58 protein-coding genes, 1 tRNA gene and 1 pseudogene (2 of these 60 cut by a window edge) are annotated in these 55,363 nt (G+C 65.5%); 28 read left to right on the forward strand and 32 right to left on the reverse strand.

The features are described from left to right. On the reverse strand, positions 1-805 hold the 5' portion of the coding sequence (locus ACXMDM_RS13680) for an aminotransferase class V-fold PLP-dependent enzyme (protein ID WP_083544361.1). Its footprint begins 458 nt before the window's first position; the window shows 805 of its 1,263 coding nt (coding positions 1-805); the start codon lies at positions 803-805; the stop codon falls past the left edge of the window. 57 nt (positions 806-862) lie between these two features. Between ACXMDM_RS13680 and ACXMDM_RS13685 the strand changes: the two genes are divergently transcribed. Next, positions 863-1,279, forward strand: coding sequence for a hypothetical protein (locus tag ACXMDM_RS13685; protein ID WP_071800006.1), 417 nt, complete (start codon positions 863-865; stop codon positions 1,277-1,279). Positions 1,280-2,104: 825 nt separating this feature from the next. On the opposite strand, the gene ACXMDM_RS13690 is transcribed toward ACXMDM_RS13685, so the two are convergent. From ACXMDM_RS13690 to sppA, 10 genes are all read right to left on the reverse strand, one after another. Beyond that, a complete protein-coding gene (locus ACXMDM_RS13690; protein ID WP_162922835.1) occupies positions 2,105-2,263 on the reverse strand; it encodes a hypothetical protein in 159 nt (52 codons plus the stop codon). An 88-nt stretch (positions 2,264-2,351) separates the two neighbouring features. After that, entirely contained in the window at positions 2,352-3,854 is a 1,503-nt protein-coding gene (locus ACXMDM_RS13695; protein WP_071800007.1) for a Ycf46 family AAA ATPase, read from the reverse strand. Positions 3,855-3,878: 24 nt separating this feature from the next. Then, on the reverse strand, positions 3,879-4,511 hold the full coding sequence (locus tag ACXMDM_RS13700) for a YceD family protein (protein WP_071800008.1): 633 nt from the start codon (positions 4,509-4,511) through the stop codon (positions 3,879-3,881). Beyond that, positions 4,511-5,650, reverse strand: a complete 1,140-nt coding sequence (yidC, locus tag ACXMDM_RS13705) for a membrane protein insertase YidC (RefSeq protein ID WP_259723190.1) — start codon at positions 5,648-5,650, stop codon at positions 4,511-4,513. The genes ACXMDM_RS13700 and yidC overlap by 1 nt, the downstream gene beginning before the upstream one ends. 78 nt (positions 5,651-5,728) lie before the next feature. Beyond that, on the reverse strand, positions 5,729-6,172 hold the full coding sequence (locus ACXMDM_RS13710; RefSeq protein ID WP_071801904.1) for a PH domain-containing protein: 444 nt from the start codon (positions 6,170-6,172) through the stop codon (positions 5,729-5,731). A gap of 59 nt (positions 6,173-6,231) precedes the next feature. Then, positions 6,232-6,621 (reverse strand): ribonuclease P protein component, encoded by a 390-nt coding sequence (locus ACXMDM_RS13715; protein ID WP_071800010.1) that lies wholly within the window; start codon positions 6,619-6,621, stop codon positions 6,232-6,234. A 19-nt stretch (positions 6,622-6,640) separates the two neighbouring features. After that, positions 6,641-6,778 (reverse strand): 50S ribosomal protein L34, encoded by a 138-nt coding sequence (rpmH, locus tag ACXMDM_RS13720; protein WP_006170261.1) that lies wholly within the window; start codon positions 6,776-6,778, stop codon positions 6,641-6,643. A 61-nt stretch (positions 6,779-6,839) separates the two neighbouring features. Beyond that, the gene (locus ACXMDM_RS13725) at positions 6,840-7,496 is read right to left on the reverse strand and encodes a DUF2808 domain-containing protein (protein ID WP_083544362.1); all 657 of its coding nucleotides are present in this window, start codon (positions 7,494-7,496) and stop codon (positions 6,840-6,842) included. A gap of 93 nt (positions 7,497-7,589) precedes the next feature. Further along, a complete protein-coding gene (gene aroH / locus ACXMDM_RS13730) occupies positions 7,590-7,970 on the reverse strand; it encodes a chorismate mutase (protein ID WP_071801906.1) in 381 nt (126 codons plus the stop codon). Then, entirely contained in the window at positions 7,967-8,779 is an 813-nt protein-coding gene (gene sppA, locus ACXMDM_RS13735; RefSeq protein WP_259723189.1) for a signal peptide peptidase SppA, read from the reverse strand. The genes aroH and sppA overlap by 4 nt, the downstream gene beginning before the upstream one ends. Positions 8,780-8,832: 53 nt before the next feature. Here sppA and ACXMDM_RS13740 point away from each other — a divergent pair, with 53 nt between their 5' ends. From ACXMDM_RS13740 to ACXMDM_RS13750, 3 genes are all read left to right on the forward strand, one after another. After that, positions 8,833-9,792, forward strand: a complete 960-nt coding sequence (locus ACXMDM_RS13740) for a DMT family transporter (RefSeq protein WP_259723188.1) — start codon at positions 8,833-8,835, stop codon at positions 9,790-9,792. Next, positions 9,789-10,874 (forward strand): glycosyltransferase, encoded by a 1,086-nt coding sequence (locus ACXMDM_RS13745; protein ID WP_071800013.1) that lies wholly within the window; start codon positions 9,789-9,791, stop codon positions 10,872-10,874. The genes ACXMDM_RS13740 and ACXMDM_RS13745 overlap by 4 nt, the downstream gene beginning before the upstream one ends. Before the next feature lie 109 nt (positions 10,875-10,983). Then, positions 10,984-12,858 carry an ArnT family glycosyltransferase gene (locus ACXMDM_RS13750; RefSeq protein ID WP_071800014.1) on the forward strand — a complete coding sequence of 625 codons (1,875 nt, stop codon included), beginning with the start codon at positions 10,984-10,986 and terminating at the stop codon, positions 12,856-12,858. Here the strand turns inward: ACXMDM_RS13750 and ACXMDM_RS13755 are convergent. Next, positions 12,824-13,378: a DciA family protein gene (locus ACXMDM_RS13755; protein WP_071800015.1), complete on the reverse strand. Its 555-nt coding sequence runs from the start codon at positions 13,376-13,378 to the stop codon at positions 12,824-12,826. The genes ACXMDM_RS13750 and ACXMDM_RS13755 overlap by 35 nt on opposite strands. A gap of 94 nt (positions 13,379-13,472) precedes the next feature. Here ACXMDM_RS13755 and ACXMDM_RS13760 point away from each other — a divergent pair, with 94 nt between their 5' ends. The 5 genes from ACXMDM_RS13760 to ACXMDM_RS13780 all read left to right on the forward strand — a co-directional run bounded on the left by ACXMDM_RS13760 (position 13,473) and on the right by ACXMDM_RS13780 (position 18,068). Next, positions 13,473-14,249: a PspA/IM30 family protein gene (locus tag ACXMDM_RS13760; protein WP_071800016.1), complete on the forward strand. Its 777-nt coding sequence runs from the start codon at positions 13,473-13,475 to the stop codon at positions 14,247-14,249. A 72-nt stretch (positions 14,250-14,321) separates the two neighbouring features. Beyond that, entirely contained in the window at positions 14,322-14,642 is a 321-nt protein-coding gene (trxA, locus tag ACXMDM_RS13765) for a thioredoxin (protein ID WP_259723187.1), read from the forward strand. Between the two features lie 38 nt (positions 14,643-14,680). Then, positions 14,681-15,925 (forward strand): aminotransferase class I/II-fold pyridoxal phosphate-dependent enzyme, encoded by a 1,245-nt coding sequence (locus ACXMDM_RS13770; RefSeq protein ID WP_499569816.1) that lies wholly within the window; start codon positions 14,681-14,683, stop codon positions 15,923-15,925. 73 nt (positions 15,926-15,998) lie between these two features. Then, positions 15,999-16,691 carry a biotin--[acetyl-CoA-carboxylase] ligase gene (locus ACXMDM_RS13775; RefSeq protein ID WP_259723186.1) on the forward strand — a complete coding sequence of 231 codons (693 nt, stop codon included), beginning with the start codon at positions 15,999-16,001 and terminating at the stop codon, positions 16,689-16,691. Between the two features lie 174 nt (positions 16,692-16,865). Further along, a complete protein-coding gene (locus tag ACXMDM_RS13780; protein ID WP_259723185.1) occupies positions 16,866-18,068 on the forward strand; it encodes a M23 family metallopeptidase in 1,203 nt (400 codons plus the stop codon). Positions 18,069-18,100: 32 nt separating this feature from the next. Here the strand turns inward: ACXMDM_RS13780 and ACXMDM_RS13785 are convergent, their stop codons facing one another. Beyond that, on the reverse strand, positions 18,101-18,814 hold the full coding sequence (locus tag ACXMDM_RS13785) for an ABC transporter ATP-binding protein (RefSeq protein WP_071800019.1): 714 nt from the start codon (positions 18,812-18,814) through the stop codon (positions 18,101-18,103). After that, the gene (locus ACXMDM_RS13790) at positions 18,811-20,382 is read right to left on the reverse strand and encodes an NAD(P)H-quinone oxidoreductase subunit N (RefSeq protein ID WP_071801909.1); all 1,572 of its coding nucleotides are present in this window, start codon (positions 20,380-20,382) and stop codon (positions 18,811-18,813) included. The genes ACXMDM_RS13785 and ACXMDM_RS13790 overlap by 4 nt, the downstream gene beginning before the upstream one ends. Before the next feature lie 139 nt (positions 20,383-20,521). Here ACXMDM_RS13790 and topA point away from each other — a divergent pair, with 139 nt between their 5' ends. From topA to ACXMDM_RS13815, 5 genes are read left to right on the forward strand one after another with little or no spacing between them, the layout of a single operon-like run. Further along, positions 20,522-23,260, forward strand: a complete 2,739-nt coding sequence (topA, locus tag ACXMDM_RS13795; RefSeq protein WP_259723184.1) for a type I DNA topoisomerase — start codon at positions 20,522-20,524, stop codon at positions 23,258-23,260. After that, complete coding sequence (locus ACXMDM_RS13800) at positions 23,260-23,742, forward strand: hypothetical protein (protein ID WP_233831013.1); 483 nt, start codon at positions 23,260-23,262, stop codon at positions 23,740-23,742. The genes topA and ACXMDM_RS13800 overlap by 1 nt, the downstream gene beginning before the upstream one ends. A 9-nt stretch (positions 23,743-23,751) precedes the next feature. Then, complete coding sequence (locus ACXMDM_RS13805; RefSeq protein WP_071800021.1) at positions 23,752-24,405, forward strand: DUF2232 domain-containing protein; 654 nt, start codon at positions 23,752-23,754, stop codon at positions 24,403-24,405. Continuing rightward, positions 24,392-25,534 carry a nicotinate-nucleotide--dimethylbenzimidazole phosphoribosyltransferase gene (locus ACXMDM_RS13810; protein WP_311134027.1) on the forward strand — a complete coding sequence of 381 codons (1,143 nt, stop codon included), beginning with the start codon at positions 24,392-24,394 and terminating at the stop codon, positions 25,532-25,534. Before ACXMDM_RS13805 ends, ACXMDM_RS13810 begins: the two co-directional genes overlap by 14 nt. Positions 25,535-25,544: 10 nt before the next feature. Then, the gene (locus tag ACXMDM_RS13815) at positions 25,545-26,615 is read left to right on the forward strand and encodes a type 2 periplasmic-binding domain-containing protein (RefSeq protein WP_071800022.1); all 1,071 of its coding nucleotides are present in this window, start codon (positions 25,545-25,547) and stop codon (positions 26,613-26,615) included. Between the two features lie 21 nt (positions 26,616-26,636). Here ACXMDM_RS13815 and ACXMDM_RS13820 read toward each other — a convergent pair whose 3' ends face one another. Beyond that, positions 26,637-27,698 (reverse strand): aldo/keto reductase, encoded by a 1,062-nt coding sequence (locus ACXMDM_RS13820; RefSeq protein ID WP_083544603.1) that lies wholly within the window; start codon positions 27,696-27,698, stop codon positions 26,637-26,639. Positions 27,699-27,842: 144 nt separating this feature from the next. Then, positions 27,843-28,358, reverse strand: a pseudogene (locus ACXMDM_RS13825) (bifunctional nuclease family protein); the annotation flags it as partial. Positions 28,359-28,411: 53 nt separating this feature from the next. Between ACXMDM_RS13825 and ACXMDM_RS13830 the strand changes: the two are divergent. After that, positions 28,412-29,074 carry a riboflavin synthase gene (locus ACXMDM_RS13830; RefSeq protein ID WP_259723182.1) on the forward strand — a complete coding sequence of 221 codons (663 nt, stop codon included), beginning with the start codon at positions 28,412-28,414 and terminating at the stop codon, positions 29,072-29,074. A gap of 27 nt (positions 29,075-29,101) precedes the next feature. After that, the gene (locus tag ACXMDM_RS13835) at positions 29,102-29,737 is read left to right on the forward strand and encodes an HdeD family acid-resistance protein (RefSeq protein ID WP_071800026.1); all 636 of its coding nucleotides are present in this window, start codon (positions 29,102-29,104) and stop codon (positions 29,735-29,737) included. A gap of 32 nt (positions 29,738-29,769) precedes the next feature. Here ACXMDM_RS13835 and ACXMDM_RS13840 read toward each other — a convergent pair whose 3' ends face one another. From ACXMDM_RS13840 to ACXMDM_RS13855, 4 genes are all read right to left on the reverse strand, one after another. Next, positions 29,770-30,147, reverse strand: coding sequence for an AbrB family transcriptional regulator (locus tag ACXMDM_RS13840; protein WP_071800027.1), 378 nt, complete (start codon positions 30,145-30,147; stop codon positions 29,770-29,772). 197 nt (positions 30,148-30,344) lie between these two features. Continuing rightward, positions 30,345-30,959, reverse strand: a complete 615-nt coding sequence (locus tag ACXMDM_RS13845) for a cytochrome c oxidase subunit 3 (protein WP_499569822.1) — start codon at positions 30,957-30,959, stop codon at positions 30,345-30,347. Between the two features lie 122 nt (positions 30,960-31,081). Then, positions 31,082-32,761 carry a cytochrome c oxidase subunit I gene (gene ctaD / locus ACXMDM_RS13850; protein ID WP_071800028.1) on the reverse strand — a complete coding sequence of 560 codons (1,680 nt, stop codon included), beginning with the start codon at positions 32,759-32,761 and terminating at the stop codon, positions 31,082-31,084. 50 nt (positions 32,762-32,811) lie between these two features. Continuing rightward, positions 32,812-33,684, reverse strand: a complete 873-nt coding sequence (locus ACXMDM_RS13855; protein ID WP_071800029.1) for a cytochrome c oxidase subunit II — start codon at positions 33,682-33,684, stop codon at positions 32,812-32,814. Between the two features lie 188 nt (positions 33,685-33,872). Here ACXMDM_RS13855 and ACXMDM_RS13860 point away from each other — a divergent pair, with 188 nt between their 5' ends. From ACXMDM_RS13860 to ACXMDM_RS13885, 6 genes are all read left to right on the forward strand, one after another. Further along, positions 33,873-34,799: a COX15/CtaA family protein gene (locus tag ACXMDM_RS13860; protein WP_259723181.1), complete on the forward strand. Its 927-nt coding sequence runs from the start codon at positions 33,873-33,875 to the stop codon at positions 34,797-34,799. Then, positions 34,792-35,805 carry a heme o synthase gene (locus ACXMDM_RS13865; RefSeq protein WP_083544365.1) on the forward strand — a complete coding sequence of 338 codons (1,014 nt, stop codon included), beginning with the start codon at positions 34,792-34,794 and terminating at the stop codon, positions 35,803-35,805. The genes ACXMDM_RS13860 and ACXMDM_RS13865 overlap by 8 nt, the downstream gene beginning before the upstream one ends. Before the next feature lie 73 nt (positions 35,806-35,878). Next, positions 35,879-36,913 (forward strand): ABC transporter ATP-binding protein, encoded by a 1,035-nt coding sequence (locus tag ACXMDM_RS13870; protein WP_370454074.1) that lies wholly within the window; start codon positions 35,879-35,881, stop codon positions 36,911-36,913. Between the two features lie 57 nt (positions 36,914-36,970). Beyond that, complete coding sequence (locus ACXMDM_RS13875) at positions 36,971-37,825, forward strand: ABC transporter permease (RefSeq protein ID WP_071800031.1); 855 nt, start codon at positions 36,971-36,973, stop codon at positions 37,823-37,825. 8 nt (positions 37,826-37,833) lie between these two features. Then, positions 37,834-39,000 carry a hypothetical protein gene (locus ACXMDM_RS13880; protein ID WP_071800032.1) on the forward strand — a complete coding sequence of 389 codons (1,167 nt, stop codon included), beginning with the start codon at positions 37,834-37,836 and terminating at the stop codon, positions 38,998-39,000. A 77-nt stretch (positions 39,001-39,077) separates the two neighbouring features. Further along, positions 39,078-39,788, forward strand: coding sequence for an N-acetylmannosamine-6-phosphate 2-epimerase (locus ACXMDM_RS13885; RefSeq protein ID WP_071801915.1), 711 nt, complete (start codon positions 39,078-39,080; stop codon positions 39,786-39,788). A 9-nt stretch (positions 39,789-39,797) separates the two neighbouring features. Here ACXMDM_RS13885 and groL read toward each other — a convergent pair whose 3' ends face one another. Next, a complete protein-coding gene (groL, locus tag ACXMDM_RS13890; protein ID WP_071800033.1) occupies positions 39,798-41,453 on the reverse strand; it encodes a chaperonin GroEL in 1,656 nt (551 codons plus the stop codon). 143 nt (positions 41,454-41,596) lie between these two features. Between groL and ACXMDM_RS13895 the strand changes: the two genes are divergently transcribed. Further along, complete coding sequence (locus tag ACXMDM_RS13895) at positions 41,597-41,824, forward strand: hypothetical protein (protein ID WP_071801916.1); 228 nt, start codon at positions 41,597-41,599, stop codon at positions 41,822-41,824. Here the strand turns inward: ACXMDM_RS13895 and fabG are convergent, their stop codons facing one another. Genes fabG through ACXMDM_RS13910 form a run of 3 tightly spaced genes read right to left on the reverse strand, consistent with a single transcriptional unit; the run spans position 41,825 to position 44,678 of the window. Then, the gene (gene fabG, locus ACXMDM_RS13900) at positions 41,825-42,583 is read right to left on the reverse strand and encodes a 3-oxoacyl-[acyl-carrier-protein] reductase (protein ID WP_071800034.1); all 759 of its coding nucleotides are present in this window, start codon (positions 42,581-42,583) and stop codon (positions 41,825-41,827) included. Positions 42,584-42,635: 52 nt separating this feature from the next. Next, positions 42,636-43,772 carry a potassium channel protein gene (locus ACXMDM_RS13905; protein WP_071800035.1) on the reverse strand — a complete coding sequence of 379 codons (1,137 nt, stop codon included), beginning with the start codon at positions 43,770-43,772 and terminating at the stop codon, positions 42,636-42,638. Positions 43,773-43,817: 45 nt separating this feature from the next. Continuing rightward, positions 43,818-44,678: a glycosyltransferase family 9 protein gene (locus tag ACXMDM_RS13910; RefSeq protein WP_499569828.1), complete on the reverse strand. Its 861-nt coding sequence runs from the start codon at positions 44,676-44,678 to the stop codon at positions 43,818-43,820. A gap of 79 nt (positions 44,679-44,757) precedes the next feature. Between ACXMDM_RS13910 and ispD the strand changes: the two genes are divergently transcribed. Then, positions 44,758-45,441 carry a 2-C-methyl-D-erythritol 4-phosphate cytidylyltransferase gene (gene ispD, locus ACXMDM_RS13915; protein ID WP_071801917.1) on the forward strand — a complete coding sequence of 228 codons (684 nt, stop codon included), beginning with the start codon at positions 44,758-44,760 and terminating at the stop codon, positions 45,439-45,441. On the opposite strand, the gene ACXMDM_RS13920 is transcribed toward ispD, so the two are convergent. Together ACXMDM_RS13920 and ACXMDM_RS13925 are read right to left on the reverse strand one after the other, a co-directional pair. Further along, on the reverse strand, positions 45,438-46,349 hold the full coding sequence (locus tag ACXMDM_RS13920) for a S66 peptidase family protein (RefSeq protein WP_071800037.1): 912 nt from the start codon (positions 46,347-46,349) through the stop codon (positions 45,438-45,440). The genes ispD and ACXMDM_RS13920 overlap by 4 nt on opposite strands. Continuing rightward, a complete protein-coding gene (locus ACXMDM_RS13925; protein ID WP_071800038.1) occupies positions 46,346-47,227 on the reverse strand; it encodes a 4-hydroxybenzoate polyprenyltransferase in 882 nt (293 codons plus the stop codon). The genes ACXMDM_RS13920 and ACXMDM_RS13925 overlap by 4 nt, the downstream gene beginning before the upstream one ends. A 146-nt stretch (positions 47,228-47,373) precedes the next feature. Here ACXMDM_RS13925 and ACXMDM_RS13930 point away from each other — a divergent pair, with 146 nt between their 5' ends. Then, positions 47,374-49,002, forward strand: a complete 1,629-nt coding sequence (locus ACXMDM_RS13930; protein ID WP_071801918.1) for a Ppx/GppA phosphatase family protein — start codon at positions 47,374-47,376, stop codon at positions 49,000-49,002. Positions 49,003-49,111: 109 nt separating this feature from the next. Continuing rightward, positions 49,112-49,327, forward strand: coding sequence for a YqaE/Pmp3 family membrane protein (locus tag ACXMDM_RS13935; RefSeq protein ID WP_259723180.1), 216 nt, complete (start codon positions 49,112-49,114; stop codon positions 49,325-49,327). Positions 49,328-49,680: 353 nt separating this feature from the next. On the opposite strand, the gene ACXMDM_RS13940 is transcribed toward ACXMDM_RS13935, so the two are convergent. Next, positions 49,681-49,752: transfer RNA gene (locus ACXMDM_RS13940), tRNA-Val, on the reverse strand. Between the two features lie 56 nt (positions 49,753-49,808). Between ACXMDM_RS13940 and ACXMDM_RS13945 the strand changes: the two genes are divergently transcribed. After that, complete coding sequence (locus ACXMDM_RS13945) at positions 49,809-50,726, forward strand: EamA family transporter (protein WP_071800039.1); 918 nt, start codon at positions 49,809-49,811, stop codon at positions 50,724-50,726. 50 nt (positions 50,727-50,776) lie between these two features. On the opposite strand, the gene cobM is transcribed toward ACXMDM_RS13945, so the two are convergent. The 4 genes from cobM to petC are packed head-to-tail and all read right to left on the reverse strand — an operon-like array spanning position 50,777 to position 54,058. Next, the gene (gene cobM / locus ACXMDM_RS13950) at positions 50,777-51,592 is read right to left on the reverse strand and encodes a precorrin-4 C(11)-methyltransferase (protein WP_370454073.1); all 816 of its coding nucleotides are present in this window, start codon (positions 51,590-51,592) and stop codon (positions 50,777-50,779) included. Beyond that, positions 51,589-52,476, reverse strand: coding sequence for a prolipoprotein diacylglyceryl transferase (lgt, locus tag ACXMDM_RS13955; protein WP_370454072.1), 888 nt, complete (start codon positions 52,474-52,476; stop codon positions 51,589-51,591). Before lgt ends, cobM begins: the two co-directional genes overlap by 4 nt. A 32-nt stretch (positions 52,477-52,508) precedes the next feature. Further along, a complete protein-coding gene (petA, locus tag ACXMDM_RS13960) occupies positions 52,509-53,477 on the reverse strand; it encodes a cytochrome f (RefSeq protein ID WP_071801922.1) in 969 nt (322 codons plus the stop codon). A 44-nt stretch (positions 53,478-53,521) separates the two neighbouring features. Then, positions 53,522-54,058 carry a cytochrome b6-f complex iron-sulfur subunit gene (petC, locus tag ACXMDM_RS13965; protein ID WP_071800040.1) on the reverse strand — a complete coding sequence of 179 codons (537 nt, stop codon included), beginning with the start codon at positions 54,056-54,058 and terminating at the stop codon, positions 53,522-53,524. Between the two features lie 130 nt (positions 54,059-54,188). Between petC and ACXMDM_RS13970 the strand changes: the two genes are divergently transcribed. Continuing rightward, on the forward strand, positions 54,189-54,557 hold the full coding sequence (locus ACXMDM_RS13970; protein WP_233831018.1) for a DUF3067 family protein: 369 nt from the start codon (positions 54,189-54,191) through the stop codon (positions 54,555-54,557). Positions 54,558-54,581: 24 nt separating this feature from the next. Here the strand turns inward: ACXMDM_RS13970 and tatC are convergent, their stop codons facing one another. Continuing rightward, on the reverse strand, positions 54,582-55,363 hold the 3' portion of the coding sequence (tatC, locus tag ACXMDM_RS13975; RefSeq protein ID WP_071800041.1) for a twin-arginine translocase subunit TatC. 43 nt of this gene lie beyond the right edge of the window; 782 of the gene's 825 nt are visible here — the last part of the coding sequence; its start codon lies beyond the right edge, outside the window — the gene reads right to left on this strand; the stop codon is at positions 54,582-54,584.

A 55,363-nucleotide genomic window follows, 5' to 3' on the forward strand; every position in this document is an offset into this window, starting at 1 on the left:
GCCATCCCCCCAGCGTCGGTCTTGATGCGCTGAGGATTCGCTCCGACAGGGCCACACCCCCCAGGCCCTCTGGACCGCAACACCACTTGTGGCCGGTGAAGGCGTAGATATCGGCCGCCGAGGCTGCCGCCGCCACCGGCAGGGACCCCACCGACTGGGCGGCATCGACCAGCAACCAGGGATGGCGAGGGTGGTGCTCCAGCCGCTGGGCCACCGCTTCGATCGGCATCACCAGACCGGTGTTCCAAAGCAGGTGGGAGAGCACCACCAGGCGGGTGCGCGGAGTGAGGGCCTGATCAAGAGCGTCAAGCACGGCCCCATCGCTGGCCACGCCTGAACCCGGGCGGATCGAGCCCACCGCCAGGGTGCTGAGCGTGAGCCCTTCACGGTGGGCCAGCTCCCGGCAGGCCGCCACCACACCGGGATGCTCGCAATCACCGATCAACAGTTCATCGCCGCCCTGCCAGGGCAAACCCCAGAGCGGCAGCACGCAGCCACTGGACACATTTTCGGTAAGCGCCAGCCGATGGGGCGGCACGCCGCAGATGACCGCCAGATCAGCGCGCAGACCCTGGGTCTGAGCCGCCAGCCACGGCCAGATGGATCCCGTGAAGGGCCCCAGCTCCTGGATACGCTGCCAGCTCTCGGTAATCGCCGCCAGCGACGGCGAAGGCAGTGGCCCCTGGCCGCCATAGTTGAAGTAGGTCTTGTTCGCCAGGGCTGGCATCAGCGCCCGAAGCTGGGCAGGGCTCAGCGGTTCGCCGCGCAGCGTCTGGGGATCGGCAGGGATGATGGCGCTCGACATAACGTTTCTAGGGGAAGAAATGAACCTTGATAGGCTTGAGCCAGGGGAGCGAAGGGATTGGGTCAGCTCGGACTGAACAGCAGGCTATGGATTGATCAGGAACCAGAGCAAGTTGAAGCGAGAATCACACAGATCAACGATCCAATCCAGGTTGAAGCCCTCAGGCAATTGGCTCGCGAGGGTTACTGCCTGCTCAAGTCCAGTATTCCCCATTCAGCTATCGATGCCTATCTTGCTATCATCCATTCAGACAACCAACCCTTCCCACTTAAAGCCAGTTTAGGGCGTGACATCTTTTCCTTCGCCAGCCTTGATCCAAACCAGCCCCTCGTCAAGATTCTCGATAGTCATTTTGCTTTTGCAGAAGCTCGGGCCCTAGGCCTGGCCGCACCAATCAGGAGCCTGCTCGCGCTGATCTTCAAGGAAGCACCAGTCACCTTTCAAACCCTGTATTTCCAAGTGGTTTCCCTCTAACATGGCTAAAGTTTTTTCCAAAATAAACAATAACACGAGCTTCTTCGAATTGCTCATACCAATCTAAAATGAATTCGATAGCTTATTGAGTGCTCAAATTGCTCGCTACCGATGATGTACTACTCACCCCCGCCAAAATTTTTGATCTCGCGATTCAACCCTGCATGGACATAGGCTCCTGGCTTGCCTGCCAAGCCCTAAACGGTATCGTGATTACCATAAATAAAGTGCCCGTCTTCAGGTATGCCGCACTCTGGATACAGCCAACAGATTTTTTTTAGCGCTTCTTTGTCGAATTCAAAATAGCGCCGAAGGGTTGTAATACTGTTTTATGCGTTCCAAGACAGAAAAACAGTTTCCGCTATTTCTTGCGAAAGCGCAATCTGTTCTGGTCACTATGTCCTGTCCATCAATAGACTGTAGGTTGTCATCTTCCCCACTAGTCTCTTTGCCTGCTGCCCAGAGGGTGGGACAGAATAGTTGTGTAGTGTACCAGCTTTCAGTTGGCCAAAAAGAGGCATTTAACAGGGCCTGAATCAGGGAAGATCCACGCCACTTGCAACTGTCTGGACCATTGGCTGAATCAATTGGCTGGATTCAATAGTCAACAGCCAAGACCCCTGACAGCTTCTCCCAAGGCCATCTACATTGCCACTGAGAGCAAAGCCGTTGCCAAAAACAACTCAGGCCAGGGAGACCCGAGCGAATCGGGTCTTAGTGAGCACGGATCAACGGTTCGAGCACGTTCAAACGATCTAGATGCAGACAAGACAACACCTTCAGTCAGGTCCGTGAACTAGGCGCTCAAGTGGGATCCGGCCTGGCTCAGAGCACCTGGCCGACCATGACCGCGGCGAGGGCGGAAAAGACCGTGATTCCAAGGGCGGTGATGGGATTCTGGCCCTGGGCTACTGCAAAGCTGGTGATCACGCCGGCGCCGAGGAAGGCCACAGCCAGTTGGGTGGTAGCGGAAGGACGGTCCAAGGTGGGCTGGCAACTGCAGGCACCGTAGGGATCAACACCCTGGCCCCAGCTGGATTTCCGCTGTTTCGTTACCCGGTGTCGGGGTTCGTTACCGGGAGTCTGTTTTCGTTACACCCCGCAACCTGGAGGCAGGCCTGGCGCGGCCGCTGCTGGCCCACTGCTTGAGGGCATCCATCTGCTCCCGTGCCGTTCGCGACAGCGGTACAAGATCGCTGGCAGCCCGGATCAGGTCCGCTTCTGAAAAGTCACGGTGGGCACCGAAGCCGAGGTGCATGGCCTCCACCACGATCTGCTCGAGTTCGGCGCCGGAGAAGCCATCGGTGCGATCCACCAGCACCTCCAGGGGGATCGCATGGGCGGGACGGCGGCGGCGCAGCTGCAGATCCAGGATGGTGCGCCGCTCGGCCGCATCGGGCAGATCGAGCAGAAAGATCTCGTCGAAGCGCCCCTTGCGCATCAGCTCCGGCGGCAGGTTGGCCACACCGTTGGCCGTGGCCACCACGAACACCGCCGTGGTCTTCTCGGCCATCCAGGTGAGCAGGCTGGCCAGCACCCGCTGGCTGGCTCCCCCATCGCTGCGGCTGTCGCCCCCGAAGCCCTTGTCAATCTCATCGATCCAGAGCACGCAGGGTGCCATCGCTTCGGCCCGGCGGATCATGTCGCGGGTGCGCGCTTCGCTCGCTCCCACCAGACCGGCAAACAGCCGACCCACATCCAGCCGCAGCAGGGGCATCGCCCAGCTGTGGGCAATCGCCTTGGCTGTCAGTGACTTGCCCGTGCCCTGGGGCCCCACCAGCAGCACCCCCCTGGGCAGGGGCAGGCCATAGCGCTCGGCTTCGTCGCTGAAGGCCAGGCGGCGCTGGTCAAGCCATTGCTTGAGGGCCTCCAGCCCGCCGATATCCGCCGGGCTCGCCTCAGTGGGGCAGTACTCCAGCAGCTCGCTGCGGGCGATCGACTGGCGTTTTTCCTCGAGAACCTCAGCGAGATCGGCCTCACCGATCTGGCCACGGCGGGCTAAGGCCCGGGCGGCCACCTGGCGGATCCGTTGTTCAGTCAGACCGCTGCAGGAATGGACGAGCTGCTCGAGGGCATCGGCAGGGGGGCGATGCCCACTGGCCTGGGCGATGCTTTCGAGCAGGTCGCGGATCTCCCGCGCCGTGGGCAAGGGCAGATCGAGCACGGTGATGCACTCCTCCAGCTCCCTGGGCACCTGCCAGTCGGGTGCAGTGATCACCAGGGTCTGGGGCTGGCGGCGCAGGCTGATCGAGAGATTGCGCAGGCGCCGGCAGATGCCCGGATCATCGCAGTAGCGATGGAAATCGAGAAGCAGAAGAATGGCAGGCTGATCCTGGGGCAGGCTTTTGAGGCTGTCGAGGGCCGCCAGCGGATTGCGGATGGCCTCGGCCGAGCGATTCGGCAGCCCGGCGATCCCATCAACGAAATCCCAGCGAAACAGGGTGCGCTGTCCGAGCCGAGCCGCGGCCAGGCCCAGCAGGGTCTCAATCCGCTCCTCCTCCAGGCTGCGGATCCAGAGGATCGGAGCACGGGCACGGATCAGCAGGTCGAGTTGGTCCGACCAGGATTCAGTCATGGGCCAGCCTCCATCGCCATCGCCTCAACGCAGTTGGCCGAGCCGCGCCCAGCGCGGATCCAGCGGTGGCTCCGAGCTGGACGAACTGGGGCCTGTGGCCGATAGTTCCGCTGTGCTCCAGACGGCCGGGCCCGGGCAGGCAGCCCCACAGTCGTTGCGGCACGGCAACTGGAGGTGGAGCTGCTCGAAGATCCAGTGACCTGGATCAAACAGGCCCAGGGGGTCGAGGCACTCACTGGGGCTATCGGTCTCAATCGGCCAAAGGCCAGAAGAATCGAGATCACCAGCGCCTGAACCGCTGAAGTTGAGCAGCTGTTGCGCAAGGGATTCGGGCGTTGACGCGTCTGGCTCCAAAACCTCGTCGCCATCAGTGCCCAGAGCGATCAGCTCCTGACAGCGAAAGTGGAGGGGATGGTCGTAGTCCGCCAGACAGCGATCACAGCGCAAGCTGATGGTGGCGCTGGCCTCGCCATTCAACTGGAGTCCATCTCCCATCCAGAGCGCCCGGAGTTCCCCGCGCACCGGGGAAAGGGTTTCGATCTCGGCGAGATGCTGGTCCAGGGCCCAGTGCGCACCGGCCTGGAGCAGGCGCAACTCCTGCAGGGGGATGGGCTTGAGCGGCAGAGACTCCGGAATAGGGGGCCTTCGCCGCTCCATCACTTCTTACCCTTGGGCTCGAAGGGAAGACGCTCCATGCCGCCGCCGGCGGTGGCGGCCACCGCGACGGTCTGCTGGGCCAGCTGCTGATCGAGAATGACCTGGAGATTATCCGGCAAGGTTTCGCGGGTGAGCAGAAAGGTCTGCAGCCCCTGGAAGATGTTGGCCACCACCATGTAAAGAAGCACCCCGGCCGGCAAGGGGAAGAAGAGAAACATGCCGGTGATCATCACCGGGGTGATCTTGTTGGCCGTCGATTGCTGCGGATTGGGCGGCATGCCCATGCCCGAGAGAATCTGCGAGATGAACAGGGTGGCACCAAAGCCCCCCACCAGGATGGCGATGTCCCAGTTGATCGCGCCGTCGGTGTAGAAGCCCACCTGGCCGAGGGCCTTGATAAACAGGAAACCGCTACGGGCCGCCAGACCAGGCACCTTGGCCTCGATTGTGGCTTCACCGGTGCTGAGCGCTTCGATCTGGCCTGTCTCGCTCACCTTGATCACCCCATCCCCCTTGGTGATGCTCCAGGAGGGGGTGTAGGCCGCACCGTTCTCCACCCCTTGGAGCAGGCTGGTGAAGGACTCACCGCTCTTGGTGTGGAAGTTGATCTGGGCCAAATCGCCAACGCCCAGCTTGGTGCCCTGCTCCAGGCTGGCGATCACCGGCACATGGTTGGTTTCGGTGATGAAGATCGAATGGCTGGCGCTGTTGAACGGCTTGGTTTCGACCGCTGCGATCTGGTCAGCCGGCAGAACCTTCAGGTTCAAGGTGTAGGGCACATCGGCGAAGGGGGACCCACGCAAGGTGGCAAAGAGCGCGAACAGGATCGGCATCTGCACCAGCAGCGGCAGACAACCGGCCAGGGGGCTGCCGAATTCCTTCATCAGCTTGCCCAGCTCTTCCTGTTGCTTCTTTGGATCGCTTGCGTGGCGCGCCTTGATTTCGGCCTGCCGCTTCTGCATGACCGGCTGGGCGATCCGCATCCTCCTGGCACTGCGGATTGAGCCGGCGCTGAGTGGAAACAGGGCAAGCCTGATCACCACCGTCAAGGCGACGATCGCCAGCCCGTAACTCGGCACCAGACCGTAGAAAAAGTCGAGGATCGGGAGCAGGAGGTTGTCGGAGATGTAGCCGATCACGGCGGGGTAGCGGCGGGGGTGGAAGGGGTATGGGAATCAGTGTGCCCCAGCAGGGAGGCAATCGCGCGGGACAGCGGTTCAGGCGCTGGAAGCCTGGGAGACGCCGAATCCTTTGCTGTCGGGGCCTGCAAGACCGGCGACCGCACCCGAGGGGCTCCTGGCAGCAAGCCGCTCGAGGATGTAAGCCTCGGTTTCGCGGAACCGTGGAACCGAGCGCATCTCCAGCTTGAAACCGTCATTAAGCACAAGGACCATGTCTCCCCAGGCACCGAAGCCCCGGGAAACAGAGCGCACCTCTCGAATCTGGCCATAGCTGATCTGGCTGCGGTCGCGGCCGAGCCAGCCACCGGTCACGGAGATCCGCCGGCTGGTGATCCGGTAACGCAGCCAGAGCGCCCGGACAATCGCCCCGACCGCAAAGGGAAGGCCGATCAGGGTGAGCCCGAAGACCAGGTTGAAGATCAGATCGCCGCGGGCCGGCCCGCCCTCATAGAAGACAGGCTCCGCGATGGGGCTGGGGATGGCCTGACCCGAACCAGTCGGGAGAGTGCTTGCGTTTGGCCCTTCAGGCCCTTGACCCGTCATTGGCTCAGACCCGCCTTCTGAAACAGCAACTCACATTCTCCCAGCAAGAGCTCCTCAGCGGCCTCGGCGCTGCCGGGCTTGAGGCTGAACAGCAACCACTGGCCGCTCAAGGGCTCAGGCAAGACCCTGCAATGGTTCTGCATCCAGCCATGGATCAAGCGCCGCAGCCGGTTGCGGCAGACGGAGCGTTTGCTGACCTTCGTGCTCACCACAACTGCGCCGCGACAGGGGCTGACTTTTGCAAACGCAGAGCCTTTGCTCAGCAGAGCCTCATCGGCTTCAAGGGTGCGTAGCACCATCCAGGAGCCATGGAATCGACGACCTTTGCGATAGAGGTGATCGAAAGCCCGATACCCCCTCAGGCGCAGGTCCGGCGGCAGGGCCATCGAACCGACCGTTGCGCGATCAGACCGCCAGGCGAGCCCGTCCGCGGCGGCGGCGGGTGCGGATCACGCGCCGACCGGTGTGGGAGCGCATGCGGACACGGAAGCCGGACACCCGCTTGCGCTTGCGGCTTGTTCCTTCCAGGGTGCGCTTGGTCATGGGGCGGCTCTGCTACTCGCTCTGGGTCGATGAACCAACGTATCAGTCAGGGGGCGGGTGGTTAGTTGGTGGCCGTTTCAATCTGAATCAGCCAGCTGCCCAAGTAGCCCGCGAAAGGCACATCTCCAGGCGCCTGGGCCAGGGCATTGAACTGATACATGCCGATGTTGAACGGATTGAAGATGTTCATATACACCCCGATGGTGCGATCGTCAGGGATGGGTCGATCGGGAAAGATGTCGATCGACTGACCGCCTTTGGAGATTTCCACCGTGGCTGGAATCTTCTCCAGGCAGCGGGTTCGCGACATCATGCCGCCTTCCTGCATGTAGCAGAGCTGAATGTCATTGGCCTCGATCTTGGCCTCGAAATTGTCTGGCACCGTCACGCTCAGCTTGAGAATGGCCGTGTTGCGGTCCTTGGCGCGCAACATCAGGTAGTACTCGGAGCGCTTCAGGCGTCCGGTATCCGTCATGAAGTAATAGAGCCGTTTGTAATCGCGATCGTTCTCCCAGCGGAACTCCACCAGGCCAGGAGTGCCCTGGGCTGAAGCTGGCTGCGGCGCCACGGCACCGCCCACAACGGCACCAACCAGGCCGGCACCGAGCCCCCCCAGGGCCAGGCCGGCCGCAGCAACGGCGAGTGCGGGCTGGCCGATCGGGCCGGGCCGCCGGAAGCGTCGCCGGCGAAGCTGGCGAAGAAGGTTGGGGAAGGGCATGGAATCGGAGCCGGGGTGGGTGGAAGGAGCAGCAACCCCATTCTCTGGCCAGACCCGCAACAGGGGAGTGGCGGGAGGGCAGCCGCCCAGCTGTCAGATGTGACCGGATCTGTCCGGACGGAGGAAGGCTGCCTGGCGCAGATAGGGATGCACGGGCGGACGGCCGGGTTCCATCCAGGCATGGGCCAGCAGCCGGATGCAGCGGGGCAGGTCTCCATCGACGGCCATCTGCTGGCAATCAAGCAGGGCCACCCCGTCCCAGCCGGTGTGGCGGCGGGCAATGGCGGCGGGGAAACAGGCCGTCAGATCCGCCGTCACCGAAAAGGTGACCGACAACACCTGGGCTCCCTGCAAGCTGTTGTGCTCGATCAAGGCATCGAGAAGCTCCTCCACCGAGGCCGCGATGGCAGCCACGGTGTTGGCTTCGGCGGTGGTGGCACCTCGCAGGGCCCGCAGATGCTGCCCCTCGCTCATGGCCGCCAGAGCCAGAGCGGCTGGCCGCACCAGGCCAGCTCCAGGCTGACGGCCTGGTGCAGCTGGCCCAGCAGGTTGCGGCCAGGAATCAGGAAGGCCAGTCGTTTCGGCGGCTTGCCATAGGTGGTGGGTCTGATCGTGTCTTCGTCCAATCCCGTCAGTCGGGCCAGCAGGCGGCGGGCGCTGTCCTCGTCGCCCAGTTCATCAACCAGGCCGAGCTCTTTGGCCTGGGCGCCGCTGAAGACCCGGCCATCGGCGAAGCCTCGTACCTCCTCCTCGCTGAGGCCGCGGCCCGTGGCGACGGCGGCCACGAACTGGCCGTAGCTGGAGTCGATCAACGCCTGGAGCAGCTGGCGCTCCGCCTCGGTGAGGGCGCGATCCGGCGAGAGAATGTCTTTGTAGAGGCCGCTCTTGACGGTTTCAAAACTGATGCCGATCCGCTCCAGCAACCTCGAGAGGTTGTTTCCGCGCAGGATCACGCCGATCGAGCCGGTGATCGTGCCCGGATTGGCCACGATCTTCTCGGCCGCCACGCCCAGGTAGACGCCACCGGAGGCGGAAATATTGCCGAAGCTGGCCACCACGCGACAGCCCTTTTCGCGAAGGCGCAGCACGGCCGCATGGATCTCCTGGCTGTCGCCCACCGTGCCGCCCGGACTGTCGATGCGCAGCAGCAGGGCCGGGTATTCCCGCTCCTCCACCTTGCGCAGGGCCTTGAGCACCCGCTCGCGCGTACCCCCGGCGATCGCCCCCTCGATCGCGATGCGCGCCATGCTTTTACGAGACTTGCGGCGCCAGGGCCAGGGCATTCGCTGCGGTGCGTAGTCGCTGGATCTTAAAAAGGTGGTTGACGGCGGCTCCAATGACCCCAGCTTCACGTTGGCTGCTGATGCTCCTGCCCTTTGTGCTCTGGGGTACGGCGATGGCGGCGATGAAGCCACTGTTGGCCGGCGCAGGCCCACTCAGCGTGGCCTGGCTGCGCCTGCTGCCCGCCGGGCTGGCGGTGCTTCTGGCCGCCGTGGTGATGGGCCGATCCTTGCGGGTGGCCCCGGCAGACCGGCTCTGGCTGCTCGCCTTTGCCCTGATCGACGGCAGCCTGTTCCAGGGGCTGCTGACCCGGGGGTTGGGCAACACCGGCGCTGGGCTGGGCTCAGTTCTGATCGACTCCCAGCCCCTGCTGGTGGCGCTGCTGGCGCGCAGTTTGTTCGGCGAGGCGATCAATCCGGTCGGTTGGGTGGGGCTGCTGGTGGGGCTCGCCGGCATCGTCTGCCTCGGCCTGCCCGCTCCGCTGCTGCAGCACCTCTGGTTGGAAGGCCCCTCCACCCTGGGCGTCGAGGCCTGGAGCCATGGCGAACTCTGGATGCTTGGGGCCGCCGTGGCCATGGCGGTGGGCACCGTGCTCTGCCGCTTTGCCATGGCCCACAGCGATCCGGTGGCGATCACCGGCTGGCACATGCTGATCGGCAGCTTTCCTCTGCTGGGAGGCTCGGCGATGGCCACCGTTCTCGATCCCGGCGCCGCGCCGTTCTGGCCGGCCTGGAGCCGCATCGACTGGGGCCTGATGACCTACGCCAGCCTGCTGGGCAGCGCCCTGGCCTATGGCCTTTTCTTCTGGTTTGCCCGCCAGGGGGATCTCACCGGCTTCACCGCCCTCACCTTTCTGACCCCCGTGTTTGCCTTGCTCTGCGGGGTGTTGCTGCTGGATGAACGGCTGTTTCCCCTGCAATGGCTGGGTGCCGGCCTGGCCCTGGGGGCGGTGGTCTTGATCAACCAAAGGCAACGGCTCTGGGAAGGGCCCAAGGTGGCGGAGGCGAGCCCATGAGCCGATCGCCCCGCAGGCTGCTGGTGGTGAGCACGGCGGTGGGAACCCTGGGCAGTGGCAAGGGTGGTGGTGTGGAAGTGACCCTGGCGGGCTTGGTCGCCGGCTTGATCGACCGGGGCCACAGCCTCACCGTGCTGGCTGCCGAGGGTTCCAAGTTGCCGCCAGGCTGCGAAGCCGCCACCCTCTGGAGCCAGCCGGGGGTGGATCAGCCCAGCTGGCAACACCAGCCGCGCCAGGGGGGCGTTCAACTGCCGGCCGGCAGCCTGCTGGCCGGCCTCTGGGAAACGGCGCTGAATCGCCAGGGCGACTTCGACGCGATTCTCAACCTGGGCTACGACTGGCTGCCCTTCTGGCTGACGCGCCATCTGGCCACGCCGCTGTTCCACCTGGTGAGCATGGGATCGGTGGCCACGGTGATGGATGAGGTGATCACGGCCGTGGACCGCTGGAACCCGGGCAGGCTTGCCTTCCACAGCGCCGCCCAGGCCGGTGACTTCCGCCTGGGCAGGCCAGCGAAGGTGGTGGGCAACGGCTTTGACCTGGCGAGCTACGTCTTCCGCCCCCGGGCCGATCCCGAAGCCGGGCTGGGCTGGGCGGGACGCATCGCCCCGGAGAAGGGTCTGGAAGATGCGGCCGCCGTGGCGGCCCAGCTGGGGCGCCGGCTGTCGGTCTGGGGGTTGCGGGCGGATCCCGCCTATGCCCTGGCGGTGGAGGCTTCCGTCCCCGCCGGCACCATCGACTGGCGGGGATTCCTTCCCAGCGAACGGCTTCAGGCCGAACTGGGGGGCTGCGCGGTGCTGCTGAACACGCCCAAGTGGAACGAGGCTTACGGCAACGTGGTGGTCGAGGCGATGGCCTGCGGGGTGCCGGTGGTGGCCTACCGGCGGGGCGGCCCGGCCGAGCTGGTGCAGTCGGGGCTCACCGGGATGCTGGTGCCCCCTGACGACGGCGAGGCCATGGCCGGGGCCGTCGCGGCAGCCGAGCAACTCAACCGCTACGACTGCCGCCGCTGGGTGGAGCAGCACTGCTCCCGGGAGGCGTTCGCGGCCCGGATCGAGGCCTGGTTGAGCGAGGGCCTGTAGGTTCTGGGCGCCTGATCTCTGTTGCGTGCCCTTCGCCCGTCCGCCGGCTTCAGCACCACCAAGCTCCCCGGTCTGGCGGGCGCCCCCCTGGCTCGCAAGCCAGCGGGCAGTGCTGCTGATCGTTCTGGCGATTGGTATCCCATTGTTCCTCTGGCAGCTCGGGGCAACGGGCCTGGTCGATGAGACCCCACCCCTGTTCGCTGGCTCAGCCAGGGCCATGGCGGAGAGCGGCAACTGGCTGACCCCCTGGGTCAATGGCCTGCCCCGCTACGACAAGCCGCCGCTGGTCTATTGGCTGATGGCTCTGGTCTATGCCCTGCCTGGCCAGGAACAGTGGAATCCGCTCGGTACCTGGGCCGCACGGCTGCCCTCTGGCCTGGCCTCGATCGGGGTGATGCTGAGCCTGGCCTTCACGCTGTTGCGCTGGCCCCAGCCGGGCGATCAGTCAGGGGAACAGCCAACCGGGACCATGCCGTCGAGGCCACAGGTGGCCCTCACCGCCTTGACAGCCGCCCTGGCCTTCGCGCTCTCCCCCCTGACGCTGCTCTGGAGCCGCATTGCCGTCAGCGATGCGCTGTTCAGCGGCTGCCTTTCGGTGGCGCTGTTGTTGTTCTGGCAGTGCTGGGCAGAACCGCGCCGGCCCTGGTGGCCGGGATGGCTGGTGCTGGGGCTGGCCGTGCTCAGCAAGGGTCCAGTCGCCCTGGTGCTGGCAGGACTGACTCTGCTGGGCTTCGGCTGGAGACAGGGGGCCCTGGCGGCCCTGTGGCGACGGCTGAGGCCCGTGCAGGGCCTGGGCCTCAGCCTGCTGGTGTCCCTGCCCTGGTACGCCGCCATGCTCGTGGTGGAAGGGCGTCCGTTCTGGGACAGCTTCTTCGGCTATCACAACCTGCAGCGCTTCAGCTCGGTCGTCAACGACCACCTGCAGCCTTGGTGGTATTTCCTGCCGGTGATGGTGGTGGCCAGCCTGCCCTTCACCCCCCTGCTTGGTCTGGGCCTGGCCAGGGGCCTGAGGGACGGAGCGCGGCAAGGGACCACCCGGGGAGAGGGTGGCAGCGAGCGCCGGCCTGCTTCAGCCTCATTGCGCAGCTTCGCCGCCTGCTGGCTTCTGGCGGTGCTGGTGTTCTTCACCCTGGCGGCCACCAAATTGCCCAGCTACTGGTTGCCGGCCACGCCGGCTGCCGCCCTGTTGATAGCCCTAGCCGCCCAGGACAGCGCCGGCGGGCGCTTGTCCGGAGGGCGCCTGTTGTGGCTTGCCCAGGGACTCACCCTCTCGCTCACCTTCACCCTGGCTGTTGGGCTCTGGATGTCAGCGCTATGGGTGCCCTTGATCAACGATCCGGAGATGCCCACCCTTCCGGCGGAACTGCTGGCCAGCAGATTGGTCTACCGAGCAGCGTTCTGCTTCTCGATCGCCACAGTGGCCGGTCTCTGGCCATGGCTGCGGGGCTGGAGCTCCACTGGTTGGAGCCGGGGGCTCGCGGGCTGGTTGCTTGGCCTGCAACTGCCCCTCGTGGCCTTTCACCTGTTCGCCGTCCTGCCGATGTGGCAGCTTGGCGATGGCGTGCGGGGGCTGCCCGTTCGGGAAATGGCCGCGGCAGCCCGGCGGGAAGTTAGGCCCGGTGAATCCCTGGCGATGGTCGGGGTGCTGAAGCCATCGCTGCACTACTACAGCCGTCAGGTGGTGCTGTATGAGGGCCTCTCGGCCAGTGGTCTGGTGAACCTGAGTGACCGGCTGGACAACGAAACGCGCCGAGGGCAGCGGCCCGCAGCGGCGACGAGCTCGCCGACCGTGCTGGTGGTGATCGACGCCTCCACCAGCCAGCTGCCCTACTGGCAAAACCTTGGTGCGACGCCGTTGGCCAGCAACGGCATCTACCGGCTCTGGCGGGTGGAGCGCGCTCGACTGGATCAGGAAGCCGAGCGTCTGCAAGCTGCGGGCAAAGCCAGGATCAGCTGGAGGGATCCCCGCCCCGAGCGCTACTGAGGCCGCCGTCCTGGCGATGACAGAAGCTGCATTGCCCCCAGCGGCCCAGTTCTCCTGCTGGCGCCGGGCTGCCGCAGCGCGGACAAGCGGAGACACCGTGAACGTCGACCCGGCTGGGGTGAACGGCCCAGACCAGCGCCTCCGCTTCGGCCCCAGGAGTGGGCACCAGGCCGGGAAAATGCTGCTGAAAGCGGAGATCGCGCACCGAGAAACCAGCGCCGCGCAGGGCTCCAAGCAGTTGGTGGCGGTTGTAGCGCAGGGCTTGTAACCACTGGGGATGGCTGGCGCCGACGCTGAGCACCCCGGCCTGGAGATGGAGAGGCTGGCAGTGGGGAGCGAGCTGGCTGCCGGCGATGCGCGGCCACGCCTGCCAGAGAGCGACCAGATTGCCGTCCCGTTTCCACTGTCCCTGGAGAACGGCGAGGCAGTCGCCCAGACCGACGGCGGCAGGCCGGGGGGGAGCCGCCAGCACCTGAATCGTGCCGATCTGCCGGGTCTGATCGCGGGGAGCGATGGCCATGGCGAAATGTTAGGTGCGGCCCACGAAGTGCGGCCAACCGCCAGCCCACACCGCTTGACCGCCGCTACCCTCAGATCCGACCCCACAGTGATCCATGGGCTTCTTCGATCGGCTCAGCCGCCTGCTGCGGGCCAACCTCAACGATCTGGTCAGCAAGGCTGAGGATCCCGGCAAGATCCTGGACCAGTCGGTCACCGACATGCAGGCCGATCTGGTGAAACTTCGCCAGGCCGTTGCCACGGCGATCGCCAGCCAGAAACGGATCAAGAATCAGGCCGAGCAGGCCGACGCCCAAAGCAAAACCTGGTACGAGCGCGCCGAGCTTGCGCTGAAGAAAGGCGAGGAAGACCTGGCCCGCGAGGCCCTTAGCCGTCGGAAGACTTACCAGGACACCGCCACCGCCCTCCACAGCCAGCTCAACAGCCAGTCGGGCCAGGTGGAAACCCTCAAAAAGAGCCTGCTGGCCCTCGAAGGAAAGATCGCCCAGGCCAAAACCAAAAAGGACATGCTCAAGGCCCGCTCCCAGGCGGCCCAGGCCCAGGAACAGCTGCAGAGTGCCGTCAGCAGCATGGGCACCAACTCGGCCATGGCTGCCTTCGATCAGATGGAGGAGAAGGTTCTCCAGCAGGAGGCGCGCAGCGAAGCGGCTGCCGAACTGGCCGGAGCCGATCTCGAAAGTCAGTTCGCCTCCCTGGAGGGCGGCTCAGACGTGGACGACGAACTCGCGGCGTTGAAAAATCGCCTGGAAGGCGGCCCCTCGGCCTTGCCCCTGCTCTCCGCCGACACCCCCACCCCGGTTCTCGAACCGGTCAAGGTGGCCGAAGTGAATGCCGAACTCGAGGAACTCAAGCGCTCGATCGACAAGCTCTGAACCCGGGTCGCCACTCCTCTGATCCGTTCCGCTTCAGCGGATTCATACAATCGCGGCACTTGATCCAACCCCGTGGCTGTCGCCGTCTTCACCGATTCCAGCTTCCAGCTCGACGTGCTGGAGGCCAGCGGCACCGTTCTTGTTGACTTCTGGGCTTCCTGGTGTGGCCCCTGCCGCCTGATCGCTCCCCTGATGGACTGGGCAGCGGAGCACTATGCGGGTCGGCTCTCCGTTGGCAAGATCGAGGTGGACGCCAACCCCAGCAGCCGCGACCACTACAAGGTTCAGGGCATCCCGGCCCTGATTCTCTTCCGGGACGGCAAAGAGCTGGCCCGCCACGAGGGTGCCCTGGCCAAACCCCAGCTGCAGGCCTTCCTCGACGCCCATCTGTGACGACCCGCCATGATCGGCCGCAGTAGTGGGCCGCGCTGATGGCCAGTTCTGACGGCGAAGTCATGCCGTTGCCAAGGTCCCGGCGTTCCAGCCAACTCGGCAGTGGTGTCTTCGCCCGCAACGACGGGCGCAAGGCGACCTACCGGCAGCAGGCCTCGGCTGCCCCTGCAGGAGAGCCCCCACGGCCCGGCCTGCTCGATCTCTCCCTCGGCTCCACCCATCTGCTGCCACCACCGGCAGCGATCGCGGCGATGGCCGCCGCCCTCGCCCAGCCCAGCAGCGCCACCTACTGCCTCCATGACGCCACGGGTCCGTTTCGGCGGGCCGTGGCCGACTGGGCCCAGAGGCGTTTCGGCGTGGCGGTGGATCCGGAGTCGGAGGTGCTGCTGCTGGTGGGATCCCAGGAGGGCACCGCCCTCCTGCCCCTGGCCGTGCTCAACCCAGGCGAGTCGGCCCTGCTGCTCGATCCCTATTACCCCTCCCACCTCGGCGGTCTGCAGCTCGCTTCGGCCGTTCCCCTGCGGCTGCCGTTGCAGAGCGAAGCCGGCTGGCGGCCCGACTTCGGCCGTCTTCCCAGCAGCCAGTGGGATCAACTGAAGCTGATGGTGCTGGGGTTCCCCCACAACCCCACCGCCACGGTGGGCTGCCAGGAGTGGGTGGATGAGGCGGCGCACCTGGCTGCGCGTCACAACATCGTCTTCGCCCACGACAATCCCTACGTGGATCTAGCCCTGGAGGGTGAGGCTCCGGCCCTGTTGCGAAACCCGCACTGGCGCCGGTGCGGGATTGAGTTCTTCTCTTTTTCGAAGAGCTGGTGCCTGGGTGGATTCCGGCTGGCCTTCGCGATCGGAGCAGCCCCGCTGATCCTGGCCTTGCGCCAGGTGAAGGGAGTGATTGATTTCAACCAGTCGTTGGCCCTGCAGGCCGGCGCGATCGCCGCCCTTGAGCAGGCCCCCGAGTGGCCCGATCGGCTCAAGGCGGTGTACCGGCAACGGCGGGACCGCATGGCGCTGGCCCTGGAAGCGGAGGGATGGCCCGTGAGCAAGCCTTCGATGGCCCTCTATCTGTGGCTGGCCCTGCCACCGGCGGCGCGGGCGGCAGGGCTGGGATCGGAGGCCTTCTGCGCCGCCTTACTCGAGCACACCGGCGTGGCGCTTACGCCTGGCAATGGCTTCGGTCCCGCTGGTGAGGGCTGGGTCAGGTTGGCGCTGGTCCATCCAGAAGGGGCGCTGGCTGCCGGTGCCAGTCGAATCGGGCGCTGGCTGCAAACGCTCTCGCCGTGATGCCGTGATCGGGGCGATTGCGGCTTCACGGCAGCGGCTGCTCCACGCCCGTCATTCACCGGCACTGGCTTCCATGGCGCTGTCCTGGCGGCTGCATGGCCTGCCGGTGTGTGGCAGTACCGAGGTCGTTCTCAATCAACTTCTTGCCGCCGGCGCCAGCGCGCCCCTTGCCGTGTTCAGCCGGCGGCAGCGCTATGGCCATGGTCAGCGGGGGAGGGTCTGGCTCTCGCCCCCTGGCGGCGTGTGGCTGAGCGCGGCCCTGCCCTGGCCCCAGAACCCAGCCACCGCCGCAGATCCCGGCCTGGCGGTGGCTGTCGGCCTGGCCCTGCAGCTGGAAAGCCTCGGCCTGAAGGCGGAAATCAAGTGGCCCAACGACCTGCTGCTCGACGGACGCAAGCTGGCGGGGTTGCTGCCGCGCTTGCGGCTGAGATCCGGGCGCATCCGCTGGGCCCAGGTGGGATTGGGGGTCAATGGCCGCAACCGGGTACCCGAGGGAGCGATCAACCTGGCCGAAGCGCTGGGACGTCGATGCCAGACCAGCGCGGTGGAGGCCCTCTCCGCCCGCATCCTCTCGGCCCTGGACTGGGCGGCGGGCCATGCCGGCGATCCGGACGGCGTTGTGATCGAAGCCCGTCAACGGCTACACCTGCCGCCCGACCCCCTGCGGATACGGGGAGAACCGTGGCAGGCCGTGGGACTGAACCGGGACGGCAGCCTCGCGCTGGCCCTCGGTGAGCGGCGCCTGGCCTGGCATCGCACGTTTTGATTCTGAAGAGCGTTTGTTTCTGAAGACCGTTCTTGACCTCAGTCATTAAGATCTTTACGCCATAGCAGCGGCTTCCCTTGCATCGCCAGCCTTACCGACACCTGCCTGGCCTGCTGCTGGGCCTGGTCTCGACGATGGTCACGCCGTTGGCCTTGGCTCAGCTCGGCGATCCAAATGGTCACGCCGTTGGCCTTGGCTCAGCTCGGCGATCCAAGCGGTTCAGGCCAGGCGGGAACGGAATCCCAGAGCCCTGCACCGACGGCGACAGAACCTTCAGCCCCTACGCCCTCCCGGGCAACCCCCGCAACGGCGGCCCCATCGGCCATGACGCCGCCAGGCAGCCTGAAGCAGGGTGCAGGCAGCCCATCCCTGCGGCTCCCAGCCGGCATTCCACCGGCTCCACGTCGCCCAGATCCAGCCCAGCTGAGGCAGGCGAAACCCCAGTCCTTCGACCGGGCCCTCGATCAACTGGACCTCGATCAACTGGTCAGAGATCGAACCGTCAGTCCAGCCGAGCGGGCCAGAGTCCGTTCGGCTGGCGTCCTCCAACCCGGTGCCCCCCTGGCTCACCGCAAGGCCTGCGCGGCCGGGGCCCTCTCCGCCAGCGAATGCCGCGGCGTTCAGGTGCGCTGGCCCGGTGGCTCCGGACCGTTGGCTGCCGGAAGTGGCGATGAAACGGGCAGCGGCTTTGCTGCAGGTGGCTTCGCTGGTGGCGGTGCCGTTGCGGGCCTCACCCCGTTACCCCCGCTGACCGTGCCCGTTTCGGCCCTGTTGACCGGAGCCGGGGGCAGCTTCCGCCTCACCGATGTTTTCCGGGTGACCCCGAGGCCGGCCCCCCTGGCTGGCAACGGCAACCGCAGCCTGCTGTTTCCCCTGATCGGTTCAGCTGTCACCAGCAGTGATTTCGGTTGGCGCCTGCACCCGGTGCTGGGCAGCTGGTTGATGCATGCCGGCCGCGACCTGGCCGCTCCTGAAGGCACCCCGGTGGTGGCAGCCCTGAGCGGCCGGGTGGTCAGCAGCGGCCTGGCCGGCGGCTACGGCCTGGCCGTCGAACTGGAGCACCAGAGCCCCAAACGCCGCACGCTCTACGGCCACCTTTCCGAGCTGTTCGTCAAAGAAGGGGAATGGGTGGAGCAGGGCACGGTGATTGGCCGCGTGGGCAGCACCGGTCTGAGCACAGGCCCGCATCTGCACTTCGAGCTGCGCCAACCCGAGAACGGAGGTTGGGTGGCTGTGGATCCTGGCGAACTGGATCCGGGCCGGAACCTCGCCGCAGGCAGCGACGCCATCGCTTTGCTGATGGGCCAACTGCTGGAGAGCCTGGAGCGGTCCCAAGCTCTGCCAAAGCCGAAGAGCAGCCCGGCGGAAGCAGGCTGACGCCGCCTACGGCGGGCCCGGCAAGCAGCGGCTCAATCAGCCACACGGCCATCGCGGAAGTGGACAATTCGTCCAGCCCTGGCGGCCACGTCGTCTTCGTGGGTGACCATCACCACGGTCATACCTTGATCATGCAGTTCATCGAAGATGGCCAGCACTTCCTGGGTGGTGTGGGAATCAAGGGCGCCAGTCGGTTCGTCGGCTAGCAGCAAGGCAGGCTGGTTGATGATCGCCCGGGCGATCGCCACCCGCTGCTGCTGCCCGCCGGAGAGTTCATTCGGCTTGTTCTCGAGCCGGTGCCCGAGGCCCACGCGCTCGAGCGCCTCTTGACCCCGCTCTCGCCGTTGGCGAGCGGGCAAGCCGGCGTAGACCATCGGCAACATCACGTTGTCCATGGCGCTCATGTTGGGCAGCAGGTGGAACTGCTGAAAGACGAAGCCCAGCCGGCGGTTGCGCAGGTCGGCCAATTCGTCGTCAGAGAGATCCTGAACCGGGGTGCCGCTGAGCAGGTAGCTGCCGCTGGTGGGCCGATCCAGGCAACCGATGATGTTCATCGCCGTGCTTTTACCTGATCCCGAAGCCCCCATCACAGCCAGGTAGTCACCGGATTCCACGGTCAAGCTGAGATCGTCGAGGGCGCGAACCTCGGTATCGCCGGATCCGTAGACCTTGCTGATGTGGCTGAGTTGGGCCACCGGCTCCAATTGGCGGTCCGTGGTGGACCGGAGCCGGGCGGTAGTGGTCATCCCAAGGCAGCAACAGTAGCCGAACCGAGTGCGATCGCCTTCTGCAGCATCGGCGTACCGGCGACGGCCCCATTGGCCCAGTTGAAGAGGGGATTGGAGAGCACACCGCCCACAGCCGTGATCAACACGCAGGCCACCAGGGCAGCCCGCAGCGGCTGCATCCCAGCGAGATTCCAGGTGATCGCCGGATAGGCCTTGACCACATCAGAGGCTTCCTGAGGCTCTTTCACCACCATCATCTTGATCACGGAAATGTAGTAATAGATCGAGACCACAGAAGTAATCAGACCGACGACGACAAGCAGATATTGATGATCAGCCCAGCCGGCGAAGAAGAGGTAGATCTTGCCGAAGAAACCCAGCATCGGCGGAATGCCACCAAGGGAGAGCAAACAAAGGCTCAACCCCAAGGTGATCAGCGGATCTTTCTGATACAGACCAGCATAGTCGGAGATGCGATCACTGCCCGTGCGCAACGAGAACAGGATGATGCAGGCGAAGGCGCCCAGATTCATGAACAGATAGGCGGCCAGATACAGCACCATGGCGGCGAAGCCTTCCTCTGTTCCACAGACCAGCCCGATCATCACGAAGCCGGCCTGGCCGATCGAGCTGTAGGCCAGCATGCGCTTCATCGAAGTCTGAGCCAGGGCCACCACATTGCCCAGGGTCATGCTGAGGATGGCCAGCACGGTGAACAGCACCTTCCACTGGGCATCAAAGCTGTCGAAACAACCGACCAGCAAACGTAGGGCCAAGGCAAAGCCTGCTGTTTTCGAGCCCACCGAAAGAAACGCGACCACCGGCGTCGGCGAGCCCTCGTAGACGTCCGGGGTCCACTGGTGAAATGGAACAGCGGCGATCTTGAACGCCACCGTGGCCAGAACAAACACCAGGGCGAGGGCCGTGACGGGGGTGGCGCTGGTCTGCAGGGCCAGGCCAACAGCCTCCAGGCTGGTGGAGCCACCGGTGAGGCCATAGAGCAGCGAAGCTCCGTAGAGGAAAACGGCGGCTGCGGAGGAACCCACCAACAGATATTTCAGTGCGGCCTCGCCGGAGCGGGCATCCCGCTTCATGTAGCCCGAGAGCAGGTAGCTCGACACCGAGAGAGTTTCGAGGGCCACAAAGATGCTGACCAGATCAGTGGCACCGCACAGGAACATGGCCCCGAGGGTGGCGGCCAACAAAATCGCCGCGTACTCCCCCACGGGCGTGCCGCTCTGCTCCACATAGCGCCAGCTGATCAACAGCGAAAGCAAGGTGGAGGCGGCGACCACGGCGCGGAAGGCCACCGCCAGGTTGTCCGCCAGGAACGAGCCTAAAAAGGATGGCTCGACCGGGGCATCCCACTGCAGCGCCAGAAGCACCAGAGACGTGCCCAGGCCCGCATAACAGATCGATGGCACCCAACGGCTGGCGGCCTTTTCGCCGGCCAAATCAACCAGCAAGCAGAGGAGCAAGGCCACCAGAACGGCGCTCTCAGGTGCAATCGCACCGGCGTTGAGCTGAAGAGCCGTGACGCCCAAACCAGGGGCGGAGGTGGCGGCAGAACCCAACTCGGCGAGCAAGGTGGAAGGGGCGTCGAGCGGGTAGGTCAAAGCTGCAAAAAGACCGCCTGTTGCAGCGGACTGTAGCGGCGTTCGGCTGACTTCAGGCGCAGCCCGGCCCGCCGATGCGATAAAGAGGGGAGCGGTTTAACGCCTGCCTGTGGCGCACACCCTGGTCATCGTCGAGAGCCCCACAAAGGCGCGAACCATCCGCGGCTTCCTGCCGAAGGATTTTCGTGTCGAAGCGTCGATGGGGCACGTGCGCGATCTCCCCAACAACGCCAGCGAGATTCCGGCGGCCTACAAGGGCGAGAAGTGGGCCAACCTCGGCGTCAACACAACCAAAGACTTCGAACCGCTCTATGTGGTGCCGAAGGACAAAAAGAAGATTGTCAAGGAGCTCAAGGACGCTCTCAAGGGCGCCGAGCGTGTGCTGCTGGCCACAGACGAAGACCGGGAGGGGGAGAGCATCAGCTGGCACCTGCTCCAGCTCCTCTCGCCGAAGGTTCCCGTCAAGCGGATGGTCTTCCACGAGATCACCAAGGAAGCGATTGGCCGGGCCTTGGACCAGACCCGCGAACTCGACATGGAGCTCGTCCATGCCCAGGAGACCCGGCGGATCCTGGATCGGCTGGTGGGCTACACCCTCTCGCCACTGCTCTGGAAGAAGGTGGCCTGGGGGCTCTCGGCCGGCCGGGTGCAATCGGTGGCGGTGCGGCTGCTGGTGCAGCGTGAGCGGGCCCGGCGGGCCTTCCGCAGCGGCAGCTACTGGGACCTCAAAGCCCAGCTCGCCAAAGGCAGCGCAGGCTTTGAAGCCAAGCTGACCCACGTCCAGGGAGAACGGATCGCCGGCGGCGGCGATTTTGATGAAACCACCGGCGCCCTCAAGGCCGGCAGCAAGGTGCGCCTGCTGGCCGAAGCCGAAGCCCTGAGCCTCCAGGCCTCCCTGCGAACCCTGCCCTGGCGGGTGGCCGAGGTGGAGGAAAAACCCACCGTGCGCAAGCCGGTTCCTCCTTTCACCACCAGCACCCTGCAGCAGGAGTCCAATCGCAAGCTGCGGCTCTCGGCCCGCGACACGATGCGCACGGCCCAGGGCCTCTACGAGCGGGGCTTCATCACCTACATGCGCACCGACTCGGTGCACCTCTCCGATCAGGCGATCAAGGCGGCCCGCAGTTGCGTGGCCGAAAAGTATGGCCAGGACTACCTCTCCCCGGCCCCCCGCCAGTTCACCACCAAGAGCCGCAATGCCCAGGAAGCCCACGAAGCGATCCGTCCGGCCGGTGACCGCTTCCGCACGCCCAAGGACACCGGGCTCGATGGCAAGGATCTCTCGCTCTACGAGCTGATCTGGAAGCGCACGGTGGCCAGTCAGATGGCCGACGCCCGCCTGACCATGCTGAGCGTGGAGCTGCAGGTGGGTGAAGCCCGTTTACGGGCCGGCGGCAAGCGCATTGATTTTGCCGGGTTCTTCCGCGCCTATGTGGAAGGCAGCGACGACCCTGATGCCGCCCTCGAAGGCCAGGAGGTGCTGCTGCCGGCCCTCGTTGTGGGCGATACCCCCGCTTGCAAGCAGGTCGATGCCCTCGGCCACCAGACCCAGCCTCCAGCGCGCTACAGCGAAGCCGCGCTGGTCAAGATGTTGGAGAAAGAAGGGATTGGCCGGCCTTCCACCTACGCCAGCATCATCGGCACCATCGTTGATCGCGGTTACGCCACGCTCGCGAACAACTCGCTCACCCCCAGCTTCACCGCTTTTGCGGTGACCGCGCTGCTGGAGGAGCACTTCCCGGATCTGGTGGACACCCGCTTCACGGCCCGGATGGAAACCAGCCTTGATGAGATCTCGACTGGCAAGGAGCAATGGCTCCCTTACCTGAACAACTTCTTCAAAGGAGACCAGGGGCTTGAGACCCTGGTGCAGCAGCGCGAGGGCGACATCGACCCCACCGCGTCGCGGACCATCGCCATGGAAGGTCTGCCCTGTGTGGTGCGGATCGGCCGGTTCGGGGCCTATCTGGAAGCCAAGCGCGTGGCTGAAGACGGAAGCGAAGAACTGATCAAGGCCACCCTGCCGATCGAAATCACCCCCGGCGATCTCGATACCGAGCACGCCGAGCTGATCCTCAAACAGAAGACCGAAGGGCCTGAGAGCATTGGCGTCGATCCCGAATCAGGCGAGGCCATTTATCTGCTGTTCGGGCAGTACGGCCCCTACCTGCAACGGGGCGAGGTGGGTGAGGAGAACCTCAAGCCGAAGCGGGCTTCCCTGCCCAAGGGCCTCAAGCCTGAAGACCTCAGCCTTGAGGCCGCCCTCGGGCTGCTGCGCCTGCCCCGGCTGCTGGGCGAACACCCCGATGGCGGCAAGGTGCAGGCAGGACTGGGCCGCTTCGGCCCTTACATCGTTCATGACAAGGGCAAAGGCGAGAAGGATTACCGCTCGCTCAAGGCCGAAGACGACGTGCTCCTGGTGGCCCTGCCCCGGGCGATCGAGCTGCTCGCCATTCCCAAGAAGGGTCGCGGCGGCCGCACCGCCTTGAAGGATCTCGGCAGCCCGGGCGGCGAAGGAGAGTCGATCGGGGTGTTCGACGGCCCCTACGGGCTGTATGTGAAGCAGGGCAAGGTGAACGCGTCGCTGCCCGAAGGCAGCACGGCAGACACGATCACCATCGAGGAAGCGGTTGCCCTGTTGGCGGCCAAGGCCGCCACAGGCAAAGCCAAGGCCAAGGCCCGCAAGCCTGCCACCGCCAAGAAAGCCGCTGACGCCAAGCCGACGACCACCAAAGCGGCAGCAACCAAAACGGACAAAGCCGGCGCCAAACCCGCCAAACTCCCCGCCAGCAAGACAGGCCGCCCCCGGGCCAGTGCGGTGCGGATCATCAAGGCCGCCTCGAGTTGATGCCGGCCCCGCGCGCGCCGATGCTGAGCAGCGCGCTGACGCTCGCCCTGCTCATGGGCGGTTGCAGCGGCAACCCCGTCGCTGAACAGCTGGCGGCTGGCTTCGAGTCGCCAGCCTCCCCGGCCACACCGCCGGCCCCAACCCCGGCTCCCCCCGCAACAGCGGAAACCCCGGCCAGTCCAGCAACCCCGGGGCCAACGACCCCAGCAACAACAACGGCCACAACCACCGCGCCGACGGCAACACCGGCCCCGGCAACACCGGCCAAACCCGTGGCCGGAGCCATGCCTTATCGCATCACCATCCAACTGAGCGGGGTCGATCCGGCCGCCCCCGCTGAAGCGGTGACCGCCGCCCTACGCAAGGCGGGGGTCCGATTTGAAGTGGAAACGATCGAGCGGATCCCCCAAGCTGGCGCCGAAGCCAAGCCATCAGGCCCGGGCCAAGCAGCAACCAGCTCAGCCGCACCGGCCCCCCGGTGATCCGCAACCATGGACCCGTCCTCCCGCAATCTGAGCCGGCGCCAGGCCCTGAAGCTGGTTGAAACGGCCTACCTGGCCGCCGCCACCGCCCTGCTCTGGGCCGGCCTCTATTACCTGCCGGTGGGTGGAGCCCTGTTCCGACTGGCCCTGCCGTTGCCCCTGGCCTTGCTGCAACTGCGCCAGGGCTGGCGCTGCGGTTGGGAGGGCACGGCTGTGGCAGCGCTGCTGCTGGTCGCCCTGATGGGCCCGATCCGCGGGCCCTTGGTGCTGTTTCCCTACGGCTTGCTGGCGCTCTGGCTGGGCTGGGGCTGGAGCCATTCGAGGAGCTGGTGGCTCACCTGGGGAGTGGGCCTGCTGATCGGCAGCGCCGGTTTTCTGGTGCGGGTGGCGGTGCTCTCCCTGTTGCTTGGCGAAAATCTCTGGGTGTTGATCACCGCTGCGGCTGCGGCCCTGCTGGAGCGGCTGAGCGGGGTGCTGCAACTGGGCGTCGCCCCGGATCTGCAGCAGGTTCAGATCATGGCGGTGCTGCTGGTGCTGGTTCAGAACCTGATCTATGTGCTGGCCCTGCATGCCGTGGCGTACTGGATCTTTCCGCGGCTCCAGGCGCCGATCACGGAGCCGCCATCACAATTGCGGGCCCTGGTGAGCCTTGATCCGCTCTGAGCACGACCCCGGCGGCGGAGCGGCAGAGATCTGGGCAACGCACGTTCGGCTGGGCGCTCCCAATAGCCTGCTGCTGCTGCTGCTGGCCGGCACCGAGACTGCCGAGGTTCCCGGCATCTCCGCCGCCGGGGCGACGGCGGCCTCCCGGCGCTGGACCGCCGCCGCCGATGCGGAGTTATTGCTGCTTGGACCGGGCGGTCACCGCCCCCATGCCCTGCCGCCACTGCCGGCAGGCGTCAGCCCCGCCTTGATCTCCCACGTGGTGCGCAAGGAATTGGCGCTCCTCACCCTGGTGGTGGACCTGGGCTGCCCGGTCGCACCGGCCGTTGCCCACCTGCAACTGGCCGAAGCGCCAGCCCGCTGCCTGAGCACGGGGGCCGCCATGGCCCCCGAGAGGGTCAGGGGTCTGCTGGCCCTGGGCCGGCGCTGGGGCCAACGCTGGGGACGCCAGCGCGGCACACCGCCCCCGCTGCTGTTGGCGGAATGTGTTCCGGGCGGAACCAGCACGGCCCAGGCGCTGCTCTGCGGCCTGGGCATCGGGGCCGCCGGGCTGGTAAGCGGCAGCCTCAAACAGCCGGCCCATGGCTTGAAAGGCGCCTTGGTGGAGCGGGGCCTGCGCGCCGCTGGTCTCTGGGACCAGGCCAAAGCCGGCGGAGCCGATCCCCTGGCGGTGGTGGCCGCGGTGGGGGATCCGATGCAGCCGCTGGCCGCCGGTGTGCTGCTGGCCGCCGCCGAGGGCGGGCTGCCGGTGCTGCTCGCCGGCGGCAGCCAGATGGCGGCGGTGCTGGCGCTGGCGCTTGCCTTGGCACCAGCTGGCCTGCGGCCGCAACTGGCGGGCCTGGCCGCCCTGGCCACCACCGCCTGGGTGGCGGGGGAGGCGAGCAGCGACCTGGAGCTGTTGCTGAAGCGAATCGGCGATCGCTGGCAGGTGGAGCCCCTGGCCTTTGCCAGCAGCCTGCGTTTCGGTGGCTGCCGCAGCGCCCCCCTTCGCGACTACGAGCGTGGCTATGTCAAGGAGGGGGTGGGTGCCGGCGGGCTGGCCCTCCTCTGGGAACTGAGCGGCCGCCGGCCAGAGGCCCTCGCTGAAGCCTGTGATCTGGCCTGCGAACAGCTGCAGGGCTGCTCCTAGGGTCCAGGCCATGCAGGTGCTGCCCCCCTCCCAGCTCAGGCTCAGCCGCCGCCAGCTGCTGCGCTGGGGCGCCATCGGTGGGCTCGGCCTGATGGGCTCCTGCGCCAGGCCGAGCTCAGCCCAGCTGCTCTACAGCAGCGGTCAGATGCCAGCGGCCTGGTTGAAGCGGTTGCCGGATCCCTGGCGCGGCGAGGCCAAGGAGGGGCCCGGCGAGCTGCTCAGCCAGCTCTCCAGCGCCGATCTGCTGCAGTGGCCGGAGGGGTGGATTGGCGATCTCAGCGGCGAGCAGCTGCAGCCCTTTGCTCCGCCTGACACCCCCGAGGCCACCAGGCTGTTTGCCGATCTGGCCCCCTTCGCAGGGCCGATCAGCCATCTGTTCGGCGATCCGGCCGCTGCACCGATCGCCTATCCCTGGGCCTTCGGCACCTGGTGGTTGGTGCTGCGCAACCGTCAGGACCTGGCCGAACGCCGCGCCGAGGGCTGGTCTCTGCTCCTGGATGCCAGCCTCAAGGGCCTGCTCGTGCTGCCCTCCAGCCCCCGGGTGGTGATTGAGCTCTGCCTGCGCCAACTGGGCCTGGCCAGCCAAGACGAGGGCGCCCTGGCTGATCCGCGCTTGCTGCCCCAGCTGCGCCGGTTGCGCGGCCAGGCCCTGGCCTTCGATGAACGCGATGGCCTCAACCTGCTGTTGCGGGGCAAGGCTGAAGCGGCCGTGGTGGCCAGTCAGCGGCTTTTGCCTTTGCTGCGCAGTGATCTGCGCCTGACGGCCCTGCTGCCGGCCAGTGGCTCACCGCTGTGGTGGAACCTGCTGCTGCGGCCGGCCCGCAGCCGCGAACCGGCGCCCTTGGCCTGGCTTCAACAAGCTCGCGAGCCCGCCCTGCTCAGCCGGCTGCTGGCTGCGGGTTGGGTGCCACCGCTGCAGCGCCAGGCCCTGGCTGCAGCTTTGCAGAGCTGGCCCCAACCCATCGCCTCGCTCCTGTACCCGGAGCCGGCGGTGCTGGCCAACTGCAACAGCCTCTCCCCGCTCAGGGGCGAAGCGCGTGCCCGCTACCAGACGCTCTGGGACCAGGCCGCTCCGGCTTGAGCGCAACCCACGCCTGAACCCCTAGCCCCAGAGCCGGCGCCGCGGTGGTGCCGCCAGCAGGGCGTGGGTGTGGGCGAGCAAATCAGGAATCGCCAGGCCATGGGGACAGCGGGGCAGGCAGGCGCCGCAACGCTCACAGGCCCTGGCATCGAGCTGTTCCCACCAGTGGCCCGCCCGGCCGATCAGGTTGTAGCGCTCGGTGGCAAAAGCCTCCATGCCATGGCCGAGCGCCAGGTTGCGCAGGCGCAGCAGTTCGGGAATTGGCACGGCCTGCGGGCAGGGCAGGCAGGCGCGGCACTGGCCGCAACGGCCTGGGCCGAGGCGCCGGGCCGCCGCGGCGGCAAGCCGTTCGAGAGCCTCCGTTTCAAGCCGTGTGCGCGTGCCATCGGCGGCGGCGAGACGCTCGGCCCAGGCCAGATCACCTGGCTGGGCGGCCCCGAGGCTGAGGGTGCTGATCCCTTCGCTGATCAAAAAGCGATAGGCCAGCTCCAGGGGAGCCAAAGGGGCGCAGTCGGCGCTGAGTTCCGGCGGTGGGTCGTAGAGACGCCCGCCCTTGTCTGCAGGGGAGATCGCCATCACGCCAAGGCCGGCGGCGAGGGCCCGGCGGGCCAAGGGCAGGCGCTCCTGATCAAAGAGATGGAGATGAAGGCTGCAGAAACCGAAGCAACCGCTGCCCAGGGCCGCTTCGATCAGTCCGCTGCTGCCATGGCTGCTGAAGCCCAGTTGGCCCACCAGCCCTTCGCTGATCGCCCAGTCGAGCAGCTCCTTGCCCTCCCCCTCTAGGGCCCAGTCGAGATGCTCGGGCCGGTTGAGGCCATGCACCGCCAGGTTGTCGAGCCGCTCCACCCCCAGGCGCCTGAGGCAGGCCCGCAACTGCTGGCGGCCTTCGATCAGGCCCACACCAGGCAGGATCTTGCTGGTGATCACCAGCTGGTCGCGGCGGAGCGCCAGCTTGGCCATCGCCTCGCCCAGGTAGGCCTCGGCCGGTCCGTAGGCGGGTGCGGTTTCGAGATGGTTGATGCCGCAGGCGAAGGCGGCGGCCAGCACCCGCTCCATCTGAGCGGCGGAATCAACCGCCCGCATCGTGCCCAGCGTGAACAGCGAGACAGCCGGCCCTCGGCCAAAGGGCCGCCGGGCGGGCGCTTGCTCAGCGGGGGCACCGGACGGGTCGCCAGGGGGCGCCGTTGGAGGGGGAGGGCCGGGCTCCTCCGGATCGCCACCGGGCTCGGGCTTGCCATCCGCCTGGCGCTGGGCAAGGCGGACATTGCGGATCAGTTCGGCCGGGCTGAGCTGATCGAGAAAGCGGCGAAAATCCTCCTGATCCTCCGCATCGGCCTCGGCATCGACCGGGATCGAGGCATCGGCCACCACCTCCTCCAGCATCCAGATGCTGCTGTCGGTGCGCAGGGCCAGGGCGATGGCATCGCTGGGGCGACAGTCGATCTCAGTGGGCTCACCAGCGGGCGAGGTGAGTTTGAGAACGGCGCGGAAGGTGCTGTCTTCGATGGCATGGATGATCACCCGCTCCAGCCGCAAACCACCGGCCGCCAGCAGGGTGGCCATCAGATCGTGGCTGAGCGGGCGGGCGGGTGGCTCGCCTCCCAGGCCGGCCAGGATGTTCTGGGCCTGGGCCTGGTCGATCCAGATCGGCACCTGGCGCCGGCCGCAGGGATCGCGGAGCAGCACGATCGGGCTGCGACTGGCCGCGTCGAGGGCGATGCCGAGAACGCGCATTTCCACCATGGCCTTGCTGCGCCTGACCGTTGTCCATTATGGGCAGGAGCTCCAGGCCGACGATGTTCACAGGGTTGGTCCAGGCCGTGGGGCGATTGCGGCGCCAGCCCAAAGGCGTGCTGGTGGAGGGGCTGGGCCGTCACTTCGCCATTGCCCTGGGCGACAGCGTCGCTGTCGACGGCGTCTGCCTGACCGTTGCTGAACTGCACAGCGATGGCTTCCGCGCCGATGTCAGCGAGGAGACCCTCAACCGCAGCACCCTGGCCACCAAGGCGGCTGCGGGCGCGCCGGTGAATCTCGAGCCGGCCCTGCGCCTCGCCGACCGGCTCGGTGGTCACCTGGTCAGCGGCCATGTCGACGGGCTCGCCCATGTGGTCGCCATCAGCCAGCAACCGGCCTCCTGGAGGCTGGAGCTGCAATGGCAGGATCCGGCCTATGGCCGCTACATCTGCGACAAGGCCAGTGTGGCCGTCGATGGCATCAGCTTGACGGTGGCGGGATCCAGCGGTGCCGGGGAGCGATTCTGGATCGCCGTGATCCCGCTCACCTGGACCAGCACCACATTGCGACAGCGCCGGGTGGGCGATGCGGTCAATCTGGAGGCCGACCTGCTGGCCAAATACACCGAGCGGTTGCTGGCGGCAACAAGCGCCCCAGGCGGGGGAACTCCGCCGCCCATGGCCGGGATCGATGGGTCATGGCTGGTCGAACACGGCTGGGCCTAGCGTTGAAGCCGTGATTGTTCGGGATCGATGAGCATGACGGGGGAGCACGCACCGATCGCCGCCCTGCGCACCTTCACCATCGCCGAGGGGATCGTGATGATCGTGCTCGGCAGCCTGGCCCTGATCTTTCCGGTGGTGGCCTCCTTCTGGGTCACGGCCGTTGTGGCGCTCGCCTTTCTGGTGGGAGGGATCGTCGGCCTCGTCGACAACCTCTACCGCGCCAGGCATCTGAGCCGCCGGCATGCCTTCGCTCGGCTGGTGGTCTCGACCCTGTTCCTGGTCACCGGCGCCTGGATGATCAGCCAATTCCGTGGCGGCCTTGGCAATGCGGCTTCCCAGGTAGCTTCGCTGGCCTTGGCGATCGGGGTGGTCTTTGTGATCGAGGGCTTGGTGGCCATTGCTGTTGCCGCCAGCCACAAGCAGGCCGTGGGTCGGGGCTGGGGACTGGCCAACGGCCTGATCACCCTGCTGCTCGGCGTCTTGATCCTGACGATGAAGTTCTGGAGTCAGCTCTCAGTGATCGGCGTGCTCGTTGGCGTGAGCTTCCTGTTCAGCGGCATCGACCTGCTCGCCTTCAGTGCCCATCTCCATGGTCCTGGAGATGGCAAAGACTCAGCCCCATCCGCCCTACGCGAAACCAACGAAGCCAACCCCAGGACCTGATTGGCACTGGCAACAGCGAAGCGAAAGGCCGGTTAGGGCAGTTCCGGCTCGTCGTTGAGGGGGAGCAACCAGATCGAACCGGTTTCCGCGTGGATCTGGATCTGAAACTCCTGGCCGGGCTCGAGCCCCATGCGGCGGGTGTAGGCGTTGCCGATCATCAAGTTGCCATTGCCATGCACCCGGGTGCGGAATTCAGCCTGGCGTCCCTTGCTGCCACTGCCCTGGCCATGGCTTGCCTGGGCGTTGTTGCCGCCGAGACGGTAACCCTTGGCTTCCACCAAGGCCCGGTAGAAACCCTTCTTCAGTAGACGCCCACCTGGGCTGACATAGCCACAGGCTCTGGCAATCTCATCTTCTGAACAACTGCTGAGGGTTCTCGCCTTCTCAAGCAGGGCCTTTCCCACAAGCATCGCTTTTCAGTCCAGCAAGGCTTTTCCCTCTACCAAGGCTCTTAACTCCAGCAAGAATTTTCCTTCTGGAATGGGTGGGGCGGGATGATGGCGTCCAACGCGATGGCCTGACTTTAGGCCGGTCTCGAAGCAGATGACTGCTCGGTGGATGGGGAGCTATGCAGGACCTCAGCGTCCCGGAGAAGCCGCTGACAGGATTAAAGGATATAGAGGATGCCGAAGAGAATCAACCAGATCACATCCACGAAGTGCCAATAGAGTTCGGCTGCTTCGACGCCGAAATGGTGCTCAGGTGTGAAGTGACCCGGCTTGCGTGCCTGCCACCAGACAATCAGGATCATCATGGCGCCCAGGGACACGTGCAGCCCGTGGAAACCCGTGAGGGCATAAAAGGTGCTGGCGTAGAGGTTGTCGGTGAGGCCGAAGGGCAGTGAAAAATATTCGACCATCTGACCAGCCAGGAAGGCCACCCCAAGGGCCGCCGTCAGCAGCAGCCAGCGGCGGAAGGCAGATGGCCTGTCCTGCTTCAGTTCGCTGGCGGCACGGTGGAACGTGAAACTGCTCGCCACAAGCAGGGCGGTGTTGATCGTGGGCAACACCAGTTCCAGTTCGTAGATCGCTCCCAGTGGCAGGGGATTCACCGCCCGAAACGTGAGGTAAGCGGCAAAGAATCCGGCGAAGGTCATTCCATCGGCCACCAGGAAAGTGGTCAGGCCGAACATGCGCACGTCGCGATGGCCTTCCTCGTCCTCCTCAGCGGGCAGTGAAGCTGGGGACTCAACGATGCTGGCAGCAACGGTTGCGGAGGTCAAGGTTTCTGTCGCCACAGCGGCAGCACTTGATGACGGTTCGGGGCGGGGTGTCAGGGCGGCCATGGTGTGGGTCTGGGCGAATCGACAATCGGGGAAGCAGCGAGGTGGGGCAAGCCCCTGGATCATCGACCCCGAGACCAGAGCTGTTGGCCCGTGGTGGACTTGAGGTCGATCTGGTCTTCAGCGACGCCGTAGCCGTAGGGGTGGGTCACCAACGGCGCAGGGCCGATCCAGTTCTCCACCGGTGGAGGAGAACTGGTCAACCATTCCGGAGTCAACGCCCTCCAGGGGTTGTCACCAGCCACCGGGCCGGCGAAGGCACTCCAGGCCACATTGATTAGGAATGGAAGGGTGCTGATCGCCATCAGCAGGGCTCCCACACTGCTGACCTGGTTCAACATGGTGAACTGCGGGTCGTACTCAGCCACGCGGCGGGGCATGCCATTGAGGCCAAGCCAGTGCTGGGGGGCAAAGCAGAGGTTGAAACCAATGAAGGTGAGCGCAAAGTGCAGGCGGCCCAGGTGTTCGTTCAGCATCCGGCCCGTGAACTTGGGGAACCAGTGATAAATCGATCCAAACACGACGAAGACGGTTCCGCCATAGACGATGTAGTGAAAATGCCCGACAACGAAGTAGGTGTCGTGGACATGAATATCGAAGGGGACCTGGGCCAGTGCCACCCCGGTGATGCCACCGAAAACGAAGTGAACGATGAAGGCACAGCTGAACAACATGGCGCTGTTCAGTGCGATTTTGCCGCCCCAAAGTGTGGCGAGCCAGTTAAAGAATTTGATGCCGGTTGGTACGGCGATGAAGGCCGTGGCAATCGTGAAAAACAGGCGCATCCAGGGGGGCGTACCGCTGGTGAACATGTGATGGGCCCAGACGATCAAGCCGAGGAAAACAATCCCAAGAATGGAGTACACCATCGTGGTGTAGCCGAACAGGGGCTTGCGGGCATGAACCGGCAGAATTTCACTGACCAGCCCAAAGGCCGGAAGAACCATGATGTAAACCGCCGGGTGGGAATAGAACCAGAAAAGGTGTTGATACACCACCGCATTGCCTCCCAAGGCCGGGTTGAAGAATCCGGTGTGGGCGATGATGTCGAAACTGAGCAACACCAGCGTTCCTGCTAGCACCGGTGTGGCGAGAACCACAAGGAAACTGGTGCCCAGCATCGCCCAGCAGTACATGGGCAGTTGCATCATCTTCAGCCCCGGGCGACGCAGCTTCAAGATGGTGGCAATGAAGTTGATGCCCCCAAAAATGGAACTACCGCCCAGGAGCAACACACTCAAGATCCAAACCACTTGGCCGGCAGCGGGAGTGGTGAGGCTGAGCGGCGGATAGGCCGTCCAACCGGACTGGGCCGCACCGGCAATGAAGTAACTGGCAATCAGCAAAAAACCAGCCGGTGGAATCATCCAGAAAGCCACCGCATTGAGCCGGGGAAACGCCATGTCCCGGGCTCCTACATAAAAAGGAATCAGATAATTACCGAAGGCTCCATTCACCACAGGCACGATCCACAAAAAAATCATCACCGTGCCATGCAGGGTGAGCATTTCGTTGTAGGTTTCCCTGGGAACAAAATCGGATATCGGACTCAACAATTCCACCCGAATCACGCCGGCCAGGGCGCCTCCCACCAGATAGAAAAAGAACCCGGTCACCATGTATTGCAGACCGATCACTTTGTGATCGAGGCTGAAGCTGAGATAACGAAGCCAGCCTTGCGGCTGTAACCCCGGAGGGAGGCTTTGCGGTTGGGAAGTCTGGGGGGGGAAAGCCAGGGTCATCGCCAGGGGGCATGGGGTTGAAGGGAATCAAAAACGCTCTGGAGCCGACCTCAGCCGGTGGGAGCTCCGGCTGCCGAGGCCACCGTTGCCGGAAGGTTGGAATCCAGCCAACGATCGAAGGCCTCCGGCTCGTGGACCACCACGGTGGAACGCATCCCGCCGTGGTACGGGCCGCAGAGTTCGGCGCAGATGATCGGATACCGGCCCGGCAGGGTGGGGGTAAAGGTCAACACGGTTGGCTGCCCGGGGATCACGTCCTGCTTCAGGCGGAACTCAGGCACCCAGAAGGCATGGATCACATCGCGCGCCTCCATCCGCAACTCCACCGTCTGGCCGCTTTTGACGTGAAGTTCGCCGCTGATGAAGTCGCCTTCGGGGTAATGGAAAAGGAAGGCGAACTGAAGAGCCGTTACATCGACAGGCAAGACGCCGATGCTTCCACCAGAAGCAGCACCGATTCCTCCCCAGAGGCGGGGGGTTCCAGCCTCTCCTTCTGATGACCGGACACTGGCTTGAGCGACTGGAGAGTCCATCGTCCCATGCATGGAATGGGGATCGGCGAGGGGGATCATGCCGCCCATCCGGTCATAGATGTCGTAGCTGTAGATGCCGACAAACAACACCACGATTGCGGGGATGGCGGTCCAGAAGATTTCAAGCTGAAGATTTCCTTCCACAGCCACACCATCACCAGAATCACCATCCCGCCGCCTGAAACGCACCAGGCTGAAGATCAACAGGCCAAGAATTCCTAGAAAAAGGATTGTGCCGATCGTGAAAAGTACGGCGAAGAGTTCGTCATACAAAGGGGCGTTCGAACTGGCGGCTGCTGGCAGGAGGTTGATATTCTGGCCAACCCAAAGCCCTGCCAAGACGAGGATCATGCCCACCACCAAGGTGAGAATGGCGGAGGGTATGGGCACGGACCGCATGTCGCTGGATTCCCACCTTATGGGGATCGAGGATCCGGCAAGGGCCATTGGCGCAAACCACTTATCAACTCCGATCCAAGTGCGCGATTCCACACAGGGGCTGCCCCTGTAGAGCCCAGTCCAGGCAACGGACTTCAGGGTGAAGCTTGATCGCTAGTTTGGCTGGCATGGTGCCTGGAATGCTCTTTCTCACATCCCATTTGGTGGTGGCCCTGGTGGCGCTTGTCGGCATCGGTGGCGCCACCCGGGTGATGCAAGCCGGCTTGGCCTGCCCCGACTGGCCGCTCTGCTATGGCAGCTTCCTGCCTGGTGGCCAGATGAATCTGAAGGTGTTCCTCGAATGGTTTCACCGCCTTGATGCCTTTCTGGTCGGCATCGGTTTGCTGGTCTTGCTCGTGATCAGTTTGCTGAAGCGGTCCTCGCTGCCTGCTTGGCTGCCATGGGCCAGCGGCACGGCCCTTCTGCTGGTGGCTTTCCAGGGCGCCCTCGGTGCCCTGACGGTGACCCAGCTGCTGCGATTCGACCTGGTCACGGCTCACCTGGCCACGGCCCTGGTGCTGGTGGCCCTGCTCAGCGCAATCCATCAGGGCTTGGCCTTCCGTCCCGAACCAGCCTCTTCGCTCCAGCCACCAACAAGCAGTGTTCGGCCTGGCTGGCCAGCGGCCTGGTGGATGGCCCCCGCCTCAGCTGGTTTGGCTGTGTTCATCCAGGCCATCTCAGGAGCCCTGATGGCCAGCCAATGGGCTTCAGGCCGTTGCCTTGCCAGCGGAGAAGCCTGCCAGTGGTTAGCCCTCCATCGCCAGCTCGCCACGCCTGTGGCCACAGCGGTGATTGCGCTGAGCCTGGTACCAATCCTGCTGCGCGGTTCGCTTCGGCGACAGTGGCCGCTCGCAGCAGCAGCCGTGATGCTCGTGACCTTGCAAGTTCTGCTTGGCGTGTTCACCCTTCGCCTCGCCCTGGCCGTGCCCCTGATCACCGTGGGGCACCAGATCACGGCAGCTTTGCTTGTGGCCGTACTCGCCGCCCTGGCGATGCGGACCTGGCGATCCAGCCTTCCCAGCGCCGACCTCGGCCGATCCCCTCGTATGCAGACCTCCCATGGTTAGCGCCAGTGTGACCACGGCCCCTTCGCCCCCCCCGTTGGGCGTGGACAGGCCGGTAGCCGCTCCAGCCAAGGCGCGCCTGCCCGCCTGGCTGGAAATCGCCAAACCTCGGCTGATTCCCCTGCTGCTGGCCACCACCCTCGGCGGCATGGCCCTCTCCGAAGGCTGGCCATTACCCACCTCAACCCTGGCCTGCACCCTGGGCGGTGGCGCCCTGGCCGCTGCCGCTGCCGGCGTTTTCAACTGCCTCTGGGAAGAGAATCTCGATGGCCGGATGGGGCGCACCAGTGGCCGTGCCCTGCCCTCCGGTCGGCTTTCTTCCACCACGGCCTTCTGGGCGGCGGTCGCCCTCACCCTGGCCTCGTCGCTGCTGTTGATCGTCGGGGTGAACAGCCTGGCGGCCGCTCTCTCGTTGCTCGGGCTATGCAGCTATGTGCTGCTCTACACAGCCCTGCTCAAACCCCGCACCACCCAGAACATCGTCATCGGTGGCGTCGCCGGTGCGATTCCGCCCCTGGTGGGAGCGGCCGCTGCCAGTGGGCATGTGGGTCTGGGTGGTTGGTGGCTGTTCAGCCTGGTGATGCTCTGGACACCGGCCCATTTCTGGGCCTTGGCCCTGTTGCTTGCGGAGGATTACCGCTCGGTGGGCATTCCGATGTTGCCGGTGATCAAAGGTGCCGCCCACACCACCCGGGCGATCGGCCATTACGCCAGGGCCACGGCCCTGATCAGTGGCTTCGGAGTGCTGGCCTTGCCCACTGGTGGACTGCTCTACGGGCTGCTGCTGCTGCCATTCAATTCCAGGCTGCTGCAGATGTCACGCTCCTTGGCCCAGGCCCCGGAAGACCCCATGGCCGCCAAAGGGTTGTTTCGCTGGTCGATCCTCTACCTGTTCGGCATCTGCCTGTTGCTGCTGATGGCCCGCTTACCCGGAGCCAACGTGTTCAGCCAGCAGAGCTGGGAACTGCTGGTGGCTGCCTACCCGTTCCTGCCTGCTGCAGCGCTCTGAGCGCCAGGGTTGGCACTCTCCTTGGCAGTGTTGCTCCCTTTCTAGATTAAATGAACCCATCGGCCTGGCAGGAGTGTCACAAACGGGAGAAGAAGCCACGGTGATCGAGCTCATTGAGCTACGCAGGAACTACGGCCCGGTCACGGCCCTGGCCGGCCTCTCCTTGACCGTGCCCAAGGGCTGCCTGTACGGGCTGCTGGGCCCCAACGGTGCGGGCAAGACCACCGCCCTGCGCATCGTCTGCACCCTGCTGGCCCCCGACAGCGGCAGCGTCAGGGTGGGCGGGCTCGATGCCCTGGCCCAGCCCAGGGCCGTGCGTGAACTGCTCGGCTATGTGGCCCAGGAGGTGGCGATCGACAAGATCCTCACGGGTCGGGAACTACTGGAGTTGCAGGGGGCGCTGTACCACCTCAACGCCAAGCGCCTGCAGGCGCGGATCCTTGAACTCAGCGGCCTGCTCGGCATGGACGACTGGCTGGATCGGCGCTGTGGCAGCTACTCCGGCGGAATGCGCCGCCGGCTGGACCTGGCCAGCGGCCTACTTCACGATCCAGCTGTGCTGGTGCTCGATGAACCCACCGTCGGCCTTGACATCGAAAGCCGTGCCGCGATCTGGCAGGTGTTGCGCCAGCTCCGCGATCAGGGCACCACGGTGCTGTTGAGCAGCCACTACCTCGAAGAAATCGATGCCCTCGCCGATCGGCTGGCGATCATCGATGGTGGACAGGTGATTGCCGAGGGAACGCCCACCAGCTTGAAGAGCGCCCTGGGGGGCGATCGGGTCACCCTGCGGGTACGGGAATTCAGCAACGCCCCTGAAGCTGAACGGGTCCGTGAGGTGCTGGAGCGCTGCCCGGGCGTTCGCCAGGTGGTGGTGAACCTGGCCCAGGGCCATTCGCTCAATCTCGTTGTTGAGAATGCAACGGTGATTGAACCGCTGCGGCGCCAGCTGGCCGCGGCCGATCTGCCAGTGTTCTCTCTCTCCCAAAGCCGCCCCAGCCTGGATGATGTCTATCTCCAGGCCACCGGCCGCACCCTGATGGATGCGGAGCTGCAGGTGGCCGGTAGCCGTGATCCCAAGGCGGAGCGCAAACAGGCGATGCGTTGATCCCATGTCTCGAGCCCTTTCCTTCCCTCTGACCCGGCGATGACCAGTGCACCCTCCATGACCTCCACCGTTGCCAAGCCTGGGGCGTCAATCTCCGGGAATTCAGCCCTAGCCGATCAGGGCCAGGAAATCCTCGCTCTGACCAAACGGCTGTTCCTGCAATTGGCCCGGCGGCCCTCCACGCTTGTGGCAGGGGTGTTGCAGCCCCTGATCTGGCTGGTGTTGTTCGGCGCCCTGTTCGCCAAGGCGCCTGAGGGTCTGCTGCCCGATGGCATGAGCTACGGCCGCTTCCTCGGGGCTGGGGTGATTGTGTTCACGGCGTTCAGCGCGGCGCTCAACGCCGGACTTCCAGTGATGTTCGATCGGGAATTCGGCTTTCTGAACCGGTTGCTGGTGGCACCGTTGCGATCGAGAAGTTCGATCGTGATTGCCTCGGTGCTCTACATCACCAGCCTCAGCCTGGTCCAGAGCCTGGCGATCATGGGAACGGCGGCCCTGCTCGGATACGGCTGGCCAGGGGTCTACGGCCTTGTGCTGGTCCTCGTCACCCTGCTGCTGCTCGTCTTCGCCGTGACCGGACTGAGCCTGGGCCTCGCCTTTGCCTTGCCGGGACACATCGAATTGATCGCCGTGATCTTCGTGGTGAACCTGCCGCTGCTGTTCGCCAGCACCGCGCTCGCGCCGATTTCGTTCATGCCCACCTGGTTGGGGTGGCTAGCGGCCCTGAATCCACTTACGTTCGCTATTGAACCGATTCGTGCCGCCTACGCCGGCCAAGTTTCCCTGTCAGCCGTTGTCCTCCAGGCTCCCTACGGCGCCTTAACAGGCGCCCACTGCCTGCTGGTTCTTGCAGTGCTGGCTGCGGGCCTGTTCCTCCTGATCCGGCCATTGCTGGATCGCAAACTCAGCTGAGTGCCGCCGTGCCCCTCCCTTTTTCCCCCTCGGACCTGACCCTCGCCGCGCCTGCTGCGGAACAGGGACCACTGCGCCAGGAACTGATCGCGGCCCTGCGCCGTCAGGATCCAGGCAGCATTGCCAGGCTTTCAACGCGCTGGGTCCATCGCCATGGCGTCGATGCGCTCGACCAGCTGATCCGTGAGCAGGCCGCAGAAGCCCCCGCAACCCAGGCCAACGCCCTGCAGCTGGAGTTGAACTCCCTCGCAGGCACCCTGGCAAAACCGCTGGCAACCGAGGCCGCTGTTCTCGAAACGCCGCCCCCCAACCCTGCTGAATGGGAGATCAAAGCGATCGATCCCCCTGCCACAGTCCAGGCCGTCGACACCGCCAACCCATTCGAGACGCCCTCCTTGGCTGCTGTGGCGTCCAAGCCAGAGCTGTCTACCGAGGATCCGTTCCAGGCCAAAGCGTCGATTGGCGATCCATTCGCCTCCGATCCGCCTGCCGCCCAACCAATGGCGGCGACTCCGTCTGCCCTGGATTCCTTCACGGCTGATTCCTTCATGCCTGGTTCCTTTGCTTCAGAACCATCTCCGGCGGAAGCGGCCATGGCCTCAGACCCGTTCGCCCCATTGGACCCTGGGCCGAACCCATTTGATCCAGCCCCCTTGGCGGCGGTGGCTTCGGAAGCTTCAACCGCGACAGCTATTAGCGTCACAGCCAACGATCCAGCTCCAGGCGCCGAGACCGAAACCAACCCTGCAGCGATCCCTGAGGAGGGGCACCCCGGCAGCGGCAGCGACGGCAGGCCCCAACGACGCAGCCCGATCCGGCGCTTCAAGAACTTGGTGCGCTACTGCATCGACGAGGTGGCCAGCACCTTTCAACAGGACGCCGATCTTGAAGCGAGCGGGCCCGGAGCCACTGTCCAGCCACCAGCGGCCAGCTGGCCTCTCCCCCCAACGCTGCCCTCTCCCCAGCCCGAATCAGCTAGAGGTCCTGCCGCCACTAGCCCAGCTGTTAGCAGAAGATCGTTCAGCAGCCAACCACCAGCTGAGCGGCAGCCGCGTCTCACCACGACGCCCGAGACCCCAGGGGCAGCGGCTGCGCCGCCGGTCCACCCCGATCTGGCGGCCTTGCGCTCGTGGTTGCCGGATCCACGGGACGACGAAGAGCGCCGGGCTTCTTGACCCAGCTATTCGACAAAATCCTGACGAAACCGTCCTGACCGCCGGCATCATTGCTGCGGCTTTTCTGCCCCCCCTCCTTGCCCAAGTCGTCCCCAGCCCACCGGCTCAGCCGTGCCTCCCTGCAAGGGGGGTTGATCGTCTCGGTGCAGGCGCCGGAGGGTTCGCCGATGCGGCAATGCGAGGTGATTGCCGCCATGGCGCAGGCCAGCCTGGCCAATGGGGCGATCGGCGTGCGGCTGGAGAGCCCCGAGCACATCGGAGCGGTTCGGAGACGCTGCCCGGCAGCCCTGATCATCGGACTGTGGAAACGCAGCTTTGCCGATAGTTCCGTCTACATCACGCCGGGATGGGAGGACATCAAGGCCGTCTGGGCCGCCGGCGCCGATGTGGTCGCCATCGATGCCACCGACCGCGTCCGACCGGGCGGCGAGGAGCTGACCGCACTGATCGATCGGGCCCACACCGAGCTCGGCGCCACGTTGATGGCCGATGTCGACAGCGTGGCCAACGGGCTGAAGGCGGCGGCCCTTGGCTGCGCCTGGGTGGGAACCACGCTGTATGGCTACACGCAGGAGACGGCCGCTTGTTGGCCTCCAGCCTGGGATCTGCTGGCGCCCCTGCGTGCCGCCTTGCCCGAAGGGGCGGTTCTGATCTGTGAAGGCGGGATCGCCACGGCCGGCGACGCCAGGCGGGCCAACCGCCTGGGAGCCGATGCGGTGGTTGTGGGAACCGCCATCACCGGCGTGGATCTGCAGGTGGCCGCCTACGTCAAGACGCTGGCAGGTTGAGCGAGTCGCTCACATCATTCCCGGCATGCCCATGCCGCCCATGCCAGGCATGCCCATTCCTCCCATTCCACCTGGGGAAGGTGGGGCCTCAGGTTCGGCCTTGTCGGCGATCACCACTTCGGTGGTGATCAACAAAGCAGCGATCGAAACCGCATCCTGCAGGGCCAGCCGCACCACCTTGGCGGCATCGAGAATGCCAGCGGCGATCAGGTCTTCGTATTCGCCTGTGAGGGCATTGAAACCTTTGCCGGAGCTCAGCGCTTCAGCCACCACAACCACGCCGTTGGCGCCGGCGTTATCGGCGATCTGGCGCAGGGGAGCCGAGAGGGCGCGCTGGACGATCTGGGCACCGGTGCGCTGATCGCCGTTCAGCCGGGCGATCAGACCATCAAGACCGGCAGCCAGTTGCAGCAGGGTGCTGCCGCCACCGGGGACAATGCCTTCTTCGACCGCCGCGCGGGTGGCGTTGAGGGCATCCTCAATGCGCAGCTTGCGGTGGCGCAGTTCGGTTTCGGTGGGGGCCCCGACCTTGATGACGGCCACACCTCCGGCCAATTTGGCGATCCGCTCATTGAGCTTTTCCTTGTCGTAGTCGGAGTCGGTGACCTCCAGTTCGCGTTTGATCGAGGCGACGCGTTCGGCGACGGCATCGCGATGCTCATCGCTGCCGATGATCGTGGTGCTGTCCTTGCTGATCGTGATCCGACGCACCTTGCCGAGGTCGGCCAGGCTGACGCTGTCGAGAGCCATCGCCCGGTCCTCGCTGATCAAGGTGGCGCCAGTGAGGATGGCGATGTCCTGCAGGGCGGCCTTACGGCGCTCACCGAAGGACGGAGCGCGCACCGCTGCCACCTGCAGCACACCACGGTTCTTGTTCACCACCAAGGTGGCCAGGGCTTCACCGTCGACCTCCTCGGCCAGGATCACCAGGGGCGAGGAGCCGGCCTTCGCGACCATCTCCAGCACGGGCAGAAGATCGGCGATCGCACTGATCTTGCGGTCGGTGACGAGCAGCAGGGCGTTCTCGTAGTCGCAGACCTGACGGTCGGCGTCGGTGACGAAATAAGGAGAAGAATAGCCCCGGTCGAAGGCCATGCCCTCGGTGATCTCAAGTTCGGTGGCCAGAGAGCGGGATTCCTCGACGGTGATCACCCCATCGGTGCTCACCTTGTCCATGGCGTCAGAAACCATCTGGCCGATCTGCTCGTCGCCACCGGCACTGACCGTGGCGACCTGGCGGATCGCCTCACCGGCCACGGCCTCAGACAGGCGGGCGATGCCGGTCACGATCTCGGCGGTCGCCGCTTCCATGCCGCGTCGCAACCCCACCGGATTGGCACCCGCCGCCACGTTGCGCAGACCTTCCTGCACCAGGGCCTGGGCCAACAGGGTGGCCGTCGTGGTGCCATCGCCGGCCTTGTCCTTGGTTTTGGTGGCCACCTGCTGCATCAGCTTGGCGCCGATGTTTTCGAACGGATCTTCAAGCTCGATTTCCTTGGCGATGGTGACGCCGTCATTGACGATGTCGGGAGCACCGAACTTCTTCTCGATCACCACGTTGCGACCCCGCGGCCCGATTGTGACCTTCACCGCATCGGCAAGGGCATTCACGCCGCGCTCCAGAGAAGCGCGGGATGCATCCGAGAAACTGATCAGTTTGGCCATCGGTGGGGGGTGGACAGACCGTGGGGCTGCCCGATAGACGTCAACGATCAGGCTCCCACGGCGGGGCGGGCGATGTCAGCGATGTTGTAGTGGGGAAAGCCGAATCAGACACCCCGGCTCGATAGGGTCTTGCCATGGAGGAGATGATCACCACGAGCCTGGCTGACGCTCTAAGCGATGGCAGCGCCGATCCGGGGACGGGTCCCAGTGCGATGGCCTTCTTGATCATCACGGGCCTCGGCCTGGCCATGGCCGTGGTCTACGTGCCGATCCGGCTGTTTCTGACCATGACCGTGCGCAGCCGACGGCTGAAGTTGCTGCAACGTATTCGCCGCCTGCGCGAAGAACTGGGACAACCGATCGAGGGCTGATCAGCTCATCAACATGCCGCCATCCACCTGCAAAACCTGGCCAGTGATGTAGGCGGCGGCAGGATCGGCGGCCAGAAAGCGCACGGCGCCGGCCACATCCTCAGGCTGGCCGAGCCGGCCGAGGGGAATCGCCTTGAGAATGGGCTCCACATTCAGGTCCTGGGTCATCTCGGTGGCAATGAAGCCCGGCGCCACGGCATTAACGGTGATGCCGCGGCTGGCGAATTCGGCGGCCGTGCTGCGGGTGAAACCGACCACACCAGCCTTGGCGGCGCTGTAGTTCGTCTGGCCGGCGTTACCGGTCAGGCCGACCACCGAGGTGATGTTGATGATGCGGCCGCGGCGGGCCTTGAGCATGCTGCGGCTCGCAGCCCGGGTGCAGAGAAAAACGCCGGTGAGATTGAGATCGATCACCGCCTTCCAGTCCGCGGTCTTCATGCGCAGGAGCAGGCCATCGCGGGTGATGCCGGCGTTGTTGACCAGCACGTCGAGTCGGCCGCAGCGCTCGAGCACCGCCTGGATCAGCCCGTCCACCTGCCCTTCTTCGGACACGTCCGCCTGGAGGGCATGGGCCCGGCCGCCGGCGGCCTCGATCTCGGCGACCACGGCCTCAGCGGCGCTGGCGGAATTGGCGTAGTTGACCACCACCTCAGCGCCGTCGGCCGCCAGGGCCAAGGCGATGGCACGGCCGATGCCACGGCTCGCCCCGGTGACCAGGGCGGTCTGACCCTGCAGTGGAATGGCTGCGTGAGCGGACATCGGTGGCGAAGCACTGGGCGCCCGCGATCGTATGCCGCCGCTCTCGCCGAGCTCAGCCCGCCATTGCCTCGACGGCGACGAGAGCCTTGCCGAGGATGGCGATGAAGCTCCCCAGCTGCTCCTGGCTACCCATCACCACCAGCATCTGGCCCGGGGCGAGGCGCACCTCACCGCCGGGGTTGGCGATCAGCTTCGACTCTTCCTGTTGGTAGGTGGCACCGCGGTAGCTGTAAGGGTTCCCGACCTTGGGGGCGGGGGTGCGAATCGCCAGCACCATGGCGCCGGAGCGCCGCCCCAGCTCCAGTTCCGCCAGGCTGCGGCCGTTGAGGTCGCCGAGTAGGGCGCCATCCTCACTGAGCTGGAATTCCTCCACTTCGCAGTCTGAAGAGGAGAGCAGATCCATGAAGCGCACCGCCAGGGGGCGCAGGGCCGTGGCGGCCATGGTGCGCCCGCCCGCCACATAGGGGCTCACCACCTGGTTGGCACCGGCCTGGAGCAGCTTGCGTTCCGCTTCTTCGCTATCGGAGCGGGCAATCAGCCGGCAGGCGGGGGCAATTCCGCGGGCACTGAGCACCACATAGAGATTGGCGGCATTGCTGGGCAGGGCTGCCACCAGGCTGCGGCAGCGGTGAATGCCCGCCTCCAGCAGGGTTTCATCGAGGGTGGCATCGGATTGCAGCACAACGATGCCCCGGGCCTCGGCCGCCTCTTTCTGAGCCTGATCCATCTCGATCACGATCAGGGGAACGCCTTCGCTGGCCAGTTGTTCGGCGATTTCACGGCCGATGCGGCCATAGCCGCAGAGGATCACATGGTTTTCCATCGTTTGCAGGTAGCGGCGGAAACGGTTTTCGCGCATGCGGCGGAAGTAACCCGACTCACTCAGACCCAACAGGCTCTGGATGGAGAGCTGAACCACCACCAGGCCGCCGACAATCGAGAACACGGTCACGGCGCGACCGGCGGCGGTGAGGGGATTCACCTCGCCGTAGCCGATGGTGCTGATCGTGATCAACACCATCCAGTAGGAATCGCCCCAATCCCAGCCCTCGACGATCCGGTAGCCGAGCGCCGAGAGGTTGACCACGCTCGCCAATGAAACCAGCGGCGTCAGCCAGGGGTGGCGACGGCGCAGCGACGGCGGTTGGCGGCGGCTGAAGCGGCGTTGGACGTTTTGGGAAGGGAGCATCCAGCGACGCCGTTGAACCGAAGAGCCGTGGAACAGAAGAGCCGGCTAACCGAGCCCGAGGGCTTTGAGCACCTCGGTGACCCCGAGCTGATCGAGGGAACCGGCCTCACCAACACCTTGTACCCCCTGGCGCGCGGGCAGGCTGTCGCCGCTGCGACCCAGCGCCACCAGGGGGGTGCCGGTCAGCAGGGCCAGTTCGCTGAGCAGGGGATCGCTGCTGAGCACCACATCGGCGACAGCCACCTGGGCGGCCTGCTGCGCCGGGCTGCCGCCGCTGGCCTGGCTCACCCGCAGATCAGGCAATTTCGAGCGGATCTGCTCCGGCAAGGCCTGCCAGTGGGCCGCGGGCCAGTCAGCACCGGTTGTGGCCGCTGGGTTGGGGGCCAGCAGCACCAGCGGACCAGGCCCGGGGGGGAGGGCTGCGGTGGCGGCGTCCAGGTCAGATTTCGGCAGCCGCAGCCGGAAGGCGTCGGCCTGCAGGGGCACCTCGATCGGCTGGAGCCAGGCTTCCAGCGCTTGATTCGGCCAGCCGCAGGAGGCAGCCTGTGCGGCCTGGGGCGTGAGTTGGCTGGTGGCCGAAAAGCCAGATCGGGCAATCCGGGTGGGGATGTGGGTGAGGGAGAGCAGCAGGTCGAGGGGCCAACCGGAGGCCAGATTGATACAGGCCTGAAAGTCAGGCTCCCGCACCGCACCGAGCAGGTTGGCCCACTCGGCCAGGCTGACCCCCGACTCAAAGCTGAACGGCAACACCTTCTCGACGGCCGGCAGCAGCTTCCAGACCGCCGCCGCCCCAGCCGGACAGGACACCTGCACCGTGGCAGCGAGGTGGAGGGCGGTGGCGGCCACCGCTGGCATCGCTTGCAGTTGGGTCGCGCTGCCGCCGGGAATCAAAAAAAGAACACGCATCTGGGCAGCGGCAGGCAGGCGTTGCGCGTGCTGATTGTATGGATCGGACCGGGCTTTTCCGGCCCCGAGGGAGACGCTTGTGCATTTGCTGATCGCCGCCGCCGGCAGTGGACGTCGCATGGGGGCGGAGAGCAACAAGTTGCTGCTGCCGCTCGCCGGCCGGCCCGTGCTGGCCTGGAGCCTGGAGGCGGCCCTGGCCTGCCGTGCCATCCGCTGGATCGGGATTGTGGGCCAACCGGTTGATCAGAAGGCCGTGGAGGCCCTGATCCAGACAGCGGCAGCGGACCGGCCGGTGCGCTGGATCGTTGGCGGCGCCAGCCGCCAGGAGTCGGTGCGGCTGGGGCTCGCGGCCTTGCCCGCCGAAGCGACCGGCGTGCTGATCCACGATGGCGCCCGCTGCCTGGTGGCAGCGGAACTGATCGGCCGCTGCGCGGAAGCCGTCGCGGCGGGGGAGGCCGTGATCGCCGCCACGCCGGTGAGCGACACGATCAAGCGGCTGAATGGCGCGCAGCAAGTGGAGGAAACCCTGGATCGCGCCGGGCTCTGGGCCGCCCAGACCCCCCAGGGCTTTCCGGTGGAGGCGTTGCGTTCGGCCCATGCCAGGGCGCTGGAGCAGGGCTGGAGCGTCACCGATGACGCCGCCCTGTTCGAGCGGCTGGGCTGGCCGGTTCGGGTGATCGCCGCTCCGGCTTCCAACCTCAAGATCACCACGCCATTCGATCTCGACGTGGCTGCCGCTGTCCTGGCCCAGCGGGAGGGTTAGGGAATCAGGCTGAGGCGGCCGCTGTCGCCATCAAGGCGGGCCAGCCGGCCCAGCGGCAGCGCCCCGTTGCCTGGGGCATGGCCCACCGGCAACCTGCCCACCACCGGGATGCCAAGGTCGGCGGTGCGTTCGCGCAGCACCTGCTCGAGGCTGAAGCGATGCTGGGGCGGCTCGCTGGATTCGACGGGATCGTCGCAGTCAAGGAAACTGCCGAAGCCAAGACCAGCCAGCTGTTGCAAGGCGCCGCAGAGGCGCCAGTGGGTGAGCAGGCGCTCGATCCGGTAGGGCGCCTCGCCCACGTCTTCCAGGATCAGCACAGCCCCCGCCAGAGGAGGCAGAAACGGGGTGCCGAGCAGGTGGGTCGCCACCGTGAGGTTGGCCACCAGCAGGGGGCCTTCCGCCACGCCGCCCTGCCAGGGTTCGCCCTGCAACGGCGGCAGCGGCTCACCGAACAGCAACGCCCGCAGCCGCTGCTGGCTCCACTCCGGCTCGCTGGCCAGGCCCGTGACCATCGGCCCGTGGATGCCACCGCCGAGCCCCAGCGCCAGGCGCGCCCAGAGCAAGGAGGTGACATCGGAATAACCCAGCAACCAGCCTGCCTGCTCGGGCAGGGGCTGCTCCAGCAGCCGGGCTGACCCCCAACCACCGCGCACACAGGCCAGCAGGCGGGCCCGGGCCTCCAGATCGCCGCGGCGCTGCTGGTCGTCTCCGGCCATGTAGCCCCAACGCCGGCCGGGATCAAACGGACGTTCCACCACCAAGCCCCAGTCCTCAAGCACGGCCACCCCCTGCTCCAGCCGGCCAGGGTCGCCGAGGGCTGAACTGGCCGCGACCAGCCCCACCCGCTCACCGGGCCGCAAAGGCGGCGGCGACAGAACCGGCCTGGCGGGGCGCCAGGAGGCGCTCATGCGGCCCGTCCAAGCAGCAGGGCCAGCCAGAGCAGGCCACCGAGCTGAACCTGGCGGTGGAAGTGGCGGCCGAACAGGCCAGCGGCAGGCTGACCCCGCAACAACCGGGCCTGTTGTTGCATGCCGATCGCCGCCAGGGCCCAGAGCGGCCAGAAGGGCCAGGACACCCCCTGCAACAGGGCGGCGAGCGCCAGAAACAGTGCCGTCAGGCCGTAACAGATCGCCACGACGGCAGGGGCCGCAGGCCCGAGGCTGAGCGCACTGCTGCGCAGGCCCAGGGCGGCATCATCGCGCCGATCGGCCATGGCGTACACCGTGTCAAAGCCGAAGGTCCACAGCAATGTGGCCGCCCAGACCAGTCCCAGGGGCCAGCCACCGGCAACCTCACCGGTGGCCGCAGCCCAGGGGATCAGCACCGCGAAACCCCAGCAGAAGGCCAGCAGCAACTGGGGGAAAGCCAACCAGCGTTTGGCAGAGGGATAGAGCAGCACCGCCGGCAAGGTCGCCAGGGCCAGCAGCAGGGCAGCCCCCCGCCCTTCTTCCGGCAGCAGCCCTACCACCAGCAGGGCCAGCAGCAGGCAGAGCACGAGCAGAACGGCGGCGCTGGCCACACTCACCCGACCACTGGCGAGGGGTCGGTCCTTGGTGCGCTCCACCAAAGGGTCGATGCGCCGGTCCCAGAGGTCGTTGGCGACACAGCCGGCACCGCTGACGGCGAGGCCGCCAAGACCAATCAAGCCGACGAGGGCGGCCGCCGGAGGCCCCTCGGGCAGCAGCCAGAGGGACCAGCCGGCTGGGATCAACAGGATGAGACGACCACTGGGCTTCTGCCAGCGCAGCAGGGCGACCCAACCCCGCAGGGTGGCGCGGATGTGCATCGCGGCAGATTAGGTGGGGGGGCAAGGCCATTCGAGCCTCACGGTGTGATCCAGTTGTGCTTCGGTCGTTTCTGGCTGTTCTTGGGTGGCTGCCAATTGGCTCTGGAGTGGCAAAGTGACGCCGTTTGCGCCGGGCCTTCGATCGGATGCCAGCCTCCCAAGCCCTCCCGGAGCCGGCAGCGGCGCTGCGCCATGTCGCGGCCATCGACATCGGCACCAACTCGATTCACCTGCTGATCGCAGCAGTTGATCCGGGCCTGCGCAGTTTTCGCGTTGTTCAAGCAGAAAAATCCAGTGCACGGCTGGGTGAACGGGATCCCGACACGGGCCTGCTGACCCCGGCGGCGATCGAGCGGGCCCTGCTCGCCCTGGGCCATTACCGCGAGCTGGCCGACAGCCATGGCGCCGAGCAGATTCTCACCGCCGCCACCAGCGCCGTGCGCGAGGCGCCCAACGGCCGCGAGTTCCTGCAGATGGTGCAGGACCGCCACGGCCTTGAGGTGGATCTGGTCAGCGGTCCGGAAGAAGCCCGGCTGATTTATCTGGGAGTGCTCTCGGGCATGGCCTTCGGTGATCAGGCCCACCTGATCCTCGACATCGGCGGCGGCTCCACCGAACTGATCCTGGCTGACGGGCGCGATGCCCGCGAGCTCACCAGCACCCGGGTCGGAGCGGTGCGATTGCATCGGGATTTCGTCGACCAGGACCCCCTGCCACCGGCGCTGCTGACCTTTTTACGGGCCTTCATCCAGGGATCCCTTGAGCCCGCCGTCGTCCGCGTCCAGCGGGGGCTTAAGCCAGGTGAAGTGCCCGTGCTTGTGGCCACCAGCGGCACGGCGATCACCCTGGCCGCTCTCGCGGCTGCCCAGGAGGAGCGGCCACCCCTGCGGCTGCAGGGGTTCAAGGTCAGTCGTGAGCGGATCGATCAGCTGGTGAATCAACTGGCGGCCATGACGCTCGACGAGCGCAGGGCGATCCCGGCGATCAATGAACGTCGGGCCGAAATCATCGTGCCCGGTGCCCTGGTGCTGCAGAAGGCGATGGAGATGCTCAAGCTCAAGGAGCTGGTGATCAGCGACCGGGCCCTGCGCGAGGGGCTGATCGTCGACTGGATGCTGCGCCATGGCCTGATCGTCGATCGCTTCAGCTTTCAGAGCAGCGTGCGTCAACGCACTGTTGAAGATCTCGCCCGCCGCTTCCGCGTCGACCTGCCAAGGGCCAGCCGGGTTACCGCCCACGCCCTCACCCTCTACGAGCAGTGCCAAGGCTTGCTCCATCACGACCAGGGCGAAGGCCGTCAACTGCTCTGGGCTGCCGCGATGCTGCACACCTGCGGGCAGCACATCAACATCAGCGCCTATCACAAGCACAGCTGGTACCTGATCCGCCACGGCGATCTGCTGGGCTACTCCGAGACCGAACAGGTGATGGTGGCAGCCATCGCCCGCTACCACCGCCGCAGCCTGCCGAAAAAACGCCACGAGGCCTGGTTGCAGCTGGCCAGCAGCGAGCAACGCCAGACCGTCGGGGCGATGGCGCTGCTGCTGCGCTTAGCCGCCTCCCTTGATCGCCGCCCAACCCCGGCGGTGCAGGCGATCAAGGTCAGTGCCAGGAGCGGGGTGCTGAAGATCGCCCTGGAGGCCGCAAGCCCTGGCCTTGATCTCAGCCTGGAGCGCTGGAGCCTGGCCGCCTGCGCCGAGCCCCTGGCTGAAGCGACCGGCGTGAAGCTGGTGGTGGACGCCCTGGCGCCACTGATCGGCGGGCCTGTTCCCTGAGCGGAAGCAACGGCTCGCCACTCCTCACCAACCGTCATTGGGAACCATGACAAAGCGGTGGAGACGTTCCGACCATCCGCCTTAATGGAGAACCAGCGCTCCTTTGTTCATGACGGTCGGCGACATTTTAAAGATCATTCTCGCCTTCATCCTTCCCCCCTTGGCTGTGGCCACCCAGGTGGGCTTCACTGGTGCCTTCTGGCTCAACCTGCCGTTCTGGCTTGTAGGCATTTGCGCAAAATGGCTGCCGATGATCGGCCTGCTGTGGGTATTGTACCCAATAGCTATTATCCACGCCATTTATATCATTCTGGCGCGGAAGTAAGTTCAATCGCCTAGGCCCAAGAGCGATCACAATCCCTTTACAGCCAAGGCGGGTTGGACCATTCCCCAAGGCCATCGATCTCTGATTGATCGCACCTGCTGACAACACGCTTGCATCGTCTCCGGCAAAGTTACGGGAATAGTTACTGACAAAGCGTGGCCGACAACAATACCTGGCGAGTAACTGACAATTTCAATTGAGAATTATGTTGGCAAAGCTGCCAACGATCCAGGAGAAAAATCAAAAACACAATGCCAGAGACAAGCTCTTTCAAAGAACGTCGATCTCGCTTTTGTTTTCGCTCTATGCGATCAACTGAATACGCGGAATGAAAGGCTTTGAGCCATTGTCAATGGGCGATACTGGATTCGAACCAGTGACCCCTTCCGTGTGAAGGAAGTGCGCTACCGCTGTGCTAATCGCCCGCATCCACAGATCTTAAAACACCGCCAGCAGCTCGCTCCCCTCCGACCCGCCTGTGTTGTCCTACTGGCCGGTTCTGGCCCTGCTCACGGCCTGCTGTGAAACCGGCCGTGACCTCGCCACCCGCAGCTTGCTGCGCCGCAGTGGCTGGCCCACCAACCTGGTGATGGGTCTGAGCTGCCTGGTCTCGGCCCTACTGACCCTGCCGTTTCTCAGGCTGATGGTCCAGCCCTCCGACCTGCCCCAGTTGTTGCTTGCCCTGGCGGCCAGTGGGCTGGTTAATGCGGTGGCCTTCTGGGCCTATGGCCGCGCCCTGGCCGCCGGCGAGCTCAGCCTGGTTCTGCCACTGATCAACCTCTCACCGCTGGTGCTGCTGTTCAGTGGCTGGTGGCTGCTGGGCGAGCGTCCCACCCTCAGCTCCAGTGCCGGTGTGGCGCTGTTGGTGCTGGGGGCGTTGCTGCTGGGACGAGGGACGGCCGCTGGCTCCAGCTTGGTTCAGAGCCCCGGTGCACGGCCGATGCTGCTGGTGGCGGTGCTCTGGGGCGTGGCAGCCAGCTTCGACAAGCTCGGCGTTCAAGCCAGCGGCAGCCTGGCCTGGGTGGCGTTGTTCAACCTGGCGGTGGCCCTGCCGCTGCTCACCCCGGCCGTGTTCCAGGCCCAGGCCAATGGCAGCCTCTCAACGGCTGGAACCTGGCGGCAAGCACTGGCCAGCAAGCACTGTTGGCAATTGCTGGCTCTACTGCTGGTCTGCGGTCTGATGGGTGCGGTCGGCATGGTCAGCCAGATGGAGGCGCTGCGCTTCACGGCCGTCGTCCATGTGATTGCGATCAAGCGGCTGAGCACACTGCTCAGCGCCATCGCCGGAGTGGTCTGGCTGGGAGAACCCCGCGGAGCCCTGCGCCTGCCTGGAGCCACCTTGATGCTTGCCGGAGCGGTGAGCTTGCTGGCCATTGGCATCCGCCAGCCGATCCAGTGAGCTGAGGTCCAGTGAGCTGAGATCCAGTGAACCCAGATCCACTCCCACGTTCAGGGTGTGGACGGAGAGGCTATTGAAGGTGAGGGTGTTAAAGGAGCAAGCCTGTCGCCGGCGGGGCGAAACAGATGGTCGTGACTGGCGGAATAGAGCTTGGAGCGTGCCTGGGTGGGGGCTGCAAGCGCCGGGCTGACCACGTACAGCGTGGTGCGGATCAATTGGCGCTCCCGGCTGGTGGTAGCCATCTCCCGCAACGGCACCAGCTGCAGCCACTGGTCTGGCCAGCTGACCCGATAGCCAATCGCCACAGGGGTTTCCGGAGGGTAGTGCTGCAAGAGAACCTCCTGCACCTCTTCGACATGGCGGGCACTGAGGTAGAGGCAGAGCGAGGCGCGCAGGGCCGCGAGCCGCTCCAGCGACTCGCGCTCCGGCACGCCGGTGCGGCCTGAAGCGCGGCTGAGCACGATGGTCTGTACCAGACCGGGGATGGTGAGTTCGGCCTGCAGGGCAGCGGCGGTGGCCTGATAGGCACTCAGACCAGGCACCACCTCCACGTCCAGGCCGGCATCGCCAAGCCGGCAGATTTGCTCGGCCAGAGCGCCATAGAGACAGGGGTCGCCGTCATGGAGGCGCACCACCTGGAGACCAGCCCGGGCACGATCGATCACCAGCTCCATCACCTGCTCCAGGGTGAGGGTGCTGGTGCGGATCCGCTCGCAGTCCGCGCCTGCCAATGCAGCGATCTGGGGAGACACGAGCGAATCCGTCCAGATCAGGACCTCAGCCGCCTCAATGGCCCGGGCCGCGCGCAGGGTGAGCAGGTCGATCGCACCCGGACCTGCACCGACGATGCGAACAGGATGGATCAAGAACCGCTCCGCAGGGGGGTCTCTTTGCCCGGATCTGGCAGGGCTCGTTGACAGCCATAAAGCCACCAGAGGCCAAAAGCACCGATCACAATCAGCACCAAGCTCATCAGTTGGGCCATGCGCAGGCCGCCTTCACAGAAGGGTGGAATCGAGAACAGGCAGAGCGGATCAAGGCGTAGTCCCTCGATCCAGAAGCGCCCGACGCTGTAGGCGATCAGATAGGTGCAGCTGAGGGCACCATTCGGCAGCGAGATCTTGCCGCGCTCACCCAGTCGGAAAAGAATCAGCAACAGGGCCAGAACACCCAGGTTCCAGAACGACTCGTAGAGGAAGGTGGGGTGGAAGAAAGCCTCATCGATGAACGGCGCCGGCCGATTGATGGCCGGAATCGAGAGTTTCCAGGGCAGATTGGTGGGCAGGCCAAAGGCCTCGGAATTGAAGAAATTGCCCCAGCGGCCGATCGCCTGGCCCAGGGCGACCGAAGGAACGAGCACATCGAGCAGGTTCCAGAAGGCCAACTTGCGCCAGCGGCAATAAACAATCACCGCCAGGGTGCCGCCGATCAAAGCCCCATGGATGGCGATGCCGCCCTGCCAGATCGCCAAGGCATCGAACCAGTTGAGCTGGTACTGGCGCCACTCCAGCGCCACGTAATAAAGGCGAGCTCCGAGTACGGCGGCGAGCACCAGGATCGGCAGCAGATCGGCAATCACCGCCGCTTCGATGCCGCGGCGACGGCCGAGGCGTGTGGCCAGCACCAGACCCACCAGCACGGCCAGCGCAATCAGCAGGCCGTACCAGCGCACCGTGACCGGCCCGAGCTCAAACAGGAGCGGGCCTGGAGAACGGAACATCGCGATAGGCAGGTCTGGAGCGAACATCATGGGTTGATCGCCTCAGTACGGAGTGGCTGGAGTCAAACGCCCTCGGCGGCCTGAACCTTCTCCACCTGCTTCTTCTTCAGCACCAGCAGAATCTGGGCAATGACCACCGCTGCGAAGAAGGCGAGCATGCCGTAGATGCGCACCGGGTTTTGAAGCACGATCTCAGCATCGAGCTGGCCGAAACCACCCACACCTGGATCGTTGGAGATCGGTGCACCGGCCGCCAGGACATCGCCAACGGCCACCACAACGGAGGGGCCAGCTGGAACGGTGTCACTGACGCTGGTGCCATCGGCGGCAGTGATTTCCACCACCGAAGCGCCGGCATCACCAGGGGTGATGGCACTGACGGTGCCAGCCACTGAAGCGTTGTAGACGGTGTTGTTGCTCTTCTCACCGGTGGGGTACACCTGGCCGCGGCCGCGGTTTCCGCCCACATGCAGGGAATACTTACCGAAGTGAATGTTGCTGTCCGTGCCGGGATCGGGCGAGAGGATCGGAAAGACGATTTCCTGGTGCAGATCGCCAGGGAGCGGGCCCACAAGAAGAATGTTGGGGTTGTCGTCGCTGTACTGGGTGAAGTAGACGCCTGAAGTTTCCTCTTTGAGTTCCTCGGTGAGGCGTTCTTCTGGGGCGAGCTTGAAGCCATCAGGCAACATCACCACGGCACCGACGTTGAGGCTGGTGCGGCTGCCGTCGGCTCCCACCTGCTGCAGGCTGGTGTCATAGGGAATTTTGACGACGGCCTTGAAGACCGTGTCGGGCATCACCGCCTGGGGAACCTCAACCTGGGTGACCCTCTTGGCGAGGTGGCAGTTCGCACAAACAAGCTTGCCGGTGGCTTCACGGGGGCTGTCGTAGTTCTGCTGAGCCCAGAAGGGGTAGGCCCAACTGGCCTGGGGAGCCGCCAACAGGGGAATCAGCAGGAGTGGGGCCAATAGCAGCGGCAGGAGCAGGCCAGTGGAGCTCAACCGGCTGATGGAGGCAAGGAGGCGGCGCATGGGCGGATTGAACAGGCGGGAGGAAGGGGGAAACACGCGGTCAATCAAGCCCACCAAGGCTTCTCCCCGGTGCGGAAATCGGTGTCCGACCACTGGCTCAGGAACACGGTGTCGTTCTCGACCGCGACATTGGCCAGGGCCAACGACAGCGGAGCGGGGCCGCGAACCACCTTGCCTGTGGCGTCGTACTGACTGCCGTGGCAGGGACACACAAATTTGTTGGCGCCGTTGTTCCAGGGCACAACGCAACCCAGGTGGGTGCAGATCGCATTGATGCCGTAGCTGCCGATCGCCTCGGGGCCCTCCACCAGGAGATAGGTGGGATCACCTTTCAGCCCCTGAACCAGGCTGCGGTCGCCTTCCTTGTGGGTGGAGAGCCAACCGCTGGCTGTGACCGTGTTGCCGAGTTCATCCTTGGCGCTGATGCCGCCACCGCCACCGGCGGGTTTGGGCGGGATGAAATAGCGGGCCACGGGATAGAGCGCACCGAGGGCAACGCCGGTGACGGACCCGAAAGTGAGCAGATTCATGAACTGCCGACGACCCATTCCGGGCACGTCGCTCGCTGGGATCTGGGTCATAGGAGCGTTCCTGGGTGCCGCGGCAACGTGGTGACCATTATTACCGCTGGCCTTGCCGCCACGCTTTGCCCTGGCAGGGATCCGGCCAGAGAGCGCAACATGCTGTTGTGGAGTTGGGACCCCGGTCGCCGTGCCTTTAAGCCCTAGCAGCGCCGATTCAGGCCCGGATCGTGCCGCCGAACCCCTGGCGCTCGATGAGGTGCTGCAGCTGCTGCGCAGTCGCTGGCAGGCTTCTTACGACCTGCAATTGGTTCAACGCCGGGGGCGCCTGCACCTGCAGGTGATGTGGGCGTACCTGGAGCAGCAGTCGTTTCCGCTCGACGCCGCGGGCTATGCCGAGAAGCTGCAGCAATTGCTCGAAGTGCTCAATGGTCTGGGGGTGGCCCAGCAGGTACGCCAGTGGCTTCAGACAACCCGGGACAAGCCCAGGCTGGGCAAGGCGATGAGCCTGACGTTGCAACCAGGCGCCGGCGGTCGCAGCCGCGAATTCCTGCTGTGAGCTGGCCAGCTCGGACCTGGCCAATCAGGAAGGTGCCGGCCGCAAGCGCTCGGCCATGGCCACCAGCCCCACACCGATCAAGAACAGCGCGGTGATCGCGCCGCCGAGCAGCAGCATCGTGACCGGATCGGTGGAGGGGGTCAGCACCGCGCCAGCGATTGCCGCCACGAGCACCACCGAGCGCCAGGCGCCCAGCATCGTTTCCGCCGAGATCAGGCCGAACGCCCCGAGCAGCAACTGCAGCACCGGCAACTGAAAGGCCAGGCCGGTGGCCACCATCAGCAACAGCACAAAATCCAGATAGCGCTCGATCGACCAGATCGGCTCGACCACATCCGCTCCGTAATTCACCAGGAAGCGGAGCGCCGCCGGCGCCAGGGCCCACCAGGCGAAGGCGATTCCAGCGAGAAAGAGCACCGCTGAACCAGCTACCGCCGGTGCCACCAACCGCCGTTCCCGCCGCGTCAGGCCGGGCAGAACGAAGGCCAGCACCTCGTAGAGGATGTAAGGAAGGGCCAGGCTGAGGCCGGCGTAACCCGCCACCTTGAACGACACGAACAGGAATTCACCGGGCGCCAACTGCAGGAAACGCATGCCCTCGGCAGGAACCTCCAACAGCTTCACCAGCGGGCGAGCCAGGGCCAGGCAGGCGGCCGCCGCCAGCAGCAGCACCAGCAGGCTGCGCAGCACCCGGCGCCTGAGTTCCTCGAGGTGATCCACCAGGCTCATCTCCACCTCACCGGGAAACTCATCCGGCAGCGGAGTGGCCCTCACGGGCGGCACCCGGATCGGCGGCGGTGGCGAAG

Source organism: Synechococcus sp. CS-603, assembly GCF_977929215.1.

Coding starts and splice junctions, on each gene's coding strand:
- ACXMDM_RS13775 (WP_259723186.1), top strand. CDS start 15,999: ATGGCGCTGTCCTGGCGGCTGCATGGCCTGCCGGTGTGTGGCAGTACC.
- ACXMDM_RS13780 (WP_259723185.1), top strand. CDS start 16,866: ATGGTCACGCCGTTGGCCTTGGCTCAGCTCGGCGATCCAAGCGGTTCA.
- ACXMDM_RS13815 (WP_071800022.1), top strand. CDS start 25,545: ATGCAGGTGCTGCCCCCCTCCCAGCTCAGGCTCAGCCGCCGCCAGCTG.
- fabG (WP_071800034.1), bottom strand. CDS start 42,583: ATGTCCGCTCACGCAGCCATTCCACTGCAGGGTCAGACCGCCCTGGTC.
- ACXMDM_RS13835 (WP_071800026.1), top strand. CDS start 29,102: ATGAGCATGACGGGGGAGCACGCACCGATCGCCGCCCTGCGCACCTTC.
- lgt (WP_370454072.1), bottom strand. CDS start 52,476: ATGATGTTCGCTCCAGACCTGCCTATCGCGATGTTCCGTTCTCCAGGC.
- ACXMDM_RS13740 (WP_259723188.1), top strand. CDS start 8,833: ATGACCCCAGCTTCACGTTGGCTGCTGATGCTCCTGCCCTTTGTGCTC.
- ACXMDM_RS13895 (WP_071801916.1), top strand. CDS start 41,597: ATGATCACCACGAGCCTGGCTGACGCTCTAAGCGATGGCAGCGCCGAT.
- ACXMDM_RS13925 (WP_071800038.1), bottom strand. CDS start 47,227: ATGCACATCCGCGCCACCCTGCGGGGTTGGGTCGCCCTGCTGCGCTGG.
- rpmH (WP_006170261.1), bottom strand. CDS start 6,778: ATGACCAAGCGCACCCTGGAAGGAACAAGCCGCAAGCGCAAGCGGGTG.
- groL (WP_071800033.1), bottom strand. CDS start 41,453: ATGGCCAAACTGATCAGTTTCTCGGATGCATCCCGCGCTTCTCTGGAG.
- ACXMDM_RS13725 (WP_083544362.1), bottom strand. CDS start 7,496: ATGCCCTTCCCCAACCTTCTTCGCCAGCTTCGCCGGCGACGCTTCCGG.
- ACXMDM_RS13930 (WP_071801918.1), top strand. CDS start 47,374: ATGCCAGCCTCCCAAGCCCTCCCGGAGCCGGCAGCGGCGCTGCGCCAT.
- ACXMDM_RS13920 (WP_071800037.1), bottom strand. CDS start 46,349: ATGAGCGCCTCCTGGCGCCCCGCCAGGCCGGTTCTGTCGCCGCCGCCT.
- ACXMDM_RS13840 (WP_071800027.1), bottom strand. CDS start 30,147: ATGCTTGTGGGAAAGGCCCTGCTTGAGAAGGCGAGAACCCTCAGCAGT.
- ACXMDM_RS13875 (WP_071800031.1), top strand. CDS start 36,971: ATGACCTCCACCGTTGCCAAGCCTGGGGCGTCAATCTCCGGGAATTCA.
- ACXMDM_RS13760 (WP_071800016.1), top strand. CDS start 13,473: ATGGGCTTCTTCGATCGGCTCAGCCGCCTGCTGCGGGCCAACCTCAAC.
- ACXMDM_RS13755 (WP_071800015.1), bottom strand. CDS start 13,378: ATGGCCATCGCTCCCCGCGATCAGACCCGGCAGATCGGCACGATTCAG.
- ACXMDM_RS13745 (WP_071800013.1), top strand. CDS start 9,789: ATGAGCCGATCGCCCCGCAGGCTGCTGGTGGTGAGCACGGCGGTGGGA.
- ACXMDM_RS13695 (WP_071800007.1), bottom strand. CDS start 3,854: ATGACTGAATCCTGGTCGGACCAACTCGACCTGCTGATCCGTGCCCGT.
- ctaD (WP_071800028.1), bottom strand. CDS start 32,761: ATGACCCTGGCTTTCCCCCCCCAGACTTCCCAACCGCAAAGCCTCCCT.
- ACXMDM_RS13800 (WP_233831013.1), top strand. CDS start 23,260: ATGCCGGCCCCGCGCGCGCCGATGCTGAGCAGCGCGCTGACGCTCGCC.
- petC (WP_071800040.1), bottom strand. CDS start 54,058: ATGACCCAGATCCCAGCGAGCGACGTGCCCGGAATGGGTCGTCGGCAG.
- ACXMDM_RS13700 (WP_071800008.1), bottom strand. CDS start 4,511: ATGGAGCGGCGAAGGCCCCCTATTCCGGAGTCTCTGCCGCTCAAGCCC.
- ACXMDM_RS13905 (WP_071800035.1), bottom strand. CDS start 43,772: ATGCTCCCTTCCCAAAACGTCCAACGCCGCTTCAGCCGCCGCCAACCG.
- petA (WP_071801922.1), bottom strand. CDS start 53,477: ATGCGCCGCCTCCTTGCCTCCATCAGCCGGTTGAGCTCCACTGGCCTG.
- ACXMDM_RS13805 (WP_071800021.1), top strand. CDS start 23,752: ATGGACCCGTCCTCCCGCAATCTGAGCCGGCGCCAGGCCCTGAAGCTG.
- ACXMDM_RS13860 (WP_259723181.1), top strand. CDS start 33,873: ATGCTCTTTCTCACATCCCATTTGGTGGTGGCCCTGGTGGCGCTTGTC.
- ACXMDM_RS13865 (WP_083544365.1), top strand. CDS start 34,792: ATGGTTAGCGCCAGTGTGACCACGGCCCCTTCGCCCCCCCCGTTGGGC.
- ACXMDM_RS13715 (WP_071800010.1), bottom strand. CDS start 6,621: ATGGCCCTGCCGCCGGACCTGCGCCTGAGGGGGTATCGGGCTTTCGAT.
- aroH (WP_071801906.1), bottom strand. CDS start 7,970: ATGAGCGAGGGGCAGCATCTGCGGGCCCTGCGAGGTGCCACCACCGCC.
- ACXMDM_RS13820 (WP_083544603.1), bottom strand. CDS start 27,698: ATGCGGGCGGTTGATTCCGCCGCTCAGATGGAGCGGGTGCTGGCCGCC.
- ACXMDM_RS13830 (WP_259723182.1), top strand. CDS start 28,412: ATGTTCACAGGGTTGGTCCAGGCCGTGGGGCGATTGCGGCGCCAGCCC.
- ACXMDM_RS13910 (WP_499569828.1), bottom strand. CDS start 44,678: ATGCGTGTTCTTTTTTTGATTCCCGGCGGCAGCGCGACCCAACTGCAA.
- ACXMDM_RS13785 (WP_071800019.1), bottom strand. CDS start 18,814: ATGACCACTACCGCCCGGCTCCGGTCCACCACGGACCGCCAATTGGAG.
- sppA (WP_259723189.1), bottom strand. CDS start 8,779: ATGCCCTGGCCCTGGCGCCGCAAGTCTCGTAAAAGCATGGCGCGCATC.
- ACXMDM_RS13935 (WP_259723180.1), top strand. CDS start 49,112: ATGACGGTCGGCGACATTTTAAAGATCATTCTCGCCTTCATCCTTCCC.
- ACXMDM_RS13770 (WP_499569816.1), top strand. CDS start 14,681: ATGGCCAGTTCTGACGGCGAAGTCATGCCGTTGCCAAGGTCCCGGCGT.